Origin of the sequence: Marinilactibacillus piezotolerans (genome assembly GCF_900169305.1) — a bacterium.
GTDB lineage: Bacteria > Bacillota > Bacilli > Lactobacillales > Carnobacteriaceae_A > Marinilactibacillus > Marinilactibacillus piezotolerans_A.
Map to the genome: position 1 here is coordinate 1,268,772 of NZ_FWDP01000004.1, position 57,671 is coordinate 1,326,442.

Annotated in this window: 53 protein-coding genes and 1 pseudogene (2 of these 54 cut by a window edge); 14 read left to right on the top strand and 40 right to left on the bottom strand. The window is 40.0% G+C overall.

The window, feature by feature from the left end; genetic code table 11:
• The 7 genes from B6F02_RS09785 to B6F02_RS09815 form a co-directional block, all read right to left on the bottom strand.
• Window positions 1-1,819 carry the 5' portion of an OmpA family protein gene (locus tag B6F02_RS09785; RefSeq protein WP_179128569.1) on the bottom strand. 5 nt of this gene lie to the left of the window's left edge, so the window shows 1,819 of its 1,824 coding nt (coding positions 1-1,819); it begins with the start codon at window positions 1,817-1,819; its stop codon lies off the left edge, out of view.
• A gap of 222 nt (window positions 1,820-2,041) precedes the next feature.
• A complete protein-coding gene (locus B6F02_RS09790) occupies window positions 2,042-2,698 on the bottom strand; it encodes an SDR family oxidoreductase (protein WP_080147158.1) in 657 nt (218 codons plus the stop codon).
• A 79-nt stretch (window positions 2,699-2,777) separates the two neighbouring features.
• A complete protein-coding gene (locus tag B6F02_RS09795; protein ID WP_080147159.1) occupies window positions 2,778-3,566 on the bottom strand; it encodes an ABC transporter ATP-binding protein in 789 nt (262 codons plus the stop codon).
• A gap of 40 nt (window positions 3,567-3,606) precedes the next feature.
• Window positions 3,607-4,578 (bottom strand): ABC transporter substrate-binding protein, encoded by a 972-nt coding sequence (locus B6F02_RS09800; RefSeq protein ID WP_080147160.1) that lies wholly within the window; start codon window positions 4,576-4,578, stop codon window positions 3,607-3,609.
• 25 nt (window positions 4,579-4,603) lie between these two features.
• Window positions 4,604-5,620 (bottom strand): FecCD family ABC transporter permease, encoded by a 1,017-nt coding sequence (locus B6F02_RS09805; protein ID WP_080147424.1) that lies wholly within the window; start codon window positions 5,618-5,620, stop codon window positions 4,604-4,606.
• Entirely contained in the window at window positions 5,617-6,678 is a 1,062-nt protein-coding gene (locus tag B6F02_RS09810) for a FecCD family ABC transporter permease (protein WP_080147161.1), read from the bottom strand. The genes B6F02_RS09805 and B6F02_RS09810 overlap by 4 nt, the downstream gene beginning before the upstream one ends.
• Window positions 6,679-6,720: 42 nt before the next feature.
• Window positions 6,721-7,764 carry an NAD(P)/FAD-dependent oxidoreductase gene (locus B6F02_RS09815; protein ID WP_179128570.1) on the bottom strand — a complete coding sequence of 348 codons (1,044 nt, stop codon included), beginning with the start codon at window positions 7,762-7,764 and terminating at the stop codon, window positions 6,721-6,723.
• A gap of 205 nt (window positions 7,765-7,969) precedes the next feature.
• Here B6F02_RS09815 and B6F02_RS09820 point away from each other — a divergent pair, with 205 nt between their 5' ends.
• Window positions 7,970-8,683, top strand: coding sequence for a GntR family transcriptional regulator (locus tag B6F02_RS09820; RefSeq protein ID WP_080147163.1), 714 nt, complete (start codon window positions 7,970-7,972; stop codon window positions 8,681-8,683).
• A gap of 14 nt (window positions 8,684-8,697) precedes the next feature.
• Here B6F02_RS09820 and B6F02_RS09825 read toward each other — a convergent pair whose 3' ends face one another.
• Window positions 8,698-9,897, bottom strand: coding sequence for an enolase C-terminal domain-like protein (locus B6F02_RS09825; protein ID WP_080147164.1), 1,200 nt, complete (start codon window positions 9,895-9,897; stop codon window positions 8,698-8,700).
• 257 nt (window positions 9,898-10,154) lie between these two features.
• Here B6F02_RS09825 and B6F02_RS09830 point away from each other — a divergent pair.
• A pseudogene (locus tag B6F02_RS09830) lies at window positions 10,155-11,501 on the top strand (PTS transporter subunit EIIC); the annotation flags it as partial.
• A gap of 117 nt (window positions 11,502-11,618) precedes the next feature.
• Here B6F02_RS09830 and B6F02_RS09835 read toward each other — a convergent pair.
• The 8 genes from B6F02_RS09835 to B6F02_RS09870 form a co-directional block, all read right to left on the bottom strand.
• Window positions 11,619-12,563, bottom strand: a complete 945-nt coding sequence (locus B6F02_RS09835; protein WP_080147166.1) for a sugar kinase — start codon at window positions 12,561-12,563, stop codon at window positions 11,619-11,621.
• 13 nt (window positions 12,564-12,576) lie between these two features.
• Window positions 12,577-13,218, bottom strand: a complete 642-nt coding sequence (locus tag B6F02_RS09840) for a bifunctional 2-keto-4-hydroxyglutarate aldolase/2-keto-3-deoxy-6-phosphogluconate aldolase (protein ID WP_080147167.1) — start codon at window positions 13,216-13,218, stop codon at window positions 12,577-12,579.
• Between the two features lie 110 nt (window positions 13,219-13,328).
• On the bottom strand, window positions 13,329-13,802 hold the full coding sequence (locus B6F02_RS09845; RefSeq protein ID WP_080147168.1) for a hypothetical protein: 474 nt from the start codon (window positions 13,800-13,802) through the stop codon (window positions 13,329-13,331).
• The gene (locus tag B6F02_RS09850) at window positions 13,802-14,098 is read right to left on the bottom strand and encodes a DUF2089 family protein (protein ID WP_080147169.1); all 297 of its coding nucleotides are present in this window, start codon (window positions 14,096-14,098) and stop codon (window positions 13,802-13,804) included. Before B6F02_RS09850 ends, B6F02_RS09845 begins: the two co-directional genes overlap by 1 nt.
• A gap of 168 nt (window positions 14,099-14,266) precedes the next feature.
• A complete protein-coding gene (locus B6F02_RS09855) occupies window positions 14,267-16,210 on the bottom strand; it encodes a fructose-1,6-bisphosphatase (protein ID WP_143745331.1) in 1,944 nt (647 codons plus the stop codon).
• Between the two features lie 185 nt (window positions 16,211-16,395).
• Window positions 16,396-18,177 (bottom strand): DUF2207 domain-containing protein, encoded by a 1,782-nt coding sequence (locus B6F02_RS11035; RefSeq protein ID WP_080147171.1) that lies wholly within the window; start codon window positions 18,175-18,177, stop codon window positions 16,396-16,398.
• Window positions 18,178-18,313: 136 nt separating this feature from the next.
• Window positions 18,314-18,496 (bottom strand): hypothetical protein, encoded by a 183-nt coding sequence (locus tag B6F02_RS09865; RefSeq protein WP_080147172.1) that lies wholly within the window; start codon window positions 18,494-18,496, stop codon window positions 18,314-18,316.
• 22 nt (window positions 18,497-18,518) lie between these two features.
• Entirely contained in the window at window positions 18,519-19,217 is a 699-nt protein-coding gene (locus tag B6F02_RS09870; RefSeq protein ID WP_080147173.1) for an NAD(P)H-dependent oxidoreductase, read from the bottom strand.
• Between the two features lie 231 nt (window positions 19,218-19,448).
• On the opposite strand from B6F02_RS09870, the gene dhaK reads away from it, so the two are divergent.
• The 3 genes from dhaK to dhaM are packed head-to-tail and all read left to right on the top strand — an operon-like array spanning window position 19,449 to window position 21,423.
• Window positions 19,449-20,441: a dihydroxyacetone kinase subunit DhaK gene (gene dhaK / locus B6F02_RS09875; RefSeq protein WP_080147425.1), complete on the top strand. Its 993-nt coding sequence runs from the start codon at window positions 19,449-19,451 to the stop codon at window positions 20,439-20,441.
• Window positions 20,442-20,465: 24 nt separating this feature from the next.
• The gene (gene dhaL, locus B6F02_RS09880; RefSeq protein ID WP_080147174.1) at window positions 20,466-21,053 is read left to right on the top strand and encodes a dihydroxyacetone kinase subunit DhaL; all 588 of its coding nucleotides are present in this window, start codon (window positions 20,466-20,468) and stop codon (window positions 21,051-21,053) included.
• Window positions 21,046-21,423 carry a dihydroxyacetone kinase phosphoryl donor subunit DhaM gene (gene dhaM / locus B6F02_RS09885; RefSeq protein WP_080147175.1) on the top strand — a complete coding sequence of 126 codons (378 nt, stop codon included), beginning with the start codon at window positions 21,046-21,048 and terminating at the stop codon, window positions 21,421-21,423. The genes dhaL and dhaM overlap by 8 nt, the downstream gene beginning before the upstream one ends.
• A 69-nt stretch (window positions 21,424-21,492) precedes the next feature.
• Here the strand turns inward: dhaM and B6F02_RS09890 are convergent, their stop codons facing one another.
• The 10 genes from B6F02_RS09890 to B6F02_RS09935 all read right to left on the bottom strand — a co-directional run bounded on the left by B6F02_RS09890 (window position 21,493) and on the right by B6F02_RS09935 (window position 32,370).
• Window positions 21,493-22,071 (bottom strand): AAA family ATPase, encoded by a 579-nt coding sequence (locus B6F02_RS09890; RefSeq protein WP_080147176.1) that lies wholly within the window; start codon window positions 22,069-22,071, stop codon window positions 21,493-21,495.
• Window positions 22,072-22,109: 38 nt separating this feature from the next.
• Window positions 22,110-22,526 carry an acyl-CoA thioesterase gene (locus B6F02_RS09895; protein WP_080147177.1) on the bottom strand — a complete coding sequence of 139 codons (417 nt, stop codon included), beginning with the start codon at window positions 22,524-22,526 and terminating at the stop codon, window positions 22,110-22,112.
• A 157-nt stretch (window positions 22,527-22,683) separates the two neighbouring features.
• Complete coding sequence (locus B6F02_RS09900) at window positions 22,684-24,117, bottom strand: FGGY-family carbohydrate kinase (RefSeq protein ID WP_080147178.1); 1,434 nt, start codon at window positions 24,115-24,117, stop codon at window positions 22,684-22,686.
• 20 nt (window positions 24,118-24,137) lie between these two features.
• The gene (locus B6F02_RS09905; RefSeq protein WP_080147179.1) at window positions 24,138-24,995 is read right to left on the bottom strand and encodes an alpha/beta hydrolase; all 858 of its coding nucleotides are present in this window, start codon (window positions 24,993-24,995) and stop codon (window positions 24,138-24,140) included.
• 74 nt (window positions 24,996-25,069) lie between these two features.
• A complete protein-coding gene (locus B6F02_RS09910; protein ID WP_080147180.1) occupies window positions 25,070-26,338 on the bottom strand; it encodes a PTS sugar transporter subunit IIC in 1,269 nt (422 codons plus the stop codon).
• A 128-nt stretch (window positions 26,339-26,466) separates the two neighbouring features.
• On the bottom strand, window positions 26,467-27,423 hold the full coding sequence (locus B6F02_RS09915; protein ID WP_080147181.1) for a transketolase family protein: 957 nt from the start codon (window positions 27,421-27,423) through the stop codon (window positions 26,467-26,469).
• Window positions 27,413-28,255: a transketolase gene (locus tag B6F02_RS09920; protein WP_080147182.1), complete on the bottom strand. Its 843-nt coding sequence runs from the start codon at window positions 28,253-28,255 to the stop codon at window positions 27,413-27,415. The genes B6F02_RS09915 and B6F02_RS09920 overlap by 11 nt, the downstream gene beginning before the upstream one ends.
• A gap of 2 nt (window positions 28,256-28,257) precedes the next feature.
• On the bottom strand, window positions 28,258-29,670 hold the full coding sequence (locus B6F02_RS09925) for an L-fucose/L-arabinose isomerase family protein (protein WP_372924831.1): 1,413 nt from the start codon (window positions 29,668-29,670) through the stop codon (window positions 28,258-28,260).
• 17 nt (window positions 29,671-29,687) lie between these two features.
• Window positions 29,688-30,956 carry an apiosidase-like domain-containing protein gene (locus tag B6F02_RS09930; protein WP_080147183.1) on the bottom strand — a complete coding sequence of 423 codons (1,269 nt, stop codon included), beginning with the start codon at window positions 30,954-30,956 and terminating at the stop codon, window positions 29,688-29,690.
• Between the two features lie 28 nt (window positions 30,957-30,984).
• A complete protein-coding gene (locus B6F02_RS09935) occupies window positions 30,985-32,370 on the bottom strand; it encodes a PTS transporter subunit EIIC (protein ID WP_080147184.1) in 1,386 nt (461 codons plus the stop codon).
• 242 nt (window positions 32,371-32,612) lie between these two features.
• Here B6F02_RS09935 and B6F02_RS09940 point away from each other — a divergent pair, with 242 nt between their 5' ends.
• On the top strand, window positions 32,613-33,620 hold the full coding sequence (locus B6F02_RS09940) for a LacI family DNA-binding transcriptional regulator (protein WP_080147185.1): 1,008 nt from the start codon (window positions 32,613-32,615) through the stop codon (window positions 33,618-33,620).
• 91 nt (window positions 33,621-33,711) lie between these two features.
• Here the strand turns inward: B6F02_RS09940 and B6F02_RS09945 are convergent, their stop codons facing one another.
• The 6 genes from B6F02_RS09945 to B6F02_RS09970 all read right to left on the bottom strand — a co-directional run bounded on the left by B6F02_RS09945 (window position 33,712) and on the right by B6F02_RS09970 (window position 41,410).
• Window positions 33,712-34,959, bottom strand: a complete 1,248-nt coding sequence (locus tag B6F02_RS09945; RefSeq protein ID WP_080147186.1) for a dicarboxylate/amino acid:cation symporter — start codon at window positions 34,957-34,959, stop codon at window positions 33,712-33,714.
• A gap of 180 nt (window positions 34,960-35,139) precedes the next feature.
• Window positions 35,140-35,862, bottom strand: a complete 723-nt coding sequence (locus B6F02_RS09950; protein WP_080147187.1) for an MIP/aquaporin family protein — start codon at window positions 35,860-35,862, stop codon at window positions 35,140-35,142.
• Between the two features lie 207 nt (window positions 35,863-36,069).
• On the bottom strand, window positions 36,070-37,731 hold the full coding sequence (locus B6F02_RS09955) for an FAD-dependent oxidoreductase (RefSeq protein ID WP_080147188.1): 1,662 nt from the start codon (window positions 37,729-37,731) through the stop codon (window positions 36,070-36,072).
• A gap of 27 nt (window positions 37,732-37,758) precedes the next feature.
• Complete coding sequence (gene glpK / locus B6F02_RS09960) at window positions 37,759-39,279, bottom strand: glycerol kinase GlpK (protein WP_080147189.1); 1,521 nt, start codon at window positions 39,277-39,279, stop codon at window positions 37,759-37,761.
• 388 nt (window positions 39,280-39,667) lie between these two features.
• The gene (gene pta, locus B6F02_RS09965; protein WP_080147190.1) at window positions 39,668-40,648 is read right to left on the bottom strand and encodes a phosphate acetyltransferase; all 981 of its coding nucleotides are present in this window, start codon (window positions 40,646-40,648) and stop codon (window positions 39,668-39,670) included.
• 72 nt (window positions 40,649-40,720) lie between these two features.
• On the bottom strand, window positions 40,721-41,410 hold the full coding sequence (locus B6F02_RS09970; RefSeq protein ID WP_080147191.1) for a uracil-DNA glycosylase: 690 nt from the start codon (window positions 41,408-41,410) through the stop codon (window positions 40,721-40,723).
• A 174-nt stretch (window positions 41,411-41,584) separates the two neighbouring features.
• On the opposite strand from B6F02_RS09970, the gene B6F02_RS09975 reads away from it, so the two are divergent.
• The 5 genes from B6F02_RS09975 (at window position 41,585) to B6F02_RS09995 (ending at window position 45,323) form a co-directional block, all read left to right on the top strand.
• Window positions 41,585-42,469 carry a Cof-type HAD-IIB family hydrolase gene (locus B6F02_RS09975; RefSeq protein ID WP_080147192.1) on the top strand — a complete coding sequence of 295 codons (885 nt, stop codon included), beginning with the start codon at window positions 41,585-41,587 and terminating at the stop codon, window positions 42,467-42,469.
• Window positions 42,470-42,580: 111 nt separating this feature from the next.
• On the top strand, window positions 42,581-43,420 hold the full coding sequence (gene thiD, locus B6F02_RS09980; RefSeq protein ID WP_080147193.1) for a bifunctional hydroxymethylpyrimidine kinase/phosphomethylpyrimidine kinase: 840 nt from the start codon (window positions 42,581-42,583) through the stop codon (window positions 43,418-43,420).
• Between the two features lie 120 nt (window positions 43,421-43,540).
• The gene (locus tag B6F02_RS09985; RefSeq protein WP_256864683.1) at window positions 43,541-43,708 is read left to right on the top strand and encodes a YvrJ family protein; all 168 of its coding nucleotides are present in this window, start codon (window positions 43,541-43,543) and stop codon (window positions 43,706-43,708) included.
• A 639-nt stretch (window positions 43,709-44,347) separates the two neighbouring features.
• The gene (locus tag B6F02_RS09990; protein ID WP_080147195.1) at window positions 44,348-44,989 is read left to right on the top strand and encodes an LURP-one-related/scramblase family protein; all 642 of its coding nucleotides are present in this window, start codon (window positions 44,348-44,350) and stop codon (window positions 44,987-44,989) included.
• A complete protein-coding gene (locus tag B6F02_RS09995) occupies window positions 44,979-45,323 on the top strand; it encodes an iron-sulfur cluster biosynthesis family protein (protein WP_080147196.1) in 345 nt (114 codons plus the stop codon). Before B6F02_RS09990 ends, B6F02_RS09995 begins: the two co-directional genes overlap by 11 nt.
• An 88-nt stretch (window positions 45,324-45,411) precedes the next feature.
• On the opposite strand, the gene B6F02_RS10000 is transcribed toward B6F02_RS09995, so the two are convergent.
• The 4 genes from B6F02_RS10000 to B6F02_RS10015 all read right to left on the bottom strand — a co-directional run bounded on the left by B6F02_RS10000 (window position 45,412) and on the right by B6F02_RS10015 (window position 49,440).
• On the bottom strand, window positions 45,412-45,975 hold the full coding sequence (locus B6F02_RS10000; protein ID WP_080147197.1) for a GNAT family N-acetyltransferase: 564 nt from the start codon (window positions 45,973-45,975) through the stop codon (window positions 45,412-45,414).
• A 34-nt stretch (window positions 45,976-46,009) separates the two neighbouring features.
• Window positions 46,010-47,800 carry an excinuclease ABC subunit UvrC gene (uvrC, locus tag B6F02_RS10005; protein WP_080147198.1) on the bottom strand — a complete coding sequence of 597 codons (1,791 nt, stop codon included), beginning with the start codon at window positions 47,798-47,800 and terminating at the stop codon, window positions 46,010-46,012.
• A 42-nt stretch (window positions 47,801-47,842) separates the two neighbouring features.
• Window positions 47,843-48,094: a hypothetical protein gene (locus tag B6F02_RS10010; RefSeq protein ID WP_080147199.1), complete on the bottom strand. Its 252-nt coding sequence runs from the start codon at window positions 48,092-48,094 to the stop codon at window positions 47,843-47,845.
• Window positions 48,095-48,288: 194 nt separating this feature from the next.
• A complete protein-coding gene (locus tag B6F02_RS10015) occupies window positions 48,289-49,440 on the bottom strand; it encodes a 3D domain-containing protein (protein WP_080147200.1) in 1,152 nt (383 codons plus the stop codon).
• A gap of 318 nt (window positions 49,441-49,758) precedes the next feature.
• Here B6F02_RS10015 and ppx point away from each other — a divergent pair, with 318 nt between their 5' ends.
• From ppx to B6F02_RS10030, 3 genes are all read left to right on the top strand, one after another.
• Entirely contained in the window at window positions 49,759-51,309 is a 1,551-nt protein-coding gene (gene ppx, locus B6F02_RS10020) for an exopolyphosphatase (RefSeq protein ID WP_080147201.1), read from the top strand.
• A 36-nt stretch (window positions 51,310-51,345) separates the two neighbouring features.
• Window positions 51,346-53,406 carry an RNA degradosome polyphosphate kinase gene (locus B6F02_RS10025; protein ID WP_080147202.1) on the top strand — a complete coding sequence of 687 codons (2,061 nt, stop codon included), beginning with the start codon at window positions 51,346-51,348 and terminating at the stop codon, window positions 53,404-53,406.
• Window positions 53,407-53,497: 91 nt separating this feature from the next.
• Window positions 53,498-54,478 carry a LacI family DNA-binding transcriptional regulator gene (locus tag B6F02_RS10030; RefSeq protein WP_080147203.1) on the top strand — a complete coding sequence of 327 codons (981 nt, stop codon included), beginning with the start codon at window positions 53,498-53,500 and terminating at the stop codon, window positions 54,476-54,478.
• Window positions 54,479-54,594: 116 nt separating this feature from the next.
• On the opposite strand, the gene B6F02_RS10035 is transcribed toward B6F02_RS10030, so the two are convergent.
• The 4 genes in view from B6F02_RS10035 to B6F02_RS10050 are tightly spaced (at most 60 nt apart) and all read right to left on the bottom strand, a layout consistent with a single transcriptional unit that may run on beyond the window.
• The gene (locus B6F02_RS10035) at window positions 54,595-55,509 is read right to left on the bottom strand and encodes a metal ABC transporter permease (protein ID WP_080147204.1); all 915 of its coding nucleotides are present in this window, start codon (window positions 55,507-55,509) and stop codon (window positions 54,595-54,597) included.
• Window positions 55,506-56,435 (bottom strand): metal ABC transporter permease, encoded by a 930-nt coding sequence (locus B6F02_RS10040; protein WP_080147205.1) that lies wholly within the window; start codon window positions 56,433-56,435, stop codon window positions 55,506-55,508. Before B6F02_RS10040 ends, B6F02_RS10035 begins: the two co-directional genes overlap by 4 nt.
• Window positions 56,435-57,190, bottom strand: a complete 756-nt coding sequence (locus B6F02_RS10045; RefSeq protein ID WP_080147206.1) for a metal ABC transporter ATP-binding protein — start codon at window positions 57,188-57,190, stop codon at window positions 56,435-56,437. Before B6F02_RS10045 ends, B6F02_RS10040 begins: the two co-directional genes overlap by 1 nt.
• Window positions 57,191-57,250: 60 nt before the next feature.
• Window positions 57,251-57,671: the 3' portion of a metal ABC transporter solute-binding protein, Zn/Mn family gene (locus B6F02_RS10050; protein WP_080147207.1), read on the bottom strand. 512 nt of this gene lie beyond the right edge of the window; 421 of the gene's 933 nt are visible here — the last part of the coding sequence; its start codon lies off the right edge, out of view — the gene reads right to left on this strand; it ends in the stop codon at window positions 57,251-57,253.

Below are 57,671 nucleotides of genomic sequence, written 5' to 3' on the forward strand. Positions count from 1 at the left end.
CTGCTGCTTCGGAAGTTTCATTGGAAGTTTCAATCGGAACGTTGGTTATACGCCAAGGCTGCGTTCTTTCGATATCATATTCATTATCTCCTGAGTAAGCAAGATCTACCATTACCTCATCTGTATCCAAAGCCGGCCAGACAACAGTTGCGGTGAAATAATATCCTTCATCATCTTTTCCTTGCGGCATATTTCTTTCTGCCAGCGGTACAATAAACTTGATGGAATCATCATCTATTTCATCAAGCCTTTTTTCATTAAAACTTCCGGCAATCGGTGTCAGATAATAATCGATCGGATAGTAACGCTGATTCTCGAATAACAGAGTCGGTGCGTAGGCTGAGAACTGATTATAGCCGTATGAATCGTCATTATCTTTTCCTCTGGCGCCAATTCCGGGTATATGTGCTAAAGCATCATACATGGCTCTCTCTTCTTTCGTTGTAGAGACTTTGATTCGTCCGACAAACAAGTCATCTACTTGACGAATCGACTCGATCTCAACAGCCCCATGTTCTGTATCGACTGAATCCGGGAAAGCTGCTTCAGCTCCTTGTGCTTCCGGAATGTTCTGTTCTGTTATTTCTGTTACCACTTCTTCTGAAGCCGGTGTGAACCGCAACTCGACCCTTCTATTTTGCGCACGCCCTTCTTCGGAATCATTGCTGGCTACCGGATCACGGAAAGATTCTCCTTTCACAATGACTTCGTCAAATACCGACAGATCGGTCAGCGAATCCAGCCGCTCTCTGACCGACTCCGCTCTTTTTTCTGATAGTTCCTGATTATATTCTTCTGTATGTTCATTGTCCGTATGTCCTATAATTTCCAGATTGCCGCTATCAGAACCGGCTAATTCAGTTAAGGCAGAGTTTAATTCTGCATCTGCGTTATCAGACAGTTCAGAAGAATCGAATTCAAACAAGACATCACTATCCAAGGTCAGCGCGGAATACTCGACTTTGTCTACTCGAGTGACGGTACTTTCCAGGTTTTCCTGATAAGTTTCCAGCGGTTCTTTCCTAGCTTGAACAGTATCAAAAGTCTTGTCCCATTTTTCAAACTGAACACTGTTCAATTCCATTTCAACGATATCTTCTACAGAAGGAACCACATCTTCTGCTGCTTCTGCCGGTTCCTGAGGATTTTCCATTGTCGGTATATTTGCTGATTCCCTTTCGACAACTGGAACATTTTCGACCATACCGATCTGACTGAATAAAACTTGTACTTCATCCGATTCAGGAGCAGCAAACGTCACAAAATGTCTGACCGGATCCCGATCAGCTCCTGCTGTCATCTGCATATTCCGGCTGCCTTCTCCTACAAACGTATGTAAAGCTTGATTCAAGGATGTATCGACAATAGGGATCAGCGCCGGATGAAACACTTCCATCTGCTGAGAATCCACTAAGCGAATATCATAACCTTGTTCAGATGAAATGCCCTCTCCTGTAAAGACATCTATATCGAATAGACGATCAAATGGAATTTCGGTCTCTGCCTCTGTATCCATGGTAACAGGGAGAATTGCATATTCTCCTTCCTTAACAAGCGGACCGACGTCAAAGGTCAAGGTCACTTCAGATTTTTCGGTGGAATCCCATATCGTTCTTTCTACGGTAACTGGCTCTGCATCTGAGTTTTTCTGCTCTTCAGCAACTTCTGTATCTGCTGAACCTGCTGAATCTGTCGATTCCATACCTTCTGTTTGTGCTTCTTCTGTCGCTGTTGCTTTTTCTTCACCGGTCTGTGCTGCTTCCTGGCTGCAGCCGGCTAACAGCAATAGACTTAATACGCTGATCATTTTTTTCTTCATCATTATTCTCCTGTTATCTATTTTTAACTCTTTATTATTTTATCATAAAATAAACAGTCGTTAAATCAAGAACCTTAATTTTAAAATGCTTTTAAAATATTCCAGTTCTGATATTCCGAATTAGGATTATTATATTACTCATAAGTAAAAAGCACGTTCTCAAAATTGGGCCATTTGAGAACGTGCTGATTGTTTTAATATTTACTTGCAGCTCTATTGTCATTAAAGGGTATTTAAAGCTTCTTCAATTGGATCGTCACCGCTGGTCACATCAAACGACTGAAGATAGGTTTTTGGATTATCCAGAGCCTTCACGATCAGCTCTGCCACATCTTCTCTAGGGATGGTGATTGGATCTGTGAACTCAGTCAAAGCTCTTGTGATAGATACTTTTCCAAGACCCATTTCGTTTTCCAGCGCGCCTGGTCGTACGATTGTATATTCTAAATCGCTATTCATCAGAAATCTATCTGCATAGTGTTTAGCTGCATAGTACGGTTTCATATCGTCGTTCCAGTTGTCTCTGACGTCTGCCTGGAATGCACTAACCATGATGAACCGCTTGATATTCATGTCTTCTGCAGCTTCCATAACTTTCACTGCACCGTCTAAGTCGATCAGCATCGTTTTATCGGTTCCTGTGCTCCCGCCGGATCCAGCTGTAAAGACGACTGCATCGATTCCGTCCATTTGTTTTTTGATATCTGATACAGAACTTTCAAGATTTCCTAATCGTGCTTCTACATCTTTATCTTGAAATTTATCGACTTGTTCTTGTTTTCTAACAAAGGCGATAGGCGTGTGAGTATCGTTTTCCTTTAATTTATCTACTAAAAGCGTTCCTATTTGACCATTTGCTCCAACGACTAGTACGTTCATTGACTGCTCGCTCCTTATTAAAATAATTTGATACACTTACTTTAACAAAGAAATCGAAATTAACCAATTATTGTGACTGTCACGGTTCAGCCAGCTGATAACTCAGCAATGTAGGACGACCGGTCTGAGGGTCTGTAACGATACTCGCTTCAATATCAAACACTTCTCTCAGCGTGTCAGGGCACATTACTTCCTCTGGCGTACCCGTTTTAATAATCTTGCCATCTCGCAGAGCAATGAGATAATCTGCAAATTTAGCGGCGTGATTCAAGTCATGCAAAACCATCACGATCGTGCGACCCAGCTCTTGATTCAATTTTTCCAAAACATGCAGAACTTCCAGTTGATGTGCCATATCCAAAAAAGTCGTCGGTTCATCCAATAGTAAAACTTCTGTGTCTTGAGCAAGTGCCATAGCAATCCAGACTCGCTGCTTCTGCCCGCCGGACAGTGCACTGACTTTCCGGTCTGCCTGATTCAACAATTGTGTCTGATCCAGCGCCCAGTGGATTCGTTCCCAGTCTTTTGCCTGCAGCTGTCCGAACCCTTTTAAGTAAGGAGCTCTGCCGTAAGAAACCAGCTCTTTCACAGTCAGATCTTCTGGTGTCTGCGGTGACTGCGTTAAGATGGCAATCTGCCGGGCAATGGTTTTAGTTGATTCATGATGAATGACCTTCCCATCTAAAGTAGCAGTGCCTCTGGCCGGTTTTAACAGCCGGGCAATGGTTTTCAGCATAGTTGATTTGCCGCAGCCATTTGGACCAATGATACAGGTTAAACTGGATTCCGGGATACTCAAAGACAACTCTGAAAGGACGTCCTGTTTACCGTATCCGATCGTCAAATTATTTGTTGCAAGTTCTGCCATTGACACTGCTCCTTTCTCCTGTTTTTTATATAATTATGATTTACTCCTGGATACTGCTGACGACATCATCCATGACTTGTTCGCTGGCAATTGGTCCATAATATAACCAGGAGGTTTCCGGTCCGAACTCATAAACTTGCTCTTGTTGAACAGCCGGGATATTTTGCCATAAACGGTCTTCGAATAGATCAGCATCTGCACCGTCGCTGTTTACAAAAAACAGATGATCGACATCCATTTGCGCTAATTCTTCAAGAGAGATTGCAGCCCAGTCGGCATCGCCAGAAAGCTCGTTAACGACTTCAGGGATTTCCAGCCCTAAATCTTCATATAGCACTGCCCCGCTGGACCGTTCAGGATGCACGACAAACAGACTGCTGTCTACCATCCAGATGGCTGCCGCTGACTCTTCAGATGCACTATCTGCTAGTTCTGCCGCTTTTTCTTCTGCTTTCGAATTGTAGTCATCCAGTACTGTTTGTGCCTGTTCTTCCATTCCCAAGACTTCACCTATTTCGCTTAGCGTTTCCCGCCATTCTGTCGGACTGGAGTTCAGGACATAAGTAGGTGTAATTTCTGAATACTGATCATGCATTTCCTGTTCGATTGGATCTCTGACAATCATGAGATCCGGTTCATATTCCAAAACAGATTCATACGGAAGATCATGTGGTATCGTCGGAATATCCGCCAGATCTTCTTGTAAATAATCCTGGATACTTTCACCGTTTTGTACTGACCATTGTGCAACAGGCGTCACATCTAAAGCGACCAGATAATCTTCGAGATAAGAAGCCAGTACTCGTTCAGGATTCTCAGGAATTTCCACTTCATTGCCCAGACCATCTGTCAGCACTCGCGGTTCATTGCTAGTTTGTTCTGAGTCTGTTTCTCCCGCCGTATCCGTCGCTCCATCGCCTTCTGATTGCTCTGGTGCAGTGGTTTCACTCCCGCAAGCTGCCAACAACATACTAACACTTAACATCAAACTGCTTATCCATCGTTTTTTCATTGTACATCCTCCATTTATAATTGGTTTAATCTTCTGAGTTGATCAGAAGGTAAATAAAATAGGGTGCTCCCAGTATGGCAACAACGAGGCCTACTGGAAGTTCAGATGGGGCTAAAATGGTCCTGGCGATCATATCGGAAATCAGCAGAATAATCGCTCCAATACAAGCTGTCACTGGCAGAAACCGCTGATGTCGACTTCCAACCAGTTTTCTGGCAATATGCGGAGCGCCTAACCCTAAAAAGGAAATACCGCCTGCTACCGATACACACGCACCCGCTAATGCGACTCCGATCGCGATCAGCTTTATCCGTTCTATCTCAACGGATATTCCCAGCCCTGTTGCCATTTCATCTCCCAACTGCAGTAAATTCAGCGTGCGAGATTTGTAGAATGCCAGCGGTGTCAGCGTTACAATCCAGGGGAGTGTACTCCAGACTGCCGTCCAATCAGCATTCCAGATTGATCCGGATAACCAGACTGTCACCTGATTGAAATCACTCTCGCTCATTCGCAGTTGGATCATTGTCAGCAGCGCTGCGAACCCGGCATTAATGCCGATTCCAACAAGTACAAGTCGAATAGGGGTCACCCCATTCTTCCAGGCTACTATGTAAATACTGACTGCAGCGATCGCACCACCTGCGAATGCTGCAAATGGTAAACTGATGGCCCCTAACAGAGGAATGGCAGAGGACCTTGCTGTGAAATATAAAAACAAAACAACGGCTAGTCCTGCCCCTGAGTTGATACCGATAATTCCTGGATCTGCCAGTTCATTTTGTGTAACGCTTTGAAACAACGCACCGGCTATTCCTAAACCGACGCCAACTAACACAGCAATCAATAATCTCGGCAAGCGAAATTCCATTAATAGAAGTTCATTGCGCCGGCTCCCTTCTCCTAAAAGGGTTTCACTGATTTCATTCCATGAGATCGAAAGATGCCCAGTAGTCAAACTAAACACACCCATTCCAATCAGCAGTAAACTTAACACTCCAGTCAAAATAAAAACCTGTTTGGCAGAGTGGATTTTTTTCATTTCCATCCTCTCCCATCTCTTCTGGCAAGTGTTAAAAAGAACGGTACACCAATCAGTGCAGTGAAGGCTCCCACAGGTAATTCATAGGGCGGATTAACGGCTCGAGCTGCAATATCTGCCAGCACTAATAGCCAAGCACCGAAAACAGCAGAAAAAGGGATGATCCAACGGTAATCCATTCCGATCAGTCGTTTAGTCACATGAGGAATGACTAAACCGATAAATCCGATCGTTCCGGAAATTGACACAGCGGTCCCTGTCAGCAACAGGACGACTAAGATACCGATCGCTTTAACCAGTGTTGTTCTTTGACCCAGCCCTTTCGCTACCTCATCACCCAGGCTCATCAGAGTCAGTGAACGGGAAAGCAGTACGGCTGCGGTTAACCCGATCAGCGCAGTGACTGCTGCTAAATGAACATGCTGAGCAGAAATCCCAGCAACTCCCCCGGCATACCAGAAGCTGATATCTCTTGATACATTAAAGTACAGCGCCAGCATAGTGGATGCCGATTGCAGCAGAGCACTTACAGCTGCGCCGGCTAAGGCCAGTTTGACAGGGGTGAGCCCCCGATTAGACAGCAATCCTATAGAAAAGACCATAGCTGCGCCAATTCCCGCTCCAGTAAATGCCCAGAACACCAGTCCCAGTTGACTCGTTCCCGGAAACAATGCAAATGCCACAGCCACCATGAATCCTGCTCCTGAGCTTACCCCCATAATTGAAGGGGAAGCCAGCGGATTGCGTGTCAGCCCCTGCATAATAACACCAGAAACAGCCAGAAAAGCACCTACCAAAGCTGCAGCAGCAACTCGTGGAAATCTCAAATCATACAGAATCAAATGTTGTGTCCGTGTTTCATCAAAATTCAGCAACGCTTCCAGGATGACTGACCACGTAATCTCCGCTGCACCATAGGAGATGGAAACAAACATCGTACCGAATAAAAGGACTAGTACAATTAAAAAATAGGTCAGTGCTGACTTGGATTTAAATCTCTGGAGAATCCGCTTTTTGGTTTCTTTTTTATTCAGTTGTCTCTTTCGAATTTGCTCCATAGTGTTTCCTTCTCTTAGTTGAGCTCAACGGTTTATACATGCTTACTCTTCGAATAAACGACTTCTTTTTTCTTCATTTTTTTGATTAAATCGATGATTATGCGAGGATACTTGCGCCTTTTCAGCTGCTTTTGGATCCAGAGAACGCTTGATTTGATTAACAGCATTAGCGGCATCGCTATAAGCACCTGCAATCAACCGGACTTTTCCGTCAAAATCTAAAATGTCGCCGATCGCATAGACGCCTTCGACGGCTGTCTCTGCTTTAGCTGTTCCTTCAATGTAATAGTCTTCTTTCAAATTGAACCTCAGTTTAGGATCATGGTGAAAGTTCAATTCATTATCGAATCCGATATTGACAATCAATTCATCCAATTCCAAGTGTTCGTCTTGATTTGATTTACTTTTTCTCATTTTGATGGCTCGTACTCGGTCGCCCGTTATATTCGGGATTAATTCTTTGACTAATGTATGTGTATATATTTTTGCTCTTGAAGCAGCCAATTGTCTAGTTGCAGCTTCATAAGCTTTAAACGATTCATTCCTATGAATCAGATGAATTTCCTTTGCGATACCCAATAACTCATTCGCCCAATCCACAGCAGTGTTTCCACCACCTACGATAACGACTTTTTTATTTCTAAAATGACTTCTGCGGTAAACACTATGATGCAGATTTGTTTCTTCAAAGCGAGCATTATAGGTTAACGGCAGCCGCTTTGGATTAAATAAACCACCGCCAGTTGCAATAATAATGCGCTTACTAAAATATTGATGTCCGTCCGCAGTGATAACTTTGAATCCCCCCTGTTCTACTTGGGTAAACGTAGTGACTTTCTGACCCAGTATGACTTCAGGGTTGAACGTCATTCCCTGCTCAACCATTTGATCAATCAGCTCAGCTCCTAATGCAGCAGGAATTCCACCAACATCCCATATCATTTTTTCAGGATAAAAGTGTACTTTACCACCCAAAGTTTTCTTCGTTTCAATGATTCGGACAGACAAGTCTCGCATCCCTGCATAAAATGCGGCATATAGACCTGCCGGACCGCCGCCGATGATTGTAATATCTTTGACCTTCACAAATGACACTCCTCTCTAATCTAATTGAGAATGATTATCACTTTCAACTTAGTTATAGCATTCACATAGTAGAGTGTCAAGTTATAGCCTATTCTATGGTTGCTAGATATTTGATGATGATTTACTATATGGCAAACCTTTACAATTTGTTATGATAGAGAAGAGAATAAGACGAATGATTTACTATATTTATTGAGGTGCCAGAATGAAAAAAAGAGAATTTGTGATTCAAGACTTATTAAGTAAAATTTATCAGGAGCAATTTAAAGATGGGAAACTGCCTAATCAGCGGGCTATGGCAGAAGCTTATCAGGTTTCTAGATATACGATCCAAGAAGCCGTCAAAACATTAGAAGAAATCGGAATTATTCAAACGGTGCAGGGATCAGGAATGTATGTTAAAAAACAGTTTCAGATGAATCCGCTGATTTTTAATACACTGACACGCACCCCTTATGAACGTATCTCTTCCAGATTAATTTCTCTGAAAAAGAAAAAATCCACTCCGGAAGAGGAGCAGATTTTTCAACTCGAACAGCCAGGAGAAATCTGGACATTTGAGCGGGTGCGGATTGTCGATTACAAAATTGAGCAGATTGAGCATTCCAAACTGCCAGTTTCTCTCTTCCCTGATTTAACTGAATCCGTCATTGAGCAGTCTATACAAGAATATGTTCAAAGCAAGCAGTACACCATTTCTCACTACATCACCAGTTACAGCCCCACCGCTTTATCAAAGGCGCAAGCTGAACTGCTGATGTGCAAGCGAAGTACACCTGCAATGAAGATTGAAAACCGCTGCCTTTTAAGTGATGGTCGAGTTTATGAATACAGCGAGCTGACTGCGATTGATTATGCTTGTACTTATATCACACCTTTTGACAAAAAAAGTCATCAAGCTCGCCGTACCAATATCTGACAACTCATCATTCTTTATGGAGTAAACAGTGTTCCATCTGGCAGACGACTTTGTGTCCATTCGTGCGGACGATAAACGACTGGGAAGTCTTCTGCTCGTTCTTCGTCAAATTCCACACCGATTCCTGGACGATCTATTGGGTAAAAGTACCCTTTTTCCGGTACAGGTGCATGGTTGAATAACTGTTTTGTGTTTTCTTTCAAGTCGATATTTTCTTGGATAGCAGCGTTATGCAAGTGAATATTCAGATGCGTATTAACTGCTAATCCCACAGGAGAAATATCTGAAGGTGTGTGCCACGCTACTTTTACACCGAAAGCATCACATAAATGTGCTAACTTAAGCGCTGGTGTGATCCCTCCAATTTGAGAAACATGAACACGCAGATAGTCCAACTGGTGATTTGCAATGATGGATTTCCACTCCATAGGATTATTGAATAACTCGCCAATTGCAATTGGTGTTGCCGTCTGACTTCTGATCTGACTCAGCCATTCTGTCTGATCCGGTGGGAGTACATCTTCTAAAAAATATAAGTTGTAAGGTTCAGCTTTTTTTGCAAACTGAACGGCTTGATTAGGAGTCAGTCGTTCATGAACATCATGCAGCATCTGGAACTGAGGTCCGTATTTTTCATAAACTTCTTTAAACATCTTGAGTGTTGTATCCATATATTGCTGCTGATCAAAGTAACTGCCTTCAATTGCATGAGCAGGTGCCTGGATACTCTCAGCCGGACCGCCGTAGAAGCCTAACTGACATCTGATATAACGATATCCTTCCGCCAAATAACCATCGATCTGGTCAGTCAAGTCTTCCATATTGTCGGCAACCGCATGAGTATAAGCTGCAATCGCTGTTCTGGCTCTTCCCCCAAATAATTGATATAAAGGCATATCTGCCAGTTTCCCTTTAATGTCCCATAACGCCATATCGATCCCTGAAATAGCGTTATTTATAACAGGACCGTTGCGCCAGTAAGCATTGACATACATTAATTGCCAAAGGTCTTCAATCTCATTGGCGTCCTTTCCAATCAGTAATGGTTTCAAATAGTCTTCAACAATTGACTGAACCGCTTTAGGTCGAAACTGGAATGTCGCACACCCATATCCTGCAACTCCTTTATCGGTTTCCACTTTAACGACGACTAGATTGTGCCTGTCTGGTTTGATACCATAACTTTTGATATTAGTAATAATTGTAGGATTCACTTCTCTACTTCCTCTCGTCCCGAATATGTGACCTAATAGTATTAGAACATGAAGAATAGAGCGCTGTCAATTTGGACTGATAAACGACATATACACACTATAATACCAATCCAATTTTAAATAAAAACCATGATTAACCTTTATTTAATAGCTTTTTCTAGTTTTTTATACAATTTTAGGACTGGTTTACGAGCATTCTATTATTTGTTATGATTCTAATTGTAAACGGACACAACAATCGGGAAAGGAAGAGAGTTATGAAACATCAAGATGTCGCACAACGCATCATTCAAAACGTAGGAGGCGCTGATAACATTCAGAATGTCTGGCATTGTATGACCAGACTGCGCTTTAAATTGAAAGATTATTCTATAGTCGATCATGATGCACTGATGAAAGAAAAAGCTGTTGTAGGAACGAATCATAAAAACGAGCAGCTGCAGATTGTCATTGGAACAAATGTCAATGAGTACTATGAAACAGTCGCTTCGGAATTGGGAATGGACACATCCTCTGCAACACCGGCAGATGAACCAGAAGAACGCAAAGGCATTATTTCTACCTTTATGGATATTGTATCAGGCGTTTTCGGTCCTATCGTACCTGCAATCGCCGGTGCCGGAATGATTATGGGGCTGATGTCAGGACTAAGTGCTTTAGATATTATTAGTAACGAATCTCACACATATATTGTCATTGATATGATTGCTAAAGGGGTTTTCACTTTCCTACCCTTCTTTGTAGCTGCTTCTGCCGCGCGGATCTTCAAGACCAACCAATATCTTGCCATTGCTATTGCAGCTAGTCTGCAAGTACCTGCCATGACAAATGCTGTTGCTGAAGGTGTCATTGATCAATTCAATCTATTCGGATTTTTGCCAGTCCCTGTCTTTAGCTATGCGGGTACCGTCATCCCTATCATTATTGCTGTATGGGCACTGAGCCACATTCACCGCTTTATTGATAAAGTTTTACCAGAAGTCTTAAGAACTGTCTTTACACCGACACTGTCCTTATTTGTTGCAGGAATTCTAACGTTGGTTGTTATCGGGCCAGCGGGAATTTATCTGGGTAACTGGTTAGCAGCTGGTGTTGAATGGTTGTTTAGCGTTTCTCCAATTCTAGCTGGAATTGTCGTTGGAGGTATTCGTCCAATCGCAGTATTTACAGGTCTTCACCATGCAATGACGCCTATCGCTCTTCAAAATTTTGCGAACCAGGGTTACGATATGCTGATGCCGATGATGTTTATGGCAAATATTGCGATTACTGGTGCTACAGCTGCTATGTATCTGAAAGTCAATACAAAAGAAGAGAAGAGTATTGCTCTTTCTGCAGTTGTTTCCGGTTTCTTAGGTATTACAGAACCGGCTTTATTCGGAGTGCTGACAAAAAATGCAAAAGCCTTTATTGCAGCAACTGTCGGGAGTTCAGTTGCCTCAGCGTTTATCAGTTTCTTCGGTGTTAGAATCTATGGATATATTTTATCTAGTGTTTTCAGTTTACCGGCTTACATCGGGGAGTATTTCATATTCATAATTTTAGGTATGATCATTTCTTTTGGGGTTTCCTTCGCTATTGCCTATGCACTTGTACCGAATGAGAACGGACAACCTGCACCTGCAAAAGCACGTTCATAAAACCTATAATAGACAACTAACTGTATCAACCATTTAAAAGAGGTTCCGAGCTGTCATTTCGACAGTACGGAACCTCTTTATTTATAAAGAATGTTGAATAAAGTCAGCAAGCTCGCTGTTTGTCGGCAATCCTTCGTTGTCGCCGGCATGCTGCACTTGCAGGGCGCCGATTGCGTTAGCTTGAACAGCTGCTTCGGCCCAAGTCATTCCCTTTAAATATCCATGAAGCACGCCTACTGCGAACCCATCTCCAGCTCCAACAGTATCCACAATCTGATCTACTTTAAAGCCCGGCACCTGTACAGTCTCTTTACCTCGTTCTGATACGAGTGCTCCGTGACCACCGTTTTTCGTGATCACTGCATCAGCCCCTTGCTTCAGGTAAAACGCTGCGATGGCTTCAGGATCATCTGAACCGGTCAGGACTTCACCTTCTGCGATGCCGGGCAGCACTACATCAGCATACTGTGCCAGTTCGTTTAATACTTCCACCATTTCAGCAGTACTTTCCCATAATGCCGGGCGCAGGTTAGGATCAAATGTAATAAAGGTACCCGCTTTCTTCGCTCTGACCATAAGCTGTTTCACGGCTTCTCTAACCGTTTCATTCAGAGCAGCCGGTATGCCTGTTACGTGAAACACTTTGATTCCGTCAAACTCGATCTGTGCGGCATCCTCTAATGCAAATGTTGAAAAAGCACTGCCTTGACGGTAGTAAGCCGTCACCGGATCAGCATCTTTCACGCGATTCTTCAGCATTAATCCAGTATTGTGCTTTGCGCTGAATGTAATGAATTGAGTCCCGATCTTTTCTGATTGAATTTTCTGTTTAATGAATGCCCCTATAGGATCTTCCCCCAGCTTCGTGGCATATTCGACTTGATGTCCTAGTCTTGACAGACCAATCCCTACATTCAATTCTGCTCCAGCTACGGATCTTTTAAAGGTCTCAGCTTCTTCCAGTGTCCCGTATTCCACCGCTGCGAATAATCCCATCGGTTCTCCTAATAGAAGTACATCTGTCATTTTCTGCACCCCCTTAAGCCAGTTCCTTGTATTTATTGACGAACTGCTCGGCAGTTTCTGTTACACTTTCAAACCCGGCTGTTTTCAACTCTTTTGTCAGCGCACTTCCGATCCCCACAGCCCAAGCGCCGTTTTTGACCCATTCGTGCATATTGTCCAAGCTGACGCCGCCAGATGGCATCATTTCAACTTGTGGAATCGGCCCGTGTACATTTTTGATAAATGAAGGTCCCAGAATTCCGCCAGGGAATACTTTCACTACTTCCACGCCTGTTTCCATGGCAGCGGTGATTTCTGTTACAGTTGCGCACCCTGGTAAATATGGGATTGCATAAGTATTACAGACTTTTGCGATTTCCGGTACAAAGTTCGGACTGACGATAAACTCCGCTCCTGCAATAATGGCAATACGCGCCGTCGTTCCATCCATAACGGTTCCTGCACCGATAACCATATCTGTTCCCTCATATTTTTTCGCAAGGGACTTGATCGAATCATCTGCCTGAGGTGTCGTAAAGGTCACCTCAATATTCTTAATGCCGCCTTTATAGACAGCCTCAGAAATATTCGTCGCTTCATCTGATGAATTCCCTCTAATCACGGCAAATAAATAGTTGTCTTTCAGTTTCGATAAAATGGCTTGTTTTTTTGTCATAATGCCCTCCAAATAGTTAGCGTTTTCTTAACATCAGTATACTCTACCTAGTACACTGACTCAACAACCTAACCATGATTCAGATAGACAAAAAACCATTCCAATTTTATTTACAAATCTTGTATTCGTGTTTGATCGATTTGTCTGTTTTTATCTACTCGTTTTCTAGTGGCAATATAGATCAGAATCAAAATCACTGTTGGAATATTAAATAAAACGAATAATAGTATTGACGTCAAAAGGGGGTTTCCTACAACGGCAGATTCCGCTTCTTCCTCTGATCCAAAGATGGATACGCCTTCTTCCATTTCTACGATTTCTTCACTATCCTCTTCTTTACTTTCCTCTATGAACGCTTCGCTGCTTTCTATTTCACTGCTCTCTGTGGTATAAGACGTCGTTTCATAACTATAGAAGCTGATTATCCCGACCAGCATGATCAGTGAGAAGCCGAAACTGATGATAGGTAATATTAGACCTGGAAATTTACTTTCAGTTTTAGATAGCACGATCTGCAATAAGCAGACGCCCCCTATTACAATGATGGATATAAATAATGCGATGATAACACTGACGATAGCCATTATGCTGATTCTCCTTTCGTTTTTCGATACTCCGTGATGAGGACTTTTGCTGTTTGGAAACTGATTTTCTCTTCCAAGGCCAGCTGCTTGATAGTAGTAATATACGAATCATCCTGCGATTCTTCATTGATTTTGACTTTCTGAATCAGACGATCCAGTCTGAGTCGTACAGTCGGATAAGTAACGCCATACTCTTCAGCAATTTGCTTTAGGGATCCTGAAGCAAGTAAAAACCGCTTGATAAACTTTAAATCTTCTTCATCTAAAGATGTGATCCATTGAGGAACCGGATTCATCTATCTTACCTCCTTATAGAAAAATGCAGTTATCTTAAGTATTATTTTTAATATTATTATATTAAAGTTTAACTTTGTTAAAGTAAAGCATAAAAACTGGCATCCATCTATTTATCATTCAGTCAGGATACCAGTTTTATCATCGTTTTCCAGCAGAACTCATTATGCTTAATTTTTTCGGTTAGACTCTTTGTTGATATACATCAAGAGATCTTGCAGATCATCAATCTGATCTTGAATCGAGACACCGATCGTCGTATCTTTGATCAGTTTTCTTTCTAGTTTGTCATCAATAATTTCTTTTAGTGAAGTGTCATCATGCTGCTGTTCAAACAGATTTTCGACAGAGTCAAACGGTTGGTGGGTTACGATCAGAAATCCATAGGAATTGTTCAGCAGCGAATACCCGGCTATCCCAGTCGACTTCTGATACGCTTCGCTCATACCGCCGTCAATCACAATCAATCGCCCTTCTGCTTTGACCGGATCTTCTCCTTTTTTAGCTTTGACGGGAGTATGACCGTTGATGACCTTTGATTCATCCGCATTCAGTTCAAAGTCTTTTAGAATATTTTTCATAACCGTTTTGTTTTGTCTTAATTCAAAATAGGCATTCCGATTTTCTGCGTGGGTTGCTTCATCATCAATATAGTAGCGCTCAAAAGTGGTCATTTTTTCTCGTCCGAATAATGGAGAAATCGGACCTGTCCAAGCATACCATAATAAGTCAGTTGCATAATCCTCTGTTTCATGTGGATTCCTTGCTGCCTGACGAATATACTGGTCATATTTATCCAGCATCTGTTTTCCGTTTGCTTCCTTGCCTTCAAAAGAAAAAGACATCAGCTCTCCTTCATCTGTCAGCGGAATACATCCATGATAAAGCAGCTGGTCATTATAAATCAGATACATACTGCCTTTTTTCATCAAAAAATCCATATAGCGATTCAACTTTTCGGACTTCTGGAAACTTTCCATCAATGTATTTAAAATATGGGATTCTTCATCCGTCAGTTTCAACGGATCTGTTTCATCAATCATCTTATAAGGGAAATCTTTAAGCGGATAAGCTTTTCCTTCGATCGTCACCGCCTTATTTGCGTGGTCTATTTGTTCTAGTAATAAACGATGGTCCATTTCAAAATCAGGTCTGCGCTTGATAATCTGACCTTCAAGCTTGAATTGTAGAATAGCCAATGCCTGATGTGCTTTCGATAACAGTACTTCGCTTTCCTGCTTGAAGATACTGGACTGGCTGGATACTTTCGGACGAAAAGCTTCATTAAAGTCGTAGTTGGATTCAGCATATAAAAATAAGGGACGCAGATTTAATCCGTACGTTGTTTCCAGTTCAAAAAGATAGCCATACCGTGCAGCAACTCGCAGCAGCGTCAGCAAATTGGCTTTCGACCCAAACATTGCACCCATCCACAAAATATCATGATTGCCCCACTGGACATCTACTGAGTGATGTTCGATCAGGCGTTCCATAATTTTGGCTTCTCCGCTTGCACGGTCGAAAATGTCTCCGACTAGATGCAGATGATCAATCACCAGTCTCTGAATAACGGTACACAGATCTATGATAAACTGCTCAGCTTGACCTAAACTGACCAATCGGTGCAGGATATTTCGGTAATAGAGGTCTTTCTCTTTTTGAGATAAATCCGTATACAGCAGTTCTTCAATGACATAAGTGTATTCTTTTGGTAAAGCTTTTCTCAGCTTGGAACGTGTATACTTAACCGCACAGAAACTCATGAAGTCAACCAGGTCAATGATTGTATCGACGTACCATTCTGTCGTTTTTTCAGGAAGGAACGTTTTGTCATTTAACGCATAGACTGGATAGCTGATCAGCAGTCCGAAACGATCCATTTCTTCAGCGGTCCAATTCTCTTCGAAATAATTACCGATTTTTTCACGGACGTTTCCGGCACCTGTTCTTAATATATGTTCAAAAGCGGCATCTGCACCATGAACATCAGATAGATATAGTTCTGTTCCTTTAGGCAAATTCTGAATGGCTTCTAAATTGATCAATTCAGTTATCACTGCTTCTGGTGTCTGAAAGGTTTCTTTTAATAACTCGAGATATTTTTTATCATTCATCTCTTCCATCATTCACTTTCTTTATCAATATACGACAAGTTTACCACTCCGGCAGAAACTTCCCAATCAACATCCTTTCATTCACGCAAATTTCTGTATTTACCTCTATAACGTTCAAAAAGATCAGCCGTTTTATGAACGGCTGATCTTCCTTTTCTGTTTTTCCTCTATTCAGTCTCTGCAAATCAGCGTGCGCCGCCTCCGCCGCCGCCAATCGCTCCGCCACCGCCTCCGATGGACGTAGCACCGCCTGCACCACCAGCTGCTCCGTACCCGCCGCTGGCCATACCAGCAGTCATGCTTTGTGAGAACACAGAATATCTATAAAAACCGCCATAGAAATAAGGGTACTGAACGACCCATTCATCCCATTGTTCAGGATAGAGTTCTTCCAGACGTTCGACTAAATCAGAGCCTTTTCCATATAAGGTCGCCCAAATAATGTAATCAGCTTCCGGCAATCCTTGTCGGTAGGCAAGTGACTCGTCAGATTCCAGTTCATCCAGATGGTTTTCAAATTGGACAATACGGTCAAACAACCGGTCTCCTTGTGGGAGGGCCGAGACAAACGGCATGGTCATTCCAAGAACCTTTACTGAATCTTGCTTGATATACCCTCTTTCTTCCAGAATCGCTTTTGAGTCATCTTTTATTTCAGAAGCTAGTTGGCTTAACGACTTAGCATTCTTCTTAGACCATTTTTTCATTTCACTTTCTGTTACCTTACCGCTTAAGTCTGCTATTTCTTCAAGGATACTCCAGATTTCTTCTTCTAACGTCTGCGGTTTTACATCAGAAAGACTGGCTTGGTTTTTTCGAGAATCAAATGACTGAGAAAACATGCTGGTTCTCAATGAATCAGACGCACTGAACAGCAGATTATGCCTTTCCAGCAGTTGAATCACCGTCTCTTCCTTATCCATCCACCCGTCTTTTTCCACTGTCGTTATATTGATGCGTTCTTCTTTCGACCATTTCAGCAAATACGCAAAAAAGTAGTCTTCAAAGGTTCCGTGCTGCAGTTGCTGCAGGAAGTAGGCGATATCAGAGAATTCGCCTTCTCTGTAAGGAATATCAGTATAAAACTGTCCTTTATTTCGCCGTTTTCTTGCTACACCCATCTCCATTTTGCCCGCCGCTTTTTTACGGGACTCTATCCAGACAAAAAATAATATAACCAGTACAGGCAACCCGATTAAACTGCCGATGATCAGTGCCAATATGCCGCCGCTGATTCCGTCACTTTCATTATAGGAAGCACCATCCTGCGAGGTCTCCAGCTGTTCTGCCAGTGTTTGGTCATTTTGCATTAAATTTGAAAAGGGTGCATTTGTAAACTGCATTAAGATGACTAACGGACTTTCAGATTCTAATGGCTGCTGAGACGTAGAAACCAAATGACCGTTTTCCAGTTCGACCGTGCCTTCATAGCCGAATCCCCAGATTGAAGTCGTCTCTGAATTAAAATTCTCTGGTCCATTAACAATGATATTCATCGTTTCAGGCGGAATATCCCCATACGTGTTGAAATCCCAGTTCAATGCCTGCCCGTCTTCCAGTTGACGTACCATATTGGTCACCGTATACGTCAGTTCAAATTCTTTTTCTCCATACTCTCCAAATCCCCAGACAAGTTCCACACCGTTATCTGTTTCAATGACGCCATATTCTCCTGCCTTTGTTTCTCGACTCTCATCACTGTTCCAGTTCGGATTTTCTGTATAGCCCTCCACATAAAAATCCGTAACCTCAGAACCTTGAAGATTGTCCATTTCGATATAGAGTTCTGTTCCGTCAGTCATCGTCATTTCCCGATGTTCTGTCACGGTACCCGAACCATCTTCATGCAGCTGAACATCATATTCCAGCAGCGACATCGTATTGCCTTCTGCACTAGCTGTTTGTCCTCCAACAATTAGCCAGATCCCCATCAGTAACCCCATCCAACTTACATTTTTCTTTTTCATTTTCTGTTCCTCTCTTTTTCTTATGCATTTATCGTATCAAATAGGGATCGAAAAAAATACGGACTTAAGACTGATTTTTCGGAAATATTTAGCGTTTGTAATCAAATTGAAGTTTATATAAACCGGAATTCATGAACTATCCATTCCAGTTGCCTGGATTCCATAGGGTACCGTCCAGTTCACCCTGCAGTTGCTCTTTTCGCTTTTCTTGTTCTTCAATCAGCTCTTTTGCAGCCATCAGTAAAGCTTTCTGCTTGTAATCACGACTCTTGTGAAATAAATCTGTCAGCTGCGCAAGCATCCATTGCTTGTCTTCCATACTACCATTCCTTTACTCGTTACTATTGGTGGTCGTTATCAATATGCATCCTCAGTTCATCCAGTTCTAGACGATTATCCTCAATCATCTCAATAGCTTCATCTAAAATAAATGCGCTGCTGTCTGCTTCAATCAACTGCTGATCTGTATTTTCCAACTCTTGGATCAGCCACTGCTCTCTGGCTTTCAAAGAGTCCGGACGATCGATCATCAACCATTGCTGATATTGAATCAGCAACTGCATTTTCTCCTCTTCAGTCATATAAGGAAACTGGAATATGGATAACGGCTTCAGGTAAGTCATACCCGTTTTGTTAGCCATCGCTTGAAAAGGCTTTGTCAGCTCACTGATGCTGTAGCCTTCCTGTCCGCCGGTCTGATATTCTTTTTCTCCGACACCAATGACTAAAATCAGACCAAACTCTTTTCCCCGCAGCTTGTTTCCGCGGTAACCAAATGCAAAATGCTCCTCCAGTACTTCATCTTGCCAGTGTTTCAATAATGGCGGCGAAGAATACCAGTAAAAAGGAAACTGAAATAAAATCCGGTCATGCTGTTTCAATAGTTCCTGTTCTTTCTTGATATCAATTTGTCCGTCTGGGTAAGCTCCTTCTAGGTAATGGACAGTAATCTCTGTTGACTCAGGCAGAGACTGTACGAGAAACTGCTGGCTGCTTGATTCTTCAAGGTTTGGATGGGAAATCAGAATTAATGTTTTCAATAAATCTTTCTCCTTTAAACTGTATTAGGGTATTTCAGGCAGCTGGGTAGTTATTCACTACCTGCTTATTTACATTTCATCATATCATACTTTCCAGCAAGTCAACTGACGTCTGGATTTCACATTTATAGTATAACAAATTCTTTTTTTACCACACCGTATCATTAGAACTCGCGAATAAAATAATTTACAATGAAAGTGATCATGAAGAAGGAGGATGTACAAATGACAATGAAAAAAATCATCAATAACCCGGACAAAACAGTAGACGAAATGCTGGATGGTCTGGTTTTTGCTTATGATTCACTTGTGGAACGTATCCCCGAAACAACGGTGATCCATCGAAGACACGAGAAGAATGGAAAAGTAGGATTAGTCAGCGGAGGCGGAAGCGGTCATGAGCCGGCACACGCAGGCTTTGTAGGTCAAGGGATGTTGTCTGCAGCAGTAGCTGGGCAAGTCTTCACTTCTCCAACACCAGACCAAGTCTTAGAAGGTATCAAAGCTGCCGACGAAGGAGAAGGCGTCTTTTTAGTCATCAAGAACTATACAGGTGATGTCTTGAATTTCGATATGGCTAAAGACTTAGCTGAATTGGAAGACATTGAAGTAGAATCAGTCGTCGTTGATGATGATATTGCTGTTGAAGATAGTACATTTACTGCTGGAAAACGTGGTGTTGCAGGAACCGTGTTGACACACAAAATTCTTGGAGCAGCCGCAGAAGAAGGCGCGTCTTTAAAAGAGATCAAAGAATTGGCAGACAAAGTCGTCCCTAACCTTTATTCAATCGGATTAGCTTTAAATCCTGCAACTAACCCAGAAGTCGGCAACCCGGGATTTGAATTGGCTGAGGATGAAATCGAATTCGGCATCGGAATTCACGGAGAGCCTGGTTACCGTAGAGAAAAACTGCAGCCATCAAAAGACCTGGCAGCAGAGCTGGTTAAACAGTTGAAGAAAGAGTGCAACTGGTCTGCCGGAGACCATTATGCTGTATTAGTAAACGGTATGGGTGCAACGCCATTGATGGAACAATTTGTATTTATGAATGACGTCAAAAAGCTGCTTCAAGATGAAGAAGGCTTGGACTTGCCATTCAGAAAAGTCGGTGACTACATGACAGCGATCGATATGGAAGGTGTATCACTCACTCTACTGAAATGCGAAGATTCGAAATGGATCGACTATTTAAACGCACCGACAAACGTTATCGGCTGGTAAATTATTTTAGGAAGGAAGAATCGTATGGTTGAAATCGCAAGCTTAAAAAAATGGATTGAACTATTCGGAGAAAAAGTAACTGAAAACAAGGAACAGTTGAACAAACTGGATTCTGATATTGGTGACGGCGATCACGGAAGCAATTTGACGCGTGGCGCGGCAGCTGTAAAAGAAAAAGTCTCAGATGCAGAGTACGACAACCTTTCTGACTTTTTCAAAGATGTCGGCATGACACTGGTCAGTAAAGTCGGCGGTGCTTCAGGACCGCTTTACGGATCAGCTTTCATCTCAATGGCAAAAGCTGCTAAAGAATCCGACGATGCTGCTTCCTTGATCGAAGCAGGACTGGAAGGCATTCAAAAACGCGGTAAAGCTGAGGCCGGCGAAAAAACAATGGTCGATGAATGGATCCCTGTTGTAGAAGCTCTGAAAAATGGCGGCTTGACGCAAGAAGTCATTCAGGACAGCCTTGAAAAAACAAAAGATATGAAAGCTACTAAAGGAAGAGCGTCTTACCTAGGCGACCGTTCAGTGGGACATATTGATCCAGGAGCACAGTCTAGTGCTTATCTATTTGAAAGTTTATTGGAAGCGGGTGTTTTAAATGGGTAAAGAAATTGGAATGTTAGTCGTTTCTCACGTTAATAATATTGCAAACGGCTTATCTACTTTATTAGATCAAGTCGCAAAAGATGTAACCATTGTGCCAGTCGGCGGTACCGGAGACGGCGAAGTCGGAACAGACTATGAGCGTATCCAAGAAGCAATGGATGCTTTTGAAGAAGATAAAGTATGGGCATTTTATGATCTGGGCAGTGCAAAAATGAATCTTGAAATGGCGATGGAATCCACTGATAAGGAAGTCCGTCTATTTGATACTGCATTTATCGAGAGTGCGTATACAGCCGCTTCGCTGCTTCAAGCAGATGTTGGCGAAGATGCAATCGTTACTCAGCTGGATGAATTGAAAGTCAAAGAATAATAAACGGATTATTAAAACAGCCGGCCTATTGTTAAAATAGGTCGGCTGTTTTTTAATGATTATTTCAATTTAATCAATCCATCTTTGAATCCTTTCAGCCACTTCATCCGGCGACAAGGCTGTATTGTTGATTCTAAGATAGTTGAGGTGATTCAGTTTTGTTTCTACTTCATAAGGGTCAGAATTCAACCGATGCTTTTTCATAGATGTCAGCAACTCATGCTCTGAAAATGCCAGGTTTCTTTTAGATGGCTTCTCCTGCAGTCTTAAGGCTGACTTGTTTCTAATCAGTCTTTCTTCTACATCTGCTTCCAGCTCTACAAAATAAACTTTTCCGCCATGATGGACAAATAGATCTGTAACTTCCTGTATGTAGTCTATATCGCTATCCAGATCAAATCCTACCATCAAAGTAAAGATGATCCTTTTTGTCTGATTGGTTTCTTCATTTTCTACAAAAGCTTTAAACAGTTCTCTGCGCATCCAGTCGGATAGTCTGAATGTCTCTTTAGTGTAACCAAGAAAGCGGGCAAAGATATCTAATGTCTCATGGTTAAACAATAACTTGGCATCTATCCGCTGCTCCAGTTCTTTTCCTACTGTCATCTTTCCCACTGCCTGCGGCCCCACAATAAAAATCAGCTCCACTCTGTCCCTTCCTTTCATTACACATTACTGGTCAAAATTTATTGATCCAGCATTGCATAGAACAGGTCATAAATTTCTTTATGGCTTCTTTTTAAAGAAATCGGTCTATACGTTTCTTTATTTAAGAAAGCATGTTTTGTCTGTCCGGTTGTTCTCAACTCTCCGCTGACTGCATCTCTGATTTCATACTCAATGACCATCTTCACCCCAGTGAACTGACTGATTCGTGTAAAAATCTCAACAGTTTCTCCGAACTTTACCATACTATTGTATTTTGCTGAAGCTTCCAGAACAGGCACCAGAATATTCAATGCCTCCATTTTTTCGTATCCGAACTGCATCTCATCCATCATCCAGGTTCTTGCCTCTTCGAACCAGCGAATGGAATTAGAGTGATGTACGATTCCCATCTGATCCGTTTCATAATATTGTACTTTGTGCTGCCAGTTTTTCATTTTGATTACTCCTTACTATGTATACTATCTATTATTTTAGCATATATAGCGGGAACACGTTTTGTAAAATCAAAATTTATAAATATACACCCTATATGGGAAAACAATAATTTTATTTCTTTAAACTTTGAGTATAATCACCATCGATAATAGGACACTAAACGTATTTAGTCACTACATCAAACCATTGTTTATAATCCTCTGATTTATCAGTTATAGGATAAAAAATAGTTAGTTTTTCATTTTTCGTTTTCAATTTGACTGCAAGATTTAATGCTCCTAATGCTGACATTTCTTCTTTAGTGTTTAGTACTATATTCTTTTGTAATACATCAGCCAGTAACTGCATTAAGCGATTATTTTTGATAGCTCCACCATCAACATTGATTTTCCTTACTTTTATCTGACTCGTTACTTCCATTACGTCAATAACTGCTTTTATTTGATAAACTATCGTATCAAAACCAGCTCGAATAATATGATTTTTTGTACTATTACGGCCCAATCCCACTATCGCTCCATTTGGTTCCGGTTCCCAAAAAGGCGCTCCTAAACCTAATTGAGCTGGCACAATATAAACGCCATCACTGTCTGAAATTGAAAAAGCCTTTTCTGATCCTTCTGAGACTGTTTCAAATAATCCTAATTCATTTGACATCCAATTCAAAGTATCTGTGCATGATCGGATAATACCTTCTAAAGCGTAGGAAGTTTTATTATTAATTTTCCATCCAATCGTCTTCAAGATTGTCTCATTTCCTGAATCTAGATCACTTTCTATTTGCATCAAGACAGAACATCCTGTGCCTAAAGTTGCTTTCACATCTCCTTTTTCTGTTAATCCTTGTCCGTATAAAGCTCCTTGTGAATCAGCTATTACTCCGACAATCGGAATACCTTCAAAACTGCCAAACTGACTATCCGAAGAGTAAACTTCAGGTAAAGATTCAATTGGCGTATCAAACAATTCGCAAAGTTCTTTATCCCAGCTCTCTGTATGGATATTATAGAGTAATGTGCGAGAAGCATTACTACTATCCGTTGCAAATATTTTTCTATTGGTCAAGTTCCAAATCAACCATGAATCAATTGTCCCCACTGCTAAATTCTGATTTTGTCTAATCGCTGGAAAAGATTGAAACAACCAGCTTAATTTAGGAGCTGAAAAATATGTATCTATTTTTAACCCCGTTTTCTTTTGTACAACAGCTTCTTTCCCTCTATTGATAAGCTGCTTACAAATATCTAAACTTCTGTTACATTGCCATACCATAGCATTGTGTAATGGTTTCCCAGTATTTTTATCCCAGACAACAATTGTTTCTCGCTGATTCGTCAATGAGATGCTTTTAACATCTTCTTTTTGTAATACCGTTTCGTCAAGTAACTGATTAAACAACGATTTTACATTTTCTAAAATTTCTAACGGATCATGCTCAACCCACCCTTTTTTGGGATAAATTTGCTTATGACTTTTATCAATTCTTTTTTTAATCAGAGGAACGCCTTCTTCATTTATTGACACCAAAAGAAGCTTAGTTCCTGAAGTGCTCTGATCAATAATCACTCTATAATCTTCTTTAACATCCAATTAATATTCCCTCCACTACGCTATTGTTGTGCATTCAACCACCCTATGAGCAAATTTACCCATGTAGATGCTTGTTTATTACTTTGATTTTCTTTTCTACTTGTTCGGCTATCTGCCAAAGCCACACCATGGACTCCTTTTTCGTATATATGAAGCTCATATGGTCTGTCTTTTTCATCCATTGCCATCGCAAATTTTAAAGAATCCGCCGCTTCCACTAGAGGATCTTCTCCTGTATGCCAAATGAAAGCCGGTGGAGTATACTTATTTACATGATAAACTGGAGAAACTCTCATTAAATCATCTTTTCCTGCTTTTAGTTTCCCAGTAATAGCTAAAGATATAAGACTTTCTTCGTCTTGTGAGTTAGTTAAATCTAACGCTCCATAAGCAATTATGATATGATTTGGTTGGTAAGATGCTTTTTTTCTTCCCACTAATTTTTCTAACCAATTTTCATTCCAATAAACTCCAAGTAACCCTACTAAATTACCACCTGCTGAAAATCCTAATACAGATATTTTATCTTCTTCTATAAACCATTTTTCTTTATTTTCTCTTAATAGTGATAGAGTTTCTGCTAACTCTAATAAAGGATTCGGGAATTGAGATACAGGCTCCTTTGGTAAGTCAGCTTTAGATTGATAAGCTTCCAATCCTTCTGTGCAGTAACGTACTACTGCTACATGATAATCTTTAGCAAAAAATTCTAAAGCGATTGGCTCAGCTTCTCGATCAGAGGTCCACATATAACCACCACCTGGTACCACCACCATAACTGGATATTTTCTATTTTTATCAATTTCATCACTCGGTTCATGTAAATAAAAAGTAATTTCTGCATTATTTTTGCCAATTGTATTCTTAAAATATCTCATTTTATCTCCTCCATTGCATTCTCAAAATTCATACTTATATTTGAATTCTATTCTATAAGTTATTTCTTCAGTTTTTATTTTGTGTTTATATCAATTTCAAGATTTTCTAATTCACGTTTTTGCTTATCTAGTTTTTTTACAAAAGGATAATAAATTAACATACAAACTGGTACTAGCAATACCTGTAAAAGTGCATACTTCCAGCTTCCAGCTAGAAATCCTTGTAGTATTATCGGAGTCCCAAAAGGAAGTGTAATACCAAAACCGATCGGTAAAATGTTGAATACAACTAAAATATAGCCTACAAGTAAACATACAATTGGAGATAAAATATAGGGAATAGCCAAAATCGGATTTAAAACAAAAGGTACTCCAAACATAAGTGGTTCATGTATTCCAAAAAGAGCTCCAGGTGCGCCAAGTTTAGCAATAACTTTTAATTCTTTACTTTTTGTGAAGAATAACAAGACTAAAACAAAACCAATCATCGGAGGCAGCATGCTATAAACTGTCATTCCTGAAATGATATTTGGTCGCTCAACACCAGCTCGAAATGCTTCTAAATTTTGAAGATCAAGTGCTGTCCAAATAGGAGTCATTACAGACATAACAACTATTGCTCCGTGAATCCCCAAAACCCACAATATTTGCATCAAAAAAACAGCAAACAGCATTGACCAAATTGAATTTCCCAACCCTTGTAATGGTAGTTGTAACACTGAATAAACCATTTGATGTAAACTACCAAATTCTGTATTCTCAAAAATCCAATAAAGAATTACAGATAATATACAAATAACTATAGCTGGAATTAAACCAATAAAGCTTCTAGAAATTGTAGGCGGAACACTATCTGGCATTTTAATCACAATATCTTTTCTTACAATCCATACATACAGTCGACATGTTGTTAATGAAATTATAATAGCTGCAAATAATCCTTGTGGACCTAGCCATTCAAAGCTTAAAGCAGCAATCGATTGAGAATCTATTTCAATATTGGTAACGGGAGTAATAATAAAAAAAGCGAGTAAAGAAACAATGCCTGGTATTATACCGTCCATGTCAAATGTCATAGCAAGCCGATTAGAAATCATGTATACTGCATACACTGAAAGCATACTTGTTGTAAACATTGAAGGAAGCGCAATATAACTTCTTATAGGATCAATCCACTCTTGGTATTTCCAGATTTGCATAGAAGCTAATAATGAACTGAAAGCTCCAATAACCATCAACGGAAGCAAAGAAGCAAGTCCATTTGAAATAGCTGACATATATCTATTTTGCTGTATCTTTGATGCAATTAATTGCCCGCTATTAATTAAGCGTTGAGTATCCATAATCTTTCCTTCTTTCTTATATAAGTCATCATTATCCAAATACTTTATCTAAAATTAAAATAATCCGCTTACATTTTTCAAAAACAGCCATTGTACCCAATATTTTTATTAGATACAATGCTGTAATTTTATAATATTTTTGTTAATAGATTTTTTGCTACTTTTGTTAGATGATCCGGATGTAGCCCATAATGTTTGAATACTTCTTGACTATTACCAGTAATAGCTGGCTCATCTGCTATTCCAACAATTTTATGAGGAACAGAGTGTTGATCACTTAAAGTTTCTGCAATTGCTCCTCCAAGCCCTCCATAAATACTGTGTTCTTCCACAGAAATAATGGCTTTCGTTTCTTCTGCAGCTTTTATAATCACTTCTCTGTCTAATGGTTTGATTGTGTGCATATTGATTACTCTAGCAGCAATCCCTTCTTTTTCTAATCGTTCAGCAGTATCTAATGCTGGTCGCACAGTTTCTCCTGAGGCAATAATCGTTATGTCATCGCCATCTTTCAAAGTAACTGCTTTCCCAATCTCAAAATCATAATCTGTAGAATCATACGTATCTTCTACTGGATTACGTCCAATACGAATATACGCTGGTTGATCTGAGTGACACAATGCTTCAAACATCTTTTCAGTCTCAAAGCGGTCAGCTGGCATCATCACTTGTAAATTTGGAATTGCTCGTGTCACTGCAAGATCTTGTAGCGAATGATGGCTCATGCCTAATTGTCCATACGCAACACCTCCACTTATTCCAACGAGTTTAACATTGGTATCAGAATACGCTACGTCGACTTTCACCTGTTCTATACTTCGCATGCTCAGAAAGGCTGCAGGTGAAACAGCAAAAGATCTCTTACCACTATGAGCCATGCCTGCTGCAATACTAACAATATTCTGTTCAGAAATCCCAACCTCTACTAACTGATCAGGTAACGCTTCTGCAAAGTCGGCCAATTTAGCAGATCCTCTTGAATCGCTTGTCAAAACAGTAATATCTCTATTTTCTTTTCCCTCTTTCAGAAGAACTTTACACATAACTTCTCTGTTGGGAATGCTATTATTTTCTTTAAATGTCATTCTTCAGCACCTCCAATTGACTATCGAACGACTTCATTGCTCCTGTAAATTCTTCTTCAGTAGCAACCTTGTGATGCCAATTAATTTGGTTTTCAGCAAATGATAATCCCTTTCCTTTTGTAGTATGAGCAATAATCATTTTAGGTTTTCCTTTTTCATGAGCAGTATTAAATGAATTCAGCAACTGTTCAATCGAGTTCCCATCATCAATTTCAATAACTTGCCATCCAAATGCTTCAAATTTTTCTTTTAGCGGATCTACTCCCATTACCTCTTCGCTTTTACCTGTAATTTGAAGTCCATTTCTGTCAATAACTGCAGTCAGATTATCTAATTTATAATGAGCTGCAGCCATTGCGCCTTCCCAGACTGATCCTTCTGCTAATTCCCCATCACCCAATAATGTATACGTATGGTATGATTTATTATCTTTTTTAGCAGCTAATGCAATACCGACAGAAAGTGAAAGCCCATGTCCTAGTGAACCTGTGTTCATTTCTATTCCTTCTACTTTATTATTCGGATGTCCGATTAAACGAGATCCAAATGAATAGAATGTTTTTAGTTCTTCTTTCGGAAAAAATCCTTTTTCAGCCAACACAGCCCATAAAGCTTCAGCCGCATGTCCCTTACTTTGAATATAACGATCTCTGTCTGGGTCATCTGGTGTGTTAGGATCTATATTCATCATTTGAAAATAAAGAGTAGTCAGAATATCTGTACAAGACATGTCAGATCCAGTATGCCCACTCTGTCCATATTCAATGATTTCCATAATTGATTTGCGAATTTCAATAGCTTTAATTTCTAATTTTTTTACAGTTTTATCCATATTTACTCTCCTCTTAGATATCCTTGAACCTCTTCTTCAATTGGATCATAAAAATCTGGAGTAATCCCAAGATATTTACAAGCTTCATATAGTACAGGTACAACTTCAGCATGAACGACTGCAACATGATGGATATAAGGACCGTATACTAATTTTGTTTCTAATCTTGCTAAGTTATCAAATTCAACCCATGAATAAGTTCCTTGCGTATAAGGTCCGTCAATCACTTCAGCATTTCCCATCAGTAATGAATATTCTCCATTGTCTCCATCAAAACGACAAAGTGTTAAAGTTCCAGGTTTAGCTTCGAATGCAACAGAGCCAGGATAGTCAAAAACAAAGTGACTTTCAGGTAGTACAGGTTTGTCTTTAGCAGTAGAGAAAGGGAACACCCCTAAGTGTTGCAGCAATTCTCCATTATCATTGTGAGGATGACGATTATTAACGTCTGCAAACATCGCTCTATGCTCTCCTAAAGTTGCTGCTTCTACAAGCAATTCCGAAATCACACCATGCACATCAGTTTCACAAGTTACTGGCAACCCTTCATCTTGTAAAAGTGATTCCGTTGCATAAGGTAAGATGCCAATTTCATCTTGTAAAGCTGTCCAGCATTGTATAACGCCTGAATTACATCCATATTTTTCAGTTAAATTCCTGATTGCAACTTTCAATGCTATAACCATCTCTACTTTATCATCAGCAATTTCAACAATAGCAATACTGCGAAGGTTTTCAATTCCTTCCGCTAGTTTGCTTTTTTCCTCCACTAAAACTCGATCAATTTCTTTTGTCAATTCTTGCAATGGAATAGGAGACAACTGAATATTAAATTTTTCTAGCAGCTCGCCCTCATTTGTCATTGTTGACCAGAAATCAAAAGGTCTTGTTCCGATTTGCAAAATTCTAGTATTTTTAAAGACTTTAATTACGTTACATACTTTTTCAAAAACTTTGACTCCACGAGAAAATGTTTCGTCTTCTAAATCACAGTTTGGAATGTATGTGAAAGGTACTTGAAAACGTCTAAGCACTTTTCCTATAGCAAACAGACCACATTGACTGTCTCGTAATCGCGACCCATCCTCTGCTGGATGCTCGTCTCTTGGTCCCCATAATAAAACTGGAACATTTAATTTTTTTGCTAATCTTGCAACCGCCCATTCATTACCAAAATTTTCGTTAGCAACAAATAAACCATCAATTCCTTCATCTGTAAATTTTTTATAGATTCTCTCCACACCTTCATCATCGTATAAAAGACCATCGTCATTAATATCTTTTATATCGATATAATCTATATCAAGTTGATCAAGTTTTTTTCTTGTCAGGTCAGCATATTCCATTGCAGTTTCTGCACTAAATAAATTTCTTCTTGTTGGAGCAAAGCCAATTTTCACTTTATCTTTTTTCACTATATTCATTCCTTTAGTCATTTTTTCAACACAATAACGCTATCTTTAATAATGGAAGTCATTTCGATTTTTGTTATTCCTTCAGAAGCTTTTTTCTTGATTGGAATATTGACTTTATTTTCTAAATCAATGGCATAATCAGTTGACGACTCAAACACTCCTTTTATCGAGAGAGGAATATTGACTGGCAAATAAATATAAATTTTATCTTCACTTTCAGAAATTCTAATATCTGCTATATCATTTATTAGATACTCTTGATTTGGCTTTAATTCTACTAAATTTTCTTTAGTGAAAAATTCTTTCAAAAACCCATAATCGTTTGCTCCTTCAAAGTTAAGCGCTGTTCTCCAATTGTAAGGTGGAGCAAACCCTTCACCAAGATCGGAACCAAACACGCTACCTACTTCATGCCAACTCCAGATTCCGTGAGCTCCATAGGCTATACCTGCAAAGGCTCCGGATAAAATACTCTGCCAAGCTGCTTTTCTTACATCTTCTCTACTAAAACGACCATACAAATTCCTACTATAGGATATTAATTCATAACAAGGTTCAGAATTGATCGTAGGACGAATTGGTGATTCATTATAAAAATAATCAGCAAATTCATACGCTACATTTTGATACTGCAAATTGTGACCGGATTGATAAAAATACATATCTAGATCTGGATGATTGAGAAGTTTTTCTGGAATATCTTTCAATCCTCTTTTTATATGCAACACTTTTAAACTATCAGCATCATTTGCTTGCGTAGCTTCTAAACACCTCAGGTAATAATCTACTACGTTTTCAGTAAGGAAATCTGTATCTCCACTAATTAAATAAATCGGATTATATTTTTTGAATCGATTAACCATTTTTTCCGTATATGTTCTTACATCTTGCTTTCTAAAGTAAGGGGTTTTTTCCATATTTCCAGCCCAAGTTTCTGGTAAATAATTACTCCAAAGAAGGACTAATGCAGGAATGAAGCCTTTTTCTTGAGCTATTTCAAGCATTTTTTCAGCATGATCGAAATAATGTTCATCCATTTTATTGATATTAAAGTACTGATCTTCTACTTCAAAAGGATAAACCACTTCTTTGGTTACACTGCGATCCCATTGCGGCATTATATTGATTTGCAGAACGTTAAATCCTTGTTCTTTCCGCTTATCTAAATAGTATGCCCAATCATTTAATTCAATATTAGTAAACGCACTCCAAACCGTATCAGCTAAATAGAAAAAAGGTTTATTATCTAGTTGTAAACTTCTTTTATTATCACTTACTCTTAACAACAAAATACCACCTGTCCTTTTACTTTTTTTACTTAGTTAAAACTTTATCTTCTTTAAACCCAATAAAATATGTTAACAATGTTGAAATCAGGAATGCTGCGCCAAGAGAGATCAAAAATCCTATGAACCCTGCTGTAACTCCAGTTGATGGATCTATAAACATTGGAATACCGAAAACTCCTCCTGATGCAAATCCACCAAACATATTAGCACCGAACGCTCCTGCAATCGCTCCTCCAACACCAGATCCAATACAAGCCATAATGAATGGTTTTTTCGTAGGGAGATTAACTCCGTAAATTGCTGGTTCAGTTATTCCCAGAAATCCTGAAATCGTTGCAGTAGTCGCAAGCCCTTTCAATTTAGCATCTTTTGTCTTAAGCATTACAGCTAATGCTGCCCCTGTTTGAGCAAATACAGTACAGTACAACATTGCATTAATCGGATCAAAACCATAAACAGAAATATTATTGATAAAAATAGGAATAAACGCCCAATGTAAACCGAATATAACCGTTACTTGCCAGATGGAAGCTAAAAGTAGTCCCGCTACTAATGGACTTAATCCATAAAGCGCTAATGCTCCATCAGCCAAAAGATTACTTATTGTTTGCGTAACTGGTCCTACAACCATTAATGAAATAGGTACCACGATGATCAATATTAATAAAGGTACGAATATCATTTTCAATGTTTTAGGTATAACTTTGTTTAAGAATTTTTCTACAACACTCAAAAAATATACAGATACAATGACCGGTACAACAGACTGAGTATAATTCATTAGAACAACCGGTATATTTAAGAACGATAACTGCGCTCCACTAGTGGCCATTTCTACCAGAGTCGGATAAACCAGTGCCGCTCCCATCGCAGCACCCATAAACTGATTTGTTTTGAAGACTTTAGCAGCTGTAAAACCTAGAAATATTGGCAAAAAGTAATAGAATGCGTCACTAGCTGCAAATAGAACTTGATATACACCGCTTGTATCATCAATTAATCCTACTACTATAAGTGCTGTTAAAAACCCTTTCAAAATACCCGAAGCGGCTAGTATTCCTATAACTGGTGTAAAAATCCCTGAAACAATGCCTAATATTTTATCAAAAATAGACTGATCTTCTTGTTGATCGAAATCTTTTGCATCAACTTCATCTTTAAAGTTTATCCCTAATATATTGATAACATGTTTGTACACTTCAGAAACTTGATCTCCGATGACTACTTGATATTGACCACCGCTCTCTATAACTGTTATCACATCTTCTAAATTCTTTATTTCTTCTGTATCTGCTTTACTACGATCTTTCAAGTTAAACCTTAATCTAGTGGCACAGTGAATAACATCATTTACATTATTTTCCCCGCCCACTTTCTCTATTATTATGGCTGCTAATTTATCATAATCCATATTCTTCTATCCTTTCTATTTGAAAACTAATATTTTTAAATCGCTTTCTTTAACAAAAGAATAACCCATCTACTAAAATAAGTCAATTCTTTTATATAAACTAATCGCTTTCTTTTATGCTATTTTTAGTTATTTTTATATAAAAACCTTTATTTATGCTAAAAGCTAATACTTTAGCTTGTTAATTTTACTAAAAATGATATAATTTTAGTAAGTTATTTTAGTTGGTAGGAGAAATGAAAATGAAAATTGAAGATATAGCTCAACTAGCCAATGTTTCTAAATCAGCTGTTTCCTTAGCTATAAATGGAAAGCCTGGTGTAAGCAATGAAACGCGTGAGAAAATATTAGCTATTGCAAAAGAATATAACTATAAACCACTACGAAGTACATCTAACCGTACTAACAATAAATCTACTATTAGGTTTATTATATCCAAAAGTCCTGACCTTATAACAGATCAATATTATAATCTGCCTTTTTTCAATGAATTAATAAGCCATTTATCTTCAAGTATTAGTGATTACCCTTACGATTTAGTCATTTCAACTTTTGATGAAAGAACGCTTTTAGAGGAATTAGAAGCTGCAGAAAGAGTACAGAAATCCAAAGGAATCATACTCTTAGGAACAAACATTGATAAACCTAATATTAATCTCATAAGAAAACAGTTTAAAAATCTTGTAATTTTAGATACTCACTACTCTGATGTTGATGCAAATTTTGTTTCGATCAACAACTTTTTAGGTGGATATTCAGCTGCAGAGTTCTTAATAGATAAAGGACATAAAAAAATTGGATATATAATGGGTATTCCACGAATTGCTAATTTTAAAGAAAGACAAAAAGGATTCTTTTCAAAACTTCACAATGAAGGATTATCAATTTCTGATGACTACATTTTCAAATTACCCGCAATGAAAATTCAAGAAGGATCAGAATTAGATGCGGTTTTTTTGAATGTTGAAGATTTACCTACAGCTATTTTCTGTGAAAATGATTATATGGCAATCAGCTTGATTAAGTACTTGAAAAATTCAAATATACATGTCCCTGAACAAATTTCAGTAGTCGGATTTGATGACATTCCTGAAAGTAGAGTCACAACTCCAGAACTGACTACTATACAAGTAGACAAAAAAGAGATGGCTATTCAGGCTCTTGATCTTTTAGAAAAACAAATTCAAAATTCTAATGCTCATAAACATATTCAAGTCAATACTTCGCTAATAGTACGAGAAAGTTCTTAAATATGTAAAAGATCTACAAAGCTAGGAAATATTCCAAATACTTTGTAGATCTTTTTTCTTTATAATCAGATTTCTACCAATAGAACATTCATCACGTTCGTTTCACTGCAGCTTTTTTACCTTGCGCTACAGCTTCTACTTCTTCTTTAGCAATATATTGATAATAAATTTTTTCTACCACAAGAGTAATGGCGTTATCACAGGAAACATTCGCTGCTGTGCCGAAACTGTCTTGTGTAAGGTACAGTGTGATCAGAAGATTTCCTAAAGTCCCTGTCGGGTCAATCCCAACAATAGTCAAAAACGGCAAAGCTGACATGATGCCGCCGCCCGGTGCACCTGGCGCTGCCACCATCGCAATACCAAGTGTTGCAATAAAGCTGAACATCATTTGGAATTGAATCGGCATACCGTACATATACAAAACAGCATAGACACAGGAAACAACGGTTACCATACTACCCAGCAGATGAATCGTCGCACAAAGAGGAATCATAAACTCCCGGATCTTGCTTGAAACTCCATTTTTTCTTGCACATTCCAGATTGATTGGAATCGTCGCTGCAGAAGATTGTGTTCCAATTGCTGTAAAATAACCAGGCAGCTGATTCTTGAGCAATATGAGCGGATTCTTCTTGCGATATGCCCCGGCTGCAGTGAACCATAGAACAATCAGTGTGATATGCAGTGCAATAACGATCAGGAAGACACGCCAGAAAACGGATAGTATCTCAAAAACTTGTCCAGTGTAACTTAAATTTACAAAGTTTCCGAAAATAAAAAAAGGCAGCAAAGGAATAATGGCAGTATTTAATACTTTAATGATGATCTGATTGAATTCATCAAATACATGATAGAGTGTCTCTCCTTTTTTCTGACCTCTCAGCCAAGAGATACTCATGCCCATAATAAAAGAAAAGACAATCGCAGAGGTTACATCCAGCATCGGCTCCAACGGAATTTCAAAAAGAGTCGTCAATCCTTCTGCTGTATCTTGCACATCCGTATTCACTTGACTTGCAATAAACAGCGGGAAGATATTTGAGGCTGCAAAGTAAGCTGCCAGCCCTCCAAGAATCGTCGATCCATATGAAATCAGCGTGGCAATTCCAAGCAGCTTTCCTGCTCCTTCTGTCAGATCAGAGATCCCTTTGACGATAAATCCGATAATCATCAAAGGAATAACAAAAGCCAGCAGACTGCTGAATAAGCTGGAAAATGTAACAGGTATTCTTAGTACACTTTCTGGTATAAAAGATAATTGCCCAATGATAACGCCCAGTATAATTGCTACAATCAATTTAGGCACTAGTCCTAAATGAATCTGTTTAACATTCATATTTACACTCCTTTTATGATTTTTCAATTAAAACTCTATTTGAATTATCATATTACAAATTATATTCAAATGCTTTATTAATTTTCCGATAAAGCTATTTTCCTATAAAAAAGAACCATGCCCCGTTATGAATACGGTTCATGGTTCTTTTCAGCTTTATCTTTTTAAGTGTTTGTTCAATTACATAGTAATGAGCAAGAAGATTCCGGCACCAGCAACTGCTCCGATGAATGGTCCGATGATTGGAATCCATGCATAAGCCCAGTCAGATGTCCCTTTATTTGCAATCGGTAATACTTGATGTGCAATTCTTGGACCCAAATCACGAGCTGGATTGATTGCATATCCAGTGGTTCCCCCTAGAGAAATACCAATGGCTGTAACCAGCAGTCCGACGACTAGCGGGTTCAAGCCTTCTGTGAACTGACCTTGAGTAAATGCAAGCAGCCCATAGACTAATACAGTGGTGGCAATCGCTTCAGAGATTAAGTTCCAGGCACTGTGACGAATCGCAGGTCCAGTTGAGAATACGGCCAGAATAGATTCTTGGTCGTTCGTTTCTGCAAAGTGCGGCATATAGTGCAACCACACAAGAACAGCCCCGGCAAAACCACCTGCAACCTGTGCAACGATATAAGGAACTACAGATGCCCAGGCAAATTCTCCAGCGACAGCCATTCCTAATGTAACAGCAGGGTTGATATGTGCAGGAGAAAGCCAACCGATGGCATAAACGGCCATCGTAACACCAAGCCCCCATCCAATCGTAATTAATAACCAGCCTGTTTCAGCAGACTTTGTCTTTTTCAGTACATTGGCTGCAACGACCCCATCTCCTAAAAGAACCAGGATCATTGTTCCGAAAAACTCTCCAATCAGTTGCTGCCATAATGATGTATCCATAAATTATACCCCTTTCATATTTAATGATTTAAACCCTTTATAAAAAAGCATTTAGCTGTACGACCGTCAGCCTATTGAAAGAGAGTCATCTATGTAACAATGGTCTTTCAATGCTGACTCGATTTATAAGCGCAAATACACATTCTGCTTTTAAATAAATAAGCCAGAAAGGAAGACCAGCTTCATCTTCCTTCCTTCTTATTCCATTTACTTAAATTGACTTAAGGTCGTCTCTGCTACTTTTTGATCGATTTCATTTGCTCTCTTTTCTTTTTCTTCTGCGCTCCAGTTGAACCGTTCTGCGAAAAGATCAACAAGTGGTCCTTTTAAGCCTTCAATGCGCGGTGTGTCAAATAATAGTGTTTCGGTACGCCGAGCAAGGAAGTCTTCTGGGAGCAGCGTCATTTCATATTCAATCGCATATTCCAACTGTAAAGCATCTTTCAACGGTAACGCTGAATCAGCAACTTTCTCTTTCAGACTATAAACCGTTTCTACATTTGTTCCATACCAATTTACCAAAGCGCGAGCTTCATCTTCTTTAAGTCCGATATCCAATCCTTTTTTCGTTTGTTCATCGGCATACTCACTGAAAGATTTTCCATTTGGAAGGTCTCCGCCAGATAAATGAATATCAGCTGTATCGACCTGTTTAAACGTTTTATCCAGTTGCGAAAGCTCTTGATCAATGGTTTCAAACGTATCATTCGCCATACGTCTGTAATCTGTCAACTTTCCTCCGGCAACGGTCACTAACCCGCCTTCTGAGACAAACACATCATGACCACGTGAAATACCTGAAGGATCAGAATTATCTTCGTCTTGGATCAAGGGTCTCAGTCCTGCCCAGCTGCCTTCAATATCCTCAATCGTAATATTGGCTTCCGGGAACCGATAGTTAGCTGCTTTAAGCAGGTAGTCAATATCCTCTTGAGTAATATTAGGATCTTCATATTCTCCTTCAAACGGTGTATCCGTTGTTCCAAAGTATGTTTTCCCGCTTCTAGGAATGAAGAACATCATGCGATTATCTTCCATTCCTGTATCAGCATAAACCGTTCTCTTGATTGGAATTTTACTATGATCAACAACAAAGTGAACGCCTTTAGTAGGGAACAGTTTCTTCTTCGTATCAAATTTCAGCTGTTTGCGGACAATATCTGACCACGGACCAGTAGCATTGACTACAACAGAAGCTTTGATTTCAAAGGTTTCTCCTGTCAAAGTATCTTCCGCTTTGACCCCGACAATTTTATCTTGATCGTTATAGATAAAGTCTTTTGCCATGACATAGTTAGCAATCAGTGTACCCAGATCATGTGCTTTCTTAATGATTTCTGTTGTTAAGCGTGAATCATCATTTGTATAGTCCAGATAAAATCCGCCGCCTTCCAGACCTTCTGTTCTCAAGTCCGGTTCTTCTTCCATAACTTGCTCTTTATCGACCATATAATGTGCCCACTCTTCATCGACTTTCGCCAGATAATCGTACAAATGCAACACGACTTCTGCTGAAAATTCATTGAAGGAAGCACCTGGTTCATCATAGACCGGCATCAGCATATAACTAGGTTGAACGACATGAGGAACATTCTTGCCAATAACTGCACGTTCTTGAGCCACATCCGCAACCAGTTCCACGTCGAATTGCTTAAGGTATCTAAGACCACCGTGTACTAGTTTCGTTGAACGGCTGGATGTTCCTGCCGCGAAATCCTGCATGTCGATCATGCCGGCTTTCATTTCACGAGCTCCTGCTTGCAAGGCCAGTCCTGCTCCCGTGATTCCTCCACCGATAATCAGCAGATCTAATTCCGTTTGCTTCAGTTGGTCAATATTGTCTTTTCGCGTTTGAGCCGAAAAAGTCATCCTGCACTCAGCCCTTTCTTGAAATAATTATTCTTCTCGGTTGACTTTCTTAGGTTTGAACTTGAACGTCCGTGCAGATTCAACAGCTGCCTGCCATCCAGCATACAAATCTTCACGTCTTTCTTCATCCATGTTCGGTTGGAAGGAACTTGCCTCTTCCCATTTTGCTTTGATTTCTTCTTGGTCTTTGAAGTACCCAGTTGCCAGACCTGCAAGATAAGCAGCTCCTAATGCCGTTGTTTCCATGACTTTAGAACGTTGAATATCTACATCAAGGATATCAGATTGGAACTGCATAAGGAAATCATTCATACTCGCTCCACCGTCTACGCGCATCGTTTCCGTTTTCAGCCCTGCATCTTCGTTCATTGCATCAACTACATCTCTTGTTCGGTAAGCAAGTGATTCTAGCGTTGCTCTAATGAAATGGCTCTTCGTTGTTCCTCGAGTCAATCCAAATACAGCCCCGCGTGCTTCTTGGTCCCAATAAGGCGCCCCTAATCCTGTAAATGCTGGAACAACGTAAACACCGTCTGTGGTCTCTACTTTTTCTGCATATCCTTCTGATTCTGGAGATTCTCTGAACATATCCATTCCATCTCTCAGCCACTGCAATGCAGATCCTGCAACGAAAATCGAGCCTTCAAGGGCATAATAAACTTCACCATTCAACCCATAAGCTAAGGTCGTCAACAGTCCATTGGATGACTGGATCGGTTCTTTTCCGGTGTTCATGATAATGAAAGCACCTGTTCCGTAAGTATTTTTGACCATTCCTTTGTCAAAAGCCGTTTGACCGAACAGAGCAGCTTGCTGGTCGCCTGCGATACCCGCAATAGGGACACTGGTTCCATGGAATACTGCTTCCATTGTTTCACCAAACACTCCTGAAGACGGTAAAACTTCGGGCAGCATTTTTTCAGAAATATCTAACAACTCAAGGATATCTTTGTCCCAATCCATTTCATAAATGTTATAGAGCATAGTACGGCTTGCATTTGAATAATCCGTTGCATGAACTTTTCCGCCTGTCAGTTTCCACAGCAGCCAAGTATCGATTGTTCCAAACAACAGCTCTCCATTTTCAGCACGTTCTCTTGATCCTTCAACTTTATCTAAAATCCATTTGATTTTAGTTCCTGAAAAGTAAGAATCAATGATCAGACCAGTTTTTTTATGAATCGTTTCTGTATGTCCATCATTTTTTAATTGGTCTGCAATTTCAGAAGTTTGTTTAGACTGCCAGACAACTGCATGATAAATCGGTACGCCTGTTTCTTTATCCCAAATAACGGTTGTTTCACGCTGGTTCGTAATTCCGATACTATCAAGATTTTCTGGTTCGAGTCCTGATTCTATCATCACACTAGCAATAACCTGCAGTGTCTTCAGCCAGATTTCATTGGCATCATGTTCTACCCAGCCTGGTTCCGGAAAAAATTGTTCGATATCTTTTTGTGAACTCCATTTCGGTTGACCATCCTGATCGAAAATAATTGCTCTTGTACTTGTCGTGCCTTGATCGATCGACAAAATATACTTTTCCATTATGCATTCTCCTTTATTTTTTGTTGAAAAGGCTTCCCGCTAGTAATGAATATATCATTTTTGATAAGATAATCCTATTTATATGACTTACACTAAGTTAGTGACTGTTTTCACTAAAAGTTGGTTTGATTCTTTTTCATTTGCGATTAAATCGTTCCATGATGGTCTGTTATTGAAAGTGAGGCATTTAACAAAGGCAGATATACTGCTCAAAACTTTACAGGATTTAAACATTTGATCTACTGATAATTCAGGTTTCAAAGTCCCAACTTTTATTAATAATTTCTTTTATTTACTGAAGTTATTCATAAAAAAGAGCTTTACTTGGACACCTTCTGTCCAAGTAAAGCTCTTTAATCATCTGATATACTTTATATACGCTGCCTGCTTAGTCTAAGATAGACTGGTTGGCAGTAATGATTGCTGTTTTGTAAACGTCTTCTTCAATACATCCGCGGGACAAGTCAGAAACAGGTTTGTTCAATCCTTGCAAGATTGGTCCAACTGCTTCAAATCCGCCTAAACGTTGAGCGATTTTGTAGCCGATATTTCCAGACTGCAGCTCTGGGAAAACAAATACTGTAGCTTCACCAGCAACGTTTGATTCAGGCGCTTTTTGCTGCGCAACTGCTGGAACAAACGCTGAATCAAATTGTAATTCTCCATCGATCTCAAATTCTGGTGCCATTTCTTTCGCCAGTTTTGCTGCATTTTGGACTTTCGTTACTTCGTCTGCTTTAGCAGATCCTTTTGAAGAAAAGCTCAACATTGCAACTTTAGGATCAATATCGAACATTTTAGCTGTACGCGCACTCTCTACTGCGATTTCAGCTAAGACATTTTCATCTGGATTAGGATTGATTGCACAATCAGCGAACAAGTATTTTTCTTGCTCACGACCGCGAAGCATGATAAACGCACCTGAAGTACGGCTTACACCAGGACGTGTTTTGATAATTTGAAGTGCAGGTCGAACGGTTTCACCTGTTGAATGGATCGCACCACTGACTAGACCGTCAGCAAGGTCCATATATACCAGCATTGTTCCAAAATAGTTTACATCTCTTAACTGTTCACGTGCTTGCTCTTCTGTTGCTTTACCTTTACGGCGTTCAACAAATGCAGCAACCATTTCATCATATTTGTCATAGGTTTGAGGGTCTACAATTTCAATATTTTCTAGATCAAATCCGTGATCTTTCGCTGCTTTTGTCACTTCTTCATGACTGCCTAAAAGGATAGGATTCAAGATTTTTTCCGATTTCAAGCGAACCGCCGCTCCCAGGATACGTTCGTCTAGAGCTTCAGGAAAAACGATTTTCAATTCTTTTCCATGGATTTTCTGTTTTAAACTTTCGAATAATTCCACTGTTGTTCCCTCCAAAATATGTTTTTACTTTTTTATCATAACACTTCTTTTTATTTATTTACAGAAAAAGTCTTATTCCGCGCTCGGATCTTCAGGTATCTTCCAGTCGATCGGTTCCTGCCCGCTTTCAATCAGTAGTTCATTGGTTTTAGAAAAAGGTTTCGATCCGAAAAATCCTCGATATGCAGATAACGGACTCGGGTGTACAGAAGAGACAATTTTGTGTTTTGTTTCATCGATTAAGGCTCTCTTTTTTTGTGCAGGGGAACCCCATAGAATGAATACAACCGTTTTTTGTCTTTCATTCAATGCTCTGATCACTTCATCCGTCAGCAGTTCCCATCCCTTATTTTTATGAGAATGTGCTTCTCCAGCTCGAACGGTCAAAACAGTGTTGAGCAGCAGGACCCCTTGTTTTGCCCAGCTCTTCAGATATCCATGACTGACAGGTTCAATGCCCAAATCATCATGAAGTTCTTTATAAATATTTTTGAGTGACGGCGGCAGCTTCACTTCAGGCTTCACTGAAAAAGCCAGCCCATGCGCCTGATTGGCACCATGATAGGGATCTTGCCCCAATATAACCGCTTTGACCTCGTGATAGGGAGTCCACTCAAAAGCCTGCCAGATATTTTCTTTTTTAGGATAGATTGTTTCCGTATTATATTCATCAATGAGAAATTGTTTCAGCTCCTGATAGGCATCCGTATCTTCTACTTTTTTCAATACAGGTGCCCAATCATTTTGAACAGGTATCGGCAATCTAAACACTCCTTATGATTGATTTTTATTTGGTATGATCTGCTAAATTGTCTTGCTTGTATTGATTGTAACAAAACTGTCTATATCTTTTCTAAGTATACCCCGTATTTCGGTTTCTTTTTTACTTTAATCTGGTAGACTTAAAAGTGAATCTACTATTGGAGGAATGAATTTATGATTAAACTAATCGCTTCAGATATGGATGGAACACTTCTGAACGACCATATCGATGTCTCTTTATCCAACGCCCAGGCTATCAAACGAGCGCAGGAAAATGGGATCCACTTCGTTATCGCTACGGGAAGAGACTATCCCTTGGCTTCACATCCATTAAAAGGCCACGCAATCGAATGCCCCATCATTACACTAAATGGTGCGCAAATGTTTGATAAGAATGGGAAAAATCTATATAATCGCGGTCTGGAGAAAGGCGTCGTAAAAAAAATCCGGAGTATCCTCTCCAACTACCCTGACCTTCACGAAGAATTAATGACCAGCGATGGAATTTATTCCAGTAATCGCCAAAAACGTTTGGAAACAGTCGCTTCCATGCTGGCCGACTTGAACCCGGACCTTACTTTCGAAGAAGCGATGGAAAGCGCAGCAGCTCATGTTGAAGAAATGAATGTAAAATTCGTTAAAGATTTAAATACAGTTGTGGAAGATGATTCAATCATTATCTTGAAAGTCTCTGCTCACTCAGAAAAAGGTCCAGCTGTTTTGAAGCCACTGAAAGAAGAATTGATGGCGGAAGTTCCAAAACTTGCAATTACTGCTTCAAGTAAGAAAAATATTGAAATCAACCATGAAACGGCCCAAAAAGGCATTGCCGTTTCACAGTATGCAAAAAAATTAGGAATCAAGGCAGAAGAAGTGATGACTATAGGTGATAACATTAACGACTTATCTATGCTCAAATGGGCGCACTACGGAACAGCCGTTGCCAATGCCGTCCCAGAAGCAAAAGAAGCAGCTAACTACTCCACTTCCAGCAATTCACAAAATGGTGTTGCAGAAGCTATTTCACGAGTATTAAACGGTAAAATCTATAACGATTGATTTTTAAGAAGACGAGCGTTTTTAGAACGCTTGTCTTTTTTTATCCCCCGGTTTCTTTTTTTTCCATATGTGATAAAATAGAATGAATAGATAGGAGATTTTATTACGCTAATGGAGGAATTAATTGTGACTAACCCAAAAATCACTTTAACGATCGCAGGTAATGATGCCAGCGGCGGTGCCGGTATCGGCGCTGACTTAAAGACATTCGCAGAATATGGCACATACGGAATTGCTGCATTGACTGTTATCGCAACAATGGATCCGAACAATAACTGGAGCCACGGCGTGACTCCGATCGATGCCCAAGTCGTAAAAGATCAGCTCGTTACGGCAACCGCTGGACCAGAGATTGACGCATTCAAAACAGGAATGCTGCCAAATGTTTCTGTAATCGAAGTGATCGCTGAAACGATCAAAGAAAAAAAACTGAAAAATTTTGTTGTTGACCCGGTTATGGTCTGCAAAGGAGAAACAGAAGTCTTGAACCCGGAGAATGCAGAAGCATTGAGAGATCTGCTTATTCCCCTGGCAACCATCGCTACACCCAACCTTTTTGAAGCAGGACAACTTTCAGGACTTGGTGTATTGAAAACATTGGACGACATGAAAGCAGCTGCTGAAAAGATTCATGAAAAAGGTGCTCAATATGTCGTGGTCAAAGGCGGAAAAGCTTTAGAGGGTGATAAAGCAATCGACTTGTTCTATGACGGTTCGGAATTCACTAAACTAGAAGCAGATAAAATCGAAAAAGCAACTAATCACGGTGCTGGTTGTACCTTTGCTGCAGCGATTACTGCTGGGCTTGCTCAAGGATTGACACCGAAAGAAGCTGTTCTTAAAGCCAAAGACTTTGTAACAGCTGCAATTAAAAACGGATTTGACTATAATCAGTTTGTCGGTTCAGTTTTCCACAGCGGATACAGACTGGATCAGCAAAAAGGAATTTAAACCTATCACTCAGAGAGCTTCCGTTTAGCGGAAGCTCTTTTTTTGGTAACAGAATGTCAGTCTTTTTCGTTCTTATCTTTAGAGGGATACTTGAGAGAAGTACTTGAAAGGAGGATGGAAATGGAACTGAGCACAGCTATTTTCACTGCAGCAGCTGATATGATTGAGAATGTTGGATTCCCTATCTTCATCTCATTGTTTCTGCTGTATCGCATGGAAGCAAAGTTAAATGCTGTTGTGCAAGCCGTTAATCAGCTGACGGCCGTGCTATCCAGCAAAACGGAATAAACACCTAGCAACAGAGACAACATGAATCCAAAAGTAAAACTTCATCAAATACAGGTTATGTTAAGCCTTGGTTTGATGAAGTTTTTACTTATTCTTTTCTTCAGATCCTCGTATAAAACGGTCTTGTATCTGGCTCTTTTCATCATTCAGTTCCTGTCCGAGTTTTAGTTTTTGCTTTCCTAGTCATTTTAAATTATTGGCGACTCGTGTGAAAATGAATCGTTCTATTGTGAAAAGTTTATAAGGGGAATTACGACTAGTTCTGATGACAGCACTGCAGCCAAGTGGTTACAATAACCTTATTAAAACCACTTTATTCGACTCTTCCATATTAACTGGTTCCAATCGGCTCTTTGCAACTAGTTCTAATGACGGCACTGCAGTGAAGTAGTTCCAATAGTGTTATTGCAACTAGTTCTAATGATTCTTCTGTAGTGAAGTGGCTCCAATCTACTTATTTCCTCTCCTTAAAATGATACAGTCACTAGAAATACCGTATTCTTTGTATAAATAGTGTCAAAGTTGTTAAGATGGTCCGAATATCTATTTCCCCCTTTCGACTTTTCTCCAATCGGTGTTATAATGTACTTGAATGAAATTGACCGAATAAAGCATTGCGAACTTAGAGGTGAAATGATAATGGTTCGTTTATTTATTAATCATGCTTACATGTCTATGCAGAATCGGATGATCGTGAAGTCTGCTTCCGGAAAAGACACTTATCTTATTGTTGGAAAATGGGGCCGAGCTAGAGATGCTTTGTCGCTTTATTCCATGGATGGTGATCGGCTGGTGGAAGCGAAACAGACTCTGCTCTCTGTCTTTCCGAAATTCGATTTTTATACAGACGAGCATAAAATTGCTTCTGTAAAAAAAATCCCCGGGCTGCAGGGATTGAAAAAACCCTACTATATTGTTAGTCACTTAGATTGGATTGTAACAGGAGATTTTATAGAGCGTCAGTTTACGGTTAAACACCATTCTCAAGTGATCATGCGTGTCGAGAAACATTATTCCTTTCAGGGAGACTTCTACTCGCTCAACATAGAAAGAGAAGAATATGCTCCTATCTGTTGTTTGCTGTCCGTGATCATTGATCATTATTCATCCGATCGAGAAACCTTATGGCAGCAGTACAAAAAAGAAAAATACAGCTTGAGTTTTATGCATCCGTTTATCTTCACCAAACCAGCAGCAAAAACATCATTTTTGCAGACAGCTGCTGATTGTGCGAAAATAAAGGAAACACTGACAAGGAGGTCATGCAGAAATGAACATTGACATTTCAGCATCTGCACAAAAAAGACTGACTAACATTCTAGAGAATCAGTCAGGACAAATTGAACTTTACTACAACGAAAACTTTCAAGGTTCTTACGCTTGCAGTATCCGCGGCGTTTTTGAACTTAAAATTTCTGATAACATCAGTGAAGATTGCGAAACTCTGGATTCACCGTTAGGTCCAATTTACATTGATCCTGACAAAAAAGAACACCTTGATGAAGGTACACTGATTGATTACAAAGAGAACATGAATACTCTGCAGTTAAAAGGCAACTCTGGAATGATCGTCGATAATCTGCGGGTAGTAGATGATCAAGGTAAAAGTATTTAACTAGATACCCACTTTCTTTTTAACCATTTGAGCTTAATGATCTAAAGACATGCAAAAGGACGTCGTTCAAGTGAACGCCGCCCTTTTTTTATCGCACTTTTTTCTGCATGTGATCATATTGATGTCCAGACAATGTTATTTGGTGAACGCTCTGAAAGCCTTGCTGTTGATACAGTTTGAGCGCTTTAGGATTACGATGATCTACGTTTAATCCTATTATATGTGCTCCACTTGCCGCAGCTTTTTCATAAGCTGCCTGCAGCAGTCCCGTCCCGGTCCCCTTTCCTCGAAAAGCTGGTTTTACAACAACGGAGTCCAGGTACCATTCTTCAAGAAGGGTTTCATGATCCCAAAAGATTTCAAAATGCGGTAACTGATACTTATCCAGCACTCTTTTCAAAATAAGGTTAGAGTTTTTCATGTCTTTGTTGAAGTATCCAAAACAGAAACCTGCGATTTCCCCATCCATTTCCTTAACAAGCGCACTGTCCATTGCATAACGGAAGCCCTTTTGACTGGCAGCCTCTGTCAAAGCTGATTTAAGTGTCGCCCAAGGGACCTGTCTCATGATTGGCAGTTCCATATCTGTCAGAATCACTTTAAACAGCTCCATTACTTCTTGAACATCTTTTGCCTCTGCTTGACGAATCATACGGTTTTCCTGCCTTCTGTTTCTGCTTTCTGTTTTATGAATTTGACTGATAATCTGCTAGTGTTTCTTTGATTCTAACAGCAACAGATTGGGCAATACCCAGTTTTGTAATGTCTTCAATATCTGCTTCTTTCAGTCGTTTCATAGACTTAAAGTGTCTCAATACTTTTGTTCTTGTTTTTGGTCCTACGCCTTCTATATCATCCAGTTTAGATGTAAAGCTATTTTTGCTGCGTACATTCCGGTGGAAAGTAATGGCAAAACGGTGAACTTCTTCCTGGATCCGCTGTACTAAGTGGAATGCCTGACTTCGTGGATCCAGGACTACAATCTCCAAGTCATCTCCAAAAATCAGACTGGCCGTACGGTGTTTGTTATCTTTAACCATACCCGCTACCGGAATGTCCAGCGCCAATTCATTAACAAGCACATCTTTCGCTGCATTAACTTGGATTTTCCCGCCATCCATTAAAATAAGATCCGGCATCGGTTTACCTTCTTTCAGCAAACGACTGTACCGTCTTCGAATGACTTCCTGTGTTGTTGCAGCCTCATTACTGCCCACGACTGTCCTGATCTTGTATTTTCTGTAATTCGTCTTATCCGGCTTGCCGTCTTTGAATGCAATCATGGCAGAAACCGGATTGGTTCCTTGAATATTCGAATGGTCGAATGACTCGATACGCTCAATGTACGGTAAGCCCATTGCTTCCGATAACTCCTGAATAGCTCCCGTGGTCTTACGCTGGTTCATCTCAATGAGTCTGAATTTTTCTTTTAGTGCCAGTTCACTGTTTTTCCCTGTCAGATCCAGTAATTCTTTTTTACGTCCTCGCTTAGGCGACAGTACTTTTACGTCGATTGCTTCTGATAATACACCTGTATCGACAGTTTCAGGGACATAAATTTCTTTAGGCATCAAGTTATTGCTGTCCTCGTAATACTGCACAATGTAACTCATCAACTCTTCTTCCGGCGGATCATAGCACGGGAACATTGCTGCTTCACGCTTGATCAAGGTTGCCTGACGAACAAAAAAGACTTGGATCGAGATCCAGCCTTTATCCATATAATAATTGAAAAAATCTCGCGGCATAAAGTTATTAGAGATAATCGACTGTTTTTCAACAGTCTTTTCGATGTAAGCAATTTGATCGCGGAATTCTGCTGCTCGTTCGTAATTCATCTCTTCCGCCGCTTCATCCATATTGGCTTTCAAGTCTCTCTTGATGTCCTGCACATTTCCATTCAAGAAAGAGCGGATTTTCCGAATCTGGTTATCATATTCTTCCTGAGGGATCTCGTGATCGCAGGGACCGATACATTGCCCGATATGGTAATACAAACAGGCTCTTTTCTGATGTCCGTTGCACTTTCTCAAAGGATAAATTTTCTGGATCAGCTGCTGTGTCTCAGAAGCTGCAAAAACATCCGGATAAGGTCCGAAATAATGCGCTCCGTCTTGCAATACTTCTGATGTAATAATCAATTTAGGGTCTTTTTCATTGGTAATTTTCAAATAAGGATAACTTGTTCCTCTTTTTAAACGAATGTTATATTTCGGTTGATGCTTTTGAATCAACGTTACTTCCAGTAAGAGCGCTTCTTTATCAGAACCGGTAATGATCGTTTCAAAGTCAACGATTTCTTGTACCAGCTTTTCTGTTTTTCCCTCATGAGAGCTGCGGAAATAAGAACGAACTCTATTTTTCAAGTTTTTTGCTTTCCCGATATAAATAATCTTACCCTCTTGATTTTTCATAATGTAGCACCCGGGCAGATCAGGTAGTAAACTTAGTTTATTATCAATCAACTCTGTAGACAAAGAAACACCTCCTCATCCCTTTTCTTTGTCAGGGATCTCTTTTTAGGCTTGTTCAAATAAATAAAGACCATGAAAAGTATTGTAATCGGACTTTCCAACTGGAACGGATTTGTACTCAAATACTTTTCCCAGCTCATGCTCACCGCTTTTTACCTGGTGATCAATTGCCTGTGCAATGTCGGTATACAATTGATCTATTTCTTCATCGCTTAAAGTGCCATGTTGCTCTTCCCAAGCTGTCAGGAAAGCTTCTTCGTCTTTTCCTCTGTAAAACTCTATATCAATTTCCGGCATATACGTTCCTCTTTTCTTTTTTAAGGAGTCATTGGATAAATGTCAACAATCAGCGTCAGTGAGATTATTTTACCAAAAATGGGAACATTTGTCAGGTATATGGTGCTCTAACAGATTGTTCATAGATTGCACTGTCACGGTTTGTTCAATAAAAAAACGACCGCCTGAGCGATCGCTTCTTTTTCATCTTGTCATTAATTTAAAACACGTATCGTAATCGTTCTTCTTCCCCATGATAAAGCTTCCCCTACCGTTGAAAAGTGAATGTCGATTTTATTTCCTTTGATTGCACTACCGGTATCTCCAGCAATATAAACGCCTTTTCCTGGAATTTCTACCAGTGAATTCAGCGGGATTATTGATGGGTCAACGGCGATGACACGAGGGTTGACTCTCAAGTCGATCCCAGTTCTAGTATGTGTACTTAAATTCGGCTGTTGTGTAGAGTAGCCGGTTGCACTAACTTGGATTGTCCGACCGCTTTCACTTGAACTGCTTTTTTCTGAAGCCGGTTCAGATGCAGCCGTTTTTTCCGCTGGTGCTGTTTCAGTTCTTGTTTCTGTTTGAACGGCTTCTTCTACTTCAGCCGCTTCTACTGTTGAGTCATTTGAACTGGAAGATGTTGTGACAACCTCTTCTTCAGCACGCTCTGCTGCAGCTTTGACAGCTTCCGCACGCGCTGCTTCTCGAGCTGCTTCGACTTTGGCAATTTCACTTTCTTCTTGCTCTTGTAATTGAGACAGTTCTGCTTCATTTTCTTTAACCAAGGTCTGTAAGGAAGCCAGTTTTTTATCATATGATTCTTTTTGTTCAGAAACTTTCGCTAAGTCTTCTTTCAAAGATTCTTGTTCAGCAAGAAGTTCTGCTTTCAAATCTGCTAATTTCTCTGCTTCTGTCTGTGCATCTTCAATGTGCTGGTTTCCGGCATCTGTCAGCTGCATAACTGCTAGTGTACGATTGAATAAGTCCGATAAACTCTCAGCTTCCAAAATAGCCATAACCACATTACTGTTTACATCATTCACTTGAAGTGCTTGCAGTCTCTCGCTTGCTTGATCCATTCTTGCTTCGACGATCTCTTTTTGCGTTTCGATCTCAGCTTCTTTTTTCTGAATCGTTTCTTCCGACTCAGCGACTTTTGAATCCAGCAAACTGATTTCTTCGCTTATTGCGCTGGTTTCCTCTAACGCTTCAGCAACTTTTCCCGCGAGGGAATCCAGTTCAGTTTGTTTTTGTTCTTGCTGCTGACGAATGTCATCCAGTGAATCAGCTGATACGGCCTGAGCACCAAAAACTTGTATAAGACTCAAAACTAAAACAGCAAATCCTGTTATCCATTTCTTCATGGCGGTTAAGAACAATCCCTTCTCTAGTTAAATTTCTATCTTAAATAAACAAAATAAATGTATATTGCTTTGCCATTATACATAGAATACTATCGAAGTACATTTCGGATTTCTTACAATTTATTACAAACCCTTTTTAAATCAGGGACACATTGCGACATCTCGCATGAACTTTGTAACGTTAGGATAGGTTTTTATACTTTTCATTCGTTGTGTAATGTGTTTGTAATATTCTTCTTTTTCTTTCGACAATCCCCTCTTCTTTCAAGTATGATAGGAGGGTGAAGAATTCAAACAGGATTGAAGGAGTGTCTGTTAATGTTTAACCAGAGAATTGGTTTGATCGACGTCGGCTCCAATACAATACGTCTCGTTGTATTTGAAATTGATGCCAACTTAACGATCACCGAATTACAAAATATTAAAACCCCCGCACGACTCGTGCAATACTTGGATGAAGACCAAGTAATGTCAAAAAAAGGCATTAATGTTCTAACAACTGCACTGGAAAGTTTCAAAGAGATCGGCGAACGCTATCATATCGAAACGATGCTCCCTGTTGCTACAGCCGCTATTCGACGTTCAAAAAATGCAGAAGCGATCTTAAAGACGGTTAAAAAGAAAACCGGTATTGAATTGCGCATCCTAAAAGAAGAAGAGGAAGCTTTTTACGGGAACTATGCTGTCCGCCATACAATGGATATCAAAGACGGCGTCACGATCGATATCGGTGGCGGCAGTACTGAACTGACACTATTCAAAAATAAAGAAGTCGTTCATTCTCACAGCTTTCCATTTGGAGTAGTGAGCTTGAAACGTCAATTTTTTGACGGAAAAGATCATAACGATAAGAAAGCTATCGAAAAAGCGCGCAAATGGGTCAAAGAACAGTTTTCTTCATTGGACTGGCTTCCAAAACTAGAGGTTCCTTTAATCGGGATCGGTGGATCTGCCCGTAATATCGCTGATGTCCATCAACGTCAGCATGATTACCCAATTGCAGGAATTCATGGCTATACCATGAAGGAATCTGAACTGATCGAAACCTTTGATCTGCTTGCAGATACTTCTATGAAGGAACTCTCTAAACTGGACGGATTGAGCGAAGACCGCAAGGATATCATCATTCCAGCAGGTATTGTATTTGTAGAGCTGTTCCACTTTATCGACTCTACAGAATTTGCTATCAGCAGCCGCGGATTGCGAGAAGGTCTAGTCATTGATTATATCAATCGCAAAGACAATAATCCTTATGAGCTGTATGACATAAAGCGTCAGACAGTCGAACGCACGTCCAAGCGATATAATGTCCGCACAATCGGTGCTTACCAACGTATTTTACTATCAGATAGACTCTTGAATCTATTGCGCGACAAAGATCTGATTTCAGTAGATGAAGACCATTTGAATTTAGTACATTATGCTGCTTCTCTCTATAATTTAGGTCAGTACATTGAAGATGATGCAAAATCGCAGCATACTTTTTATATTATTTCCAATAGTAATCTTCATGGGTTCAATCACCAGGATCGTGTCCGTCTTGCATTGCTGGCAAGTTATAAAAACCGCTCCTTATATAAGCAGTATTTGAAAAGCTTTGAAGATTGGTTCAGCGAGGAAGAATCCGAAACACTGCTCCATTTAGGCTGTATTATTAAATTTGCTGAAGCCTTGAACGATTCGCATGTAAATATGGTAAAAGACATTCAATTAGCAAAAGCTGAAAATCCAGATGACGGCTATGACTTGACTGTTACCTATAACGGAGATGCGGTGGCTGAAGTTTACCGCACTAACAAGCATAAGAACCATCTGGAACGAGTCTTAGATGCTCCCGTTCGCATTCATTTCAACAGCGAAATAAACTAAACAAATTAATCGACTAAGTAATTCGGAGGGAACCGCATGCAGAAACAGTCAATTGATTTACACAATCCAGACTACTATCAAAATAGAGAACTTTCTTGGTTAGACTTTAACGAACGCGTACTTGCGGAGGCAGAAGACCCTACCAATCCTCTACTTGAAAAACTAAGATTTCTTTCTATTGGAAGTTCAAATTTAGATGAATTTTTCAAAGTTCGTGTTGCAGGACTCCAGGATCAATTAAAGCTCGGTTTCCTGGAGCCGGATTCCAAGAAGCAATGGGGACCGGAAAAGCAATTGATTGAGATTTCTAAAAAGAATAGAGACATTGTAGCCTATCAGTATGATTTGCTGGATCGTACGCTGGCAGAACTCGATGAAGAAAAAATTGTTTTCAAACGTACAAAAGAACTGGATGAAGAAGAGCTGGAAAGAGCCGCAGATATCTTTACCAAACATATCAAGCCGGCGATCACCCCTTTTGGCGTAGATGCTTATCGTCCGTTTCCTCACTTAAACGACGGAGTCATTCATCTGTTTGTGCGGCTGAAGAAGTCGGGCAGTCCGTTTATCGCCATTTTGCCAGTGCCTCCGCTGATTCAGCGATTTCACGTGCTGGAAAAAGAAAATGAAACAGTCATCTTGTTTACAGAAGATATATTATTTAAGTTTTTGAATGAGCTGTTCATCGGCTATACTGTCGATTACTCATTTACATTTCGTATTACTAGAAACGCTGACTTAGAGCTTCAGGAAGAAGGAGCAGAAGATTTGCTTTCTGTGATTGAAGACTATTTAGAAAAACGCAGAACCGGCATGGCCGTTCGCTTAGAGCTGGATAGTCGGACAACTTCCCCTACGTTTAAAGAAGACCTTGCTTATTTGATGAAAGAACTGGATCTGCTTGAGCGAGATGTTTATCACATTGAAGGACCGCTTGATCTGACAGTTTTTTCAAAAATTATATCTAAACTTCAGTCTTACTTGCCAAATGAAGTGTTTAAACGATTTACACCTGAGTACCCAAGTGTTTTGAAAAACCATGACATTTTTGAAACTGCTGATAAACAGGATTTTTTTCTGCATCATCCGTTTGATTCGTTTCAACCGGTGATTGATCTTGTAAGGAAAGCCGTTGACGATCCGAACACGATTGCCATCAAGCAAACACTCTACAGAGTCAGCAATGAGTCGCCATTTATTGATGCTTTGAAAAAAGCAGCTAAAAAAGACATACAAGTCACTGTACTGGTTGAATTGAAAGCTCGATTCGATGAAGCGAACAATGTTCACTGGGCAAAAGAACTGGAAGAAGCCGGCGCACATATTATTTATGGAATGAAAAATCTGAAGACTCATAGTAAAGCCACTTTGATCGTCAAAAAAGACCATAATGGCTTCAAACAATATGCTCATCTCGGTACAGGCAATTACAATGAACAAACCGCTAAACTGTATACAGATATGGGCTTGATTACAACTAATGAGAAGATTACAAAAGATGTGTCTGATTTCTTCAATTATCTGAGTGGATATTCTGAACAGCCAGATTATGACTACTTGCATGTCTCCCCTTTTGAAATGAGAGACAACTTTATTGAAAGTATCGAACAAGAAATCAGTTTGCATAAAAAATACGGAAACGGCCATATTATTGCCAAGATGAATTCTCTAACAGACAAAAAAATGATCATAAAACTTTATGAAGCCAGCAGAGCCGGTGTTAAAGTTGACCTGATTATCCGCGGGATCTGCTGCCTTGTACCGGGGATTCCAGAAGTCAGCGAGCATATCAGTGTGCACAGTATTGTAGGCAGATTCCTGGAACACAGCCGAGTATATTACTTTTACAGTAATGGTCAAGAGGAGCTTTATCTGGCTTCTGCTGATATGATGACCCGAAACATGACCAAACGTGTTGAGTTGGCTTTTCCAATCATGGATGAAAAGTGGAAACGATATGTCATCAATATTTTGAAACTGTACTTGTATGATAATACGAAAGCCTGGGTACTAGGATCTGACAAAAAATACACAAAACGAACTCCAGACGATAGTAAACCGATTGGTTCGCAAAGACAATTGATGGATTCTTTCTAAGGAAGCAGCAGCAAAATAAAGTAGATGCACTTACCTCTATTACTCATCGTTCTGCAATCTGCTATACTTAAGGAGATAAGGAGGAAGCAGCATGCCGACGATTCAAGATATCGCAAAACTAGCAGGTGTCTCTTCTGCGACCGTTTCTCGAGTCATGAACTCCAGCGGATACGTAGGTGAAGAGACCCGCCTTAAAGTTGAAAAAGCTGTAAAGGAACTGAAGTATACACCAAATCGCCACGCGCAGTATTTGAGACGCGGAAGTACAAAGAACTTAGGGATTGTCAGTACGCAATTCAATGATACTGCGATAGCACGAATCAACCCTTTTATTGAATTAGCCTATGAATCAGGATACACATCTACACTATTTGTTACCAATGGTGATAAAAAACGTGAGTTGGATGCTTTCGATATGTTAAAGTCCAAACAGTTGGATGGTATTTTTCTGGTCTATCGTGCTAATGAATGGGAGACATTGACAGATTATACTCAATATGGTCCTATCGTGACTTTACACAGTATCGACTCTCCCCTGTTGCCTTCTGTCTTTATTGATCATTATGAAGGATACAAACAGACTTTAGAGCATGTCTGGCAGACAGGATGCAGAAATATTTTAAATGTTTACAGTTCAGCTAACGGTCTAAACACGAAGCGGAGAATTCAAGCTTATGAGGATTTCTGCTTGGCGCATCAGATTACTCCACATCCAGCAGAGCCGTTCATAGACGTTTTAAGGCCAGAGCATGCGGAAAAAATCGTCGAATGGTATCATAACCAGTCAGACAAACCGGACGCCATCATTGCCCATTCTGATACAATTGCGGCAACAATCGTATCTCGTCTAAAGTTGTTGGGGTACACCATTCCAGACGATATTTCCGTTGTCGGATTCGATAATCTGCAGGTCAGCGACTGGATGAATATCACGACAATTGACTATGCGATCGATGAGCAAGGGAAAAATGCCTGTCGATTACTGTTAAATACACTAGACAACAAAAATTCCCCTTTATATCCTCTGAATTTCCGCTTAGTTCAGCGTAAGACAACTAGAGGTTTACTGTAATCCTCTACTCGATCAACCAGAAAGACACCTTCTGCTTATTCTCGTTTCGGAGATTAGACAGAAGGTGTCTGTTTAATTATTCTCGTTTAACCTATCACGTTCAGTCTTCCATTTCACTACCGTTTGGTGGTGTCTTTGAGTTTTTGATCAAAAGCTTCTTTTCTTTTCTGTTTGAGCATCCAATTCTTGATTAAACCTTTTTTGGGCGAAATGATAAACACGGTCAGACATATCAATCCATTTAAAACGGCTATCATTCCCGCGATTGATGTGTCGAAGGCAAAAGCAGCTTGTACGCCGATTATACTATTTAAAGCAGCAAATATGACAGCTGATCCTAACATTTTCTTTAACTCATACGTCAATAAATATGCGGTCAGACCGGGACCTACCATAAATCCTACAACCAATATTGAGCCTACAGAGTCATATGCTCCAACAGCAGTCAGAGATACCAGTGTCATCAATCCATAATAAATCACTACCGGAGAAATTCCGATCGCTGCTGCAAACGCTGCATCAAAAGTCGTTACTTTCAGCTCTTTGTAAAACAAGGAAATGAATACTACATTGATCAACAGTATAATCAGCATTGAAAAGAGAGCTCTTGGACCCACATCTATTCCAAACAATGTCATTCGGTCAAATGGAGCAAAGACCAATTCTCCCATCAGCACAGAATCTGTATCTAAATGCACATCGCCTGTATAGCGCGTGATCAGCAAAATTGCCAGACTAAAGAATAGCGGAAAGACCACTCCGATCGCTGCATCATTCGACATCAGTTTTGTTCTTTGCAAAGCTTCAATGACCCAGACGGTCGCAACACCGATCAACGTTGCGCCTACCATCAGTAAAGGTGAATTCAAGTCTCTCGTTATAAAAAAAGCAAGTACGATTCCCAGCAAAACGGTGTGCGTAATGGCATCCGAAACCATAGTGGTTCCTCGCAGGACCAGAAAAACGCCCGGAAGTGCGCAAGCAATCGAGACAATAACAGCAATGATTGTAATTTCAGCAATACTGCTCATTTTCCTTGTTCCTCCTCTAACCGTCGGATTTGTTGACGAAATGCCTTCTGTTTTTTATAAAATTTCATTCTTTTGGCAATCAGTCCTCTTTTTGGAGAAAACAGCAGACTGCCTACTATAAATATACTCAAAACAATGACAATAGTGGGGCCTGTTGGTATCCGTACACCAACAGTACTGATCATAGTTCCCGCAGCTCCGGATACAGCGCCGATGATTCCAGCAAGCCCCATCACTACGCTCAATTTATCTGACCACTGTCTAGCTGCAACTGAAGGACCGATCAATAACGCACTGATCAGGATGACCCCCACCGCTTCTAGTCCCAGAATAATGGTTAAAACGATCATCGTAGACAATAATAGGTTTACCCATCTGCTGGAAAAGCCCAACGTTTTTCCGTAATCAGCATCAAATGTAAAAATCTTGAACTCTTTCCAGAACAGACTGATCAGTAGGAGCATGATCATACTTGCTCCAACGATCAACCAAACATCTCGGGTCAGCATAGCGCTTGCCTGTCCAAAAATAAAACTGTCTAATCCAGCTTGCTGTGCATTTGGATTCCTTTGTATAATAGTCATGATAACCAACCCCAGTCCAAAGAAACTGGACAAAACAACGGAAAGTGCACTATCGAATTTTACTGGACTCTTTTTACTCATCAGCTGAATGAGACCTGTCGCCATCAGCCCAGAAACGACCGCGCCCAGCAGCAGTACGACAAACTCTTTTCTTTGCATTAATAAAAATCCGATTCCGATTCCCGGAAGTGCCGAATGACTCAGTGCATCTCCCAATAGACTTTCTTTTCTGAGCGTTACATAGGTACCGACTACCCCGCTGATCAGTCCCAGCATCCCCGTACCCAACGCAACCACCTGAAAGGTATAATCATTTAATACTGCTGTAATTTGTGTCCACATCAGCTGCTTGCACCTTCTCCAAGGTTATGATCCTGCTGATAAGTCGCTGTGATATTTTCTTGCGTAAAGACTTCTTTTACTGATCCGGCAGCCACGACTTCCTGATTGATGAATAAAACTTCGTCAAAATAGTCTCTTACAGATTGCAGATCATGATGCACAACAATCACGGTCTTTCCCCTTTTGGTCAACTCTTTCAACAAGTTCATGATGATCCGTTCTGTTTTCATATCCACTCCTGCTAAAGGTTCGTCCAATAGATAGACGTCAGCTTGCTGTGCTAATGCTCTAGCCAAGAAAACACGCTGACGCTGTCCCCCTGATAATTGACTGATCTGACGATGGCGAAAAGATTCCATATCTACTTTCTTCAACATTTCTTCAGCAATGTCTCTGTCACTTTTTTTAGGACGTTTCAGCCAACCTAGGTGTCCATATCTGCCCATCAGCACAACATCCAGCACTGTAGCTGGAAAATCCCAGTCTACCGAACTGTTCTGCGGCACATAGGCAATTTTATTTTTGACTTTTTTATATTCTTTTGTTTGTTTATCTATACTATATTTAACTTGCCCTGTAGCCGGTTTGACAAACTCCAGCATTGACTTGATCAGCGTCGACTTACCGGCTCCATTGGGTCCAATAATCGCCGTGATTTTCCCTTTTTTAAACGCTGCAGTAATATTCCAGAGCACTGGATTTGCATCATAGGCAACGGTTAATTGTCTGATTGTAATGACTTCTTCTTCCGCCACTTCATTTTCCCTCCAATTTATTCTCTGCTGAATAGACTTTTATTCTATTCAACAGCAGCCTTAATTCAAACCTTCGATAATGGTATCGATATTTGAACGATACATTTTGATATACGTTTCGGCGTTCTGCGCTTCATCTCCCAGTGCATCGGAGAATAGTTCTCCAGCATTCTGCAGCTCTTGACCGCGACTGTTCACTGCTTCCATCAGCGCATCCATGTTTCTTGAAGAGACTGAGCTTTCCACAAATACAGATCTGATCGCTTTCTCTACAATAAAGTCGGCAAGACTGCTGATATCTCCTGTTCCAGCTTCCGTCTGCGTATTGATTCCCTGCAACCCTACGACTTCAAAGTCGAACGCTTCTCCGAAATAAGAAAAAGCATCGTGAGCAGTCACAAGATAGCGAGACTGTTCAGGGATTTCTTCTATTCTTTCGGTGATATAAGTCTGCAGCTCATCCAGTTCCTGTTTATAGGCA

What these genes read in the sequence shown, in the direction of transcription:
- B6F02_RS09790 (WP_080147158.1), bottom strand. Translation starts at nt 2,698, where the DNA reads ATGAACGTACTAGTCGTTGGAGCAAATGGTCAAATAGGAACGCTTTTA.
- B6F02_RS09795 (WP_080147159.1), bottom strand. Translation starts at nt 3,566, where the DNA reads ATGGCAGAACTTGCAACAAATAATTTGACGATCGGATACGGTAAACAG.
- B6F02_RS09800 (WP_080147160.1), bottom strand. Translation starts at nt 4,578, where the DNA reads ATGAAAAAACGATGGATAAGCAGTTTGATGTTAAGTGTTAGTATGTTG.
- B6F02_RS09805 (WP_080147424.1), bottom strand. Translation starts at nt 5,620, where the DNA reads ATGAAAAAAATCCACTCTGCCAAACAGGTTTTTATTTTGACTGGAGTG.
- B6F02_RS09810 (WP_080147161.1), bottom strand. Translation starts at nt 6,678, where the DNA reads ATGGAGCAAATTCGAAAGAGACAACTGAATAAAAAAGAAACCAAAAAG.
- B6F02_RS09820 (WP_080147163.1), top strand. Translation starts at nt 7,970, where the DNA reads ATGAAAAAAAGAGAATTTGTGATTCAAGACTTATTAAGTAAAATTTAT.
- B6F02_RS09835 (WP_080147166.1), bottom strand. Translation starts at nt 12,563, where the DNA reads ATGACAGATGTACTTCTATTAGGAGAACCGATGGGATTATTCGCAGCG.
- B6F02_RS09840 (WP_080147167.1), bottom strand. Translation starts at nt 13,218, where the DNA reads ATGACAAAAAAACAAGCCATTTTATCGAAACTGAAAGACAACTATTTA.
- B6F02_RS09845 (WP_080147168.1), bottom strand. Translation starts at nt 13,802, where the DNA reads ATGGCTATCGTCAGTGTTATCATCGCATTATTTATATCCATCATTGTA.
- B6F02_RS09850 (WP_080147169.1), bottom strand. Translation starts at nt 14,098, where the DNA reads ATGAATCCGGTTCCTCAATGGATCACATCTTTAGATGAAGAAGATTTA.
- B6F02_RS09855 (WP_143745331.1), bottom strand. Translation starts at nt 16,210, where the DNA reads ATGAATGATAAAAAATATCTCGAGTTATTAAAAGAAACCTTTCAGACA.
- B6F02_RS11035 (WP_080147171.1), bottom strand. Translation starts at nt 18,177, where the DNA reads ATGAAAAAGAAAAATGTAAGTTGGATGGGGTTACTGATGGGGATCTGG.
- B6F02_RS09865 (WP_080147172.1), bottom strand. Translation starts at nt 18,496, where the DNA reads ATGGAAGACAAGCAATGGATGCTTGCGCAGCTGACAGATTTATTTCAC.
- dhaK (WP_080147425.1), top strand. Translation starts at nt 19,449, where the DNA reads ATGAAAAAAATCATCAATAACCCGGACAAAACAGTAGACGAAATGCTG.
- dhaL (WP_080147174.1), top strand. Translation starts at nt 20,466, where the DNA reads ATGGTTGAAATCGCAAGCTTAAAAAAATGGATTGAACTATTCGGAGAA.
- dhaM (WP_080147175.1), top strand. Translation starts at nt 21,046, where the DNA reads ATGGGTAAAGAAATTGGAATGTTAGTCGTTTCTCACGTTAATAATATT.
- B6F02_RS09895 (WP_080147177.1), bottom strand. Translation starts at nt 22,526, where the DNA reads ATGAAAAACTGGCAGCACAAAGTACAATATTATGAAACGGATCAGATG.
- B6F02_RS09905 (WP_080147179.1), bottom strand. Translation starts at nt 24,995, where the DNA reads ATGAGATATTTTAAGAATACAATTGGCAAAAATAATGCAGAAATTACT.
- B6F02_RS09910 (WP_080147180.1), bottom strand. Translation starts at nt 26,338, where the DNA reads ATGGATACTCAACGCTTAATTAATAGCGGGCAATTAATTGCATCAAAG.
- B6F02_RS09915 (WP_080147181.1), bottom strand. Translation starts at nt 27,423, where the DNA reads ATGACATTTAAAGAAAATAATAGCATTCCCAACAGAGAAGTTATGTGT.
- B6F02_RS09920 (WP_080147182.1), bottom strand. Translation starts at nt 28,255, where the DNA reads ATGGATAAAACTGTAAAAAAATTAGAAATTAAAGCTATTGAAATTCGC.
- B6F02_RS09935 (WP_080147184.1), bottom strand. Translation starts at nt 32,370, where the DNA reads ATGGATTATGATAAATTAGCAGCCATAATAATAGAGAAAGTGGGCGGG.
- B6F02_RS09940 (WP_080147185.1), top strand. Translation starts at nt 32,613, where the DNA reads ATGAAAATTGAAGATATAGCTCAACTAGCCAATGTTTCTAAATCAGCT.
- B6F02_RS09945 (WP_080147186.1), bottom strand. Translation starts at nt 34,959, where the DNA reads ATGAATGTTAAACAGATTCATTTAGGACTAGTGCCTAAATTGATTGTA.
- B6F02_RS09950 (WP_080147187.1), bottom strand. Translation starts at nt 35,862, where the DNA reads ATGGATACATCATTATGGCAGCAACTGATTGGAGAGTTTTTCGGAACA.
- B6F02_RS09955 (WP_080147188.1), bottom strand. Translation starts at nt 37,731, where the DNA reads ATGACTTTTTCGGCTCAAACGCGAAAAGACAATATTGACCAACTGAAG.
- glpK (WP_080147189.1), bottom strand. Translation starts at nt 39,279, where the DNA reads ATGGAAAAGTATATTTTGTCGATCGATCAAGGCACGACAAGTACAAGA.
- B6F02_RS09975 (WP_080147192.1), top strand. Translation starts at nt 41,585, where the DNA reads ATGATTAAACTAATCGCTTCAGATATGGATGGAACACTTCTGAACGAC.
- thiD (WP_080147193.1), top strand. Translation starts at nt 42,581, where the DNA reads ATGGAGGAATTAATTGTGACTAACCCAAAAATCACTTTAACGATCGCA.
- B6F02_RS09985 (WP_256864683.1), top strand. Translation starts at nt 43,541, where the DNA reads ATGGAACTGAGCACAGCTATTTTCACTGCAGCAGCTGATATGATTGAG.
- B6F02_RS09990 (WP_080147195.1), top strand. Translation starts at nt 44,348, where the DNA reads ATGGTTCGTTTATTTATTAATCATGCTTACATGTCTATGCAGAATCGG.
- B6F02_RS09995 (WP_080147196.1), top strand. Translation starts at nt 44,979, where the DNA reads ATGAACATTGACATTTCAGCATCTGCACAAAAAAGACTGACTAACATT.
- B6F02_RS10000 (WP_080147197.1), bottom strand. Translation starts at nt 45,975, where the DNA reads ATGATTCGTCAAGCAGAGGCAAAAGATGTTCAAGAAGTAATGGAGCTG.
- B6F02_RS10010 (WP_080147199.1), bottom strand. Translation starts at nt 48,094, where the DNA reads ATGCCGGAAATTGATATAGAGTTTTACAGAGGAAAAGACGAAGAAGCT.
- B6F02_RS10015 (WP_080147200.1), bottom strand. Translation starts at nt 49,440, where the DNA reads ATGAAGAAATGGATAACAGGATTTGCTGTTTTAGTTTTGAGTCTTATA.
- ppx (WP_080147201.1), top strand. Translation starts at nt 49,759, where the DNA reads ATGTTTAACCAGAGAATTGGTTTGATCGACGTCGGCTCCAATACAATA.
- B6F02_RS10025 (WP_080147202.1), top strand. Translation starts at nt 51,346, where the DNA reads ATGCAGAAACAGTCAATTGATTTACACAATCCAGACTACTATCAAAAT.
- B6F02_RS10030 (WP_080147203.1), top strand. Translation starts at nt 53,498, where the DNA reads ATGCCGACGATTCAAGATATCGCAAAACTAGCAGGTGTCTCTTCTGCG.
- B6F02_RS10035 (WP_080147204.1), bottom strand. Translation starts at nt 55,509, where the DNA reads ATGAGCAGTATTGCTGAAATTACAATCATTGCTGTTATTGTCTCGATT.
- B6F02_RS10040 (WP_080147205.1), bottom strand. Translation starts at nt 56,435, where the DNA reads ATGTGGACACAAATTACAGCAGTATTAAATGATTATACCTTTCAGGTG.